The organism is Micromonospora sp. BL1 (assembly GCF_003667485.1).
Classification (GTDB): domain Bacteria; phylum Actinomycetota; class Actinomycetes; order Mycobacteriales; family Micromonosporaceae; genus Micromonospora; species Micromonospora tulbaghiae.
The window spans coordinates 1-46,130 of record NZ_RCVK01000238.1; the positions used below are offsets into that span (position 1 = coordinate 1).

A 46,130-nucleotide genomic window follows, 5' to 3' on the forward strand; every position below is an offset into this window, starting at 1 on the left:
GCGCCCCGGCCGGCGTGACCTGCCCGCCACCGAGCCGGCCCCGCCCGTCCCGCCCCGGCAACGCGCCGACGACGACCGGCCCGAGTCGGCGCCGGAGGAGTCCGCCGAGGTGCTGGGCGGTGAGACGCCGCCGGGTCCGGCCGCCACCGGCACCGCCCGGCCGGTGCCCTGGCTGCCCGAGCTGACCTGGCTGCTGCACGGCGTGGCGGTCGCGTTCGCGCTGGCGTACGCGGTCACCGGCCTGCTGCGCGCCGCCACGGTGCCGCCGGCCGCAGCCGCGGGCACGGTGCTGCTGCTCGCCGCCCTGGTCGCGCTGGCCGGGACGCTGGTGCTACGCCGGCCGCCGCTGCCGGACGTGGGCGCCGGCATCCTCACGCTGGCGGTCATCGGCGCGCTCGGGCGGGTCGCCTCGGTGGCCCTGCCCGGCCGGTCCCTGCTGCTCATCTCCGCCGTCATCGCGCTGACCGGGCTCGCCGTCCGGGCCGTACCGGAGACGGCCCGGCGTGGTCCGCAGATCGCCTCCGCGGTGGCGCTCACGGTCAGCGGCCTGGTGGTGGCCGGTGGCGCGCTGCGCGCCGGGCTGGCCCCGGTCCGGGCCGCGTTGCCCGCGTGGTCGGCGGACCTGAGCGAATGGCACGCCGAGCTGGCCGGGGCGGTCGGCCCGACCGGCTGGCAGCTCGCGGCCAGCGCGTTGCTGCTGACCGTCGCCGCCGTGATCGCGTTGCCGGCCGAGATCCGGCGCGAGTTCGCCGTGGTCGGTGCGGCGCTCACCGCGCTCGCCGTACCCGCGTCGCTCGGTCTGGGCTGGGCGGCGGCCTGCTGGCCGATGCTGCTGACCGCTGTCGCGGTCGGCGTGCTCGGGCTGACCGCACGCACCGAACGGGCCGCGGTGGCGCACGCGGTGACAGCGGGCGGGCTGGGCCTGATCGGCGCGGGCGCGGCGCTCGCCCGCCCGGCGCTCACCGCCGCCGCGCTGACGGTGCTGTTCCTGGCCGGGGCGCTGGTGTCCCTCGCCCCACGGGTCCGGCTCGCCGCCGCCGCGACGGAGACGGTCTGCGCCTGGGCCGCCGGTGGCGCGGCGTTCGCCCTGCCCGGCGCCGTCGCCGCGTTCGTGGCGGCCACGGTGCCGACGCCGCCGGTCGCCACACCGGCGAACCTGCGTGAGATCACCGTGCCGATCCTCGCGGCGAGTTTCCTCGCCGTCTGCGTGACGCTCGGCTACGCCGCCCTGGTGCAGGTGGCGCAGCGGCATCTGAGCATGCCGCACGCGCTCGGCACGGTGCTCGGCGCGGTGGCAGTCGCCGCCGCCGCGTTCGGCGCGCCGGGCGCGACCTCGGCCGACGCCTGGGTGGGCAGCCTACTCCTGGTCGCCGCCGCGCTGCTGGCGCTCGCTCCGCGCATCGACGCCGGGCGCCGGGCCGACATGTCCCTCGACGGGTCCGACCTGGCGCTGGCCGCCACCACGGTGGCGCTCGTCGCCACGCTGGCCCGGATCGCCGCGGTGCTCGCTCCCGGCGGCCAGCTCGTGGTGGCCTCCGCGCTGGTGCTGCTGGTCGCGGTGGCCGCCCGGGCGTTGCCCGACGAGTGGCGGCGCGGCCCGATCCTCGGCATCGCCGCCGGTGGCACGCTGATCGGGTTGATCGCCGCCTGGAGCGCCTTGCGCGGCGGGCTCGGCGTGCTCGCCACGCCCGGCCCGATCTGGGCCGGCGACCTGACCGGCTGGCCGGCCGCGCCGACCGGCGGCTCGACCTGGCAGGCCCCGGTGGCGCTGGCGCTGCTGGCGGTGACAGCGGCCATCCTGCTGCCGCCACCGTGGAAGTACGACGTCTCCGGCCTGGCCGCCGTGCTCGCCACGGTGGGCGCACCCGCCGCGTTCGACCTGCCCTGGTGGTCCCCGGTGCTGGTCGGCTGCATGGTCGCCACCGTCTACGGCATGGCCGCCGCGGCCGCTGTCGATCCCCGGGCCGCGCTGTCCCGGGCCACCGTGGCCGGGGTGGTGGCGCTGCACGCGGCCGGGGCCGGGCTGGTACGGCCGTGGACCACGGCGCTGGCGCTCGGCAGCATCGCGCTGATCGGCGCGACGGTGGCCGCGGTGGCCCGCACGCTCGCGCCGTCGCTCGTCGACGACATCCGCACCGAGGGCATGCCGCCGCACCTGGTGCAGGTGGGCGGCGCGGGTGCCGGGGCCGCAGTGCTCGCGCTGCCCGGCGCGGTGGCCGCGCTGGCAGTCGAGTACGGCCGCCCGCCCCAGGTGGTGCTCACCGCCGCGCTCGCCGCCGCCAGCATCGGTCTGGCCGCGATCGCGGCGGTACGCCGGCAGGTGCCGCAGTACCTTCCGTACGCCAGCGTCGCGGTGGTCGGCGCGGCCACCGTCACCGCCGCCGCGGCGCTCGCTGTCGGCCTGCCGGCGGGCGTGTTCGCCGCCGCCGCCGCGCTGCTCGGTGTGCTCGCCGAGCTGGTGCGGGCCGCCACCGTCCCGCCCGCCGGTTCGGGCCGGCCGGTACGCCGCTGGACCGTGCTGCTCAACGGCGCGCTGCGGCGTGCCCCGGACGATCCCGAGCTGCGCTGGCGGGTCAGCCCGGCCGCCGGTGCGCTCGCCGCCGCGGCGCTGCCCACCGCGCTGGCGCTGGCCACCCTGGCGCCGTCGCTCGTGGTGGCGCTGTTCTCGCCCTTCGCGGTGCTGAGCCGGGTGTGGCAGGGCCCGCCACCGGAGTTGCTGACCCCGCCGCCGGAGGCGGTCAACCCCACGCACGTGCTCACCGCGTTGCTGCTGACAGTGACCGCGGCACTCGCCGCCACCGGGTTCAGCGGCGGGCGCCGGTCCCGGGCGGTGCCGGTGATCCTGCCCGGCGCGGCGATCACGCTGCTGATCACGCCGGTGGCGCTCGGCAAGGGCTGGCCGGTGACCGCGCTGGCCGCGCTCGCGGTGTTCACCATCTCGATGCTCGGGCTGGCGCTCACCCCGCCGCCGGCGATCGCCGAGCCGGGCCGGTCGATCCGGGTGGCCCGGGTGCTGGTCTTCGCGCTCGGGCTGGCCGCCGGTGGCGCCGGGCTCGCCGGCAGCCTCGCCACGAGCGACCTGACCGTGTTCACGCTCGGCGGGGCGGTCGGCGTGGGTGCCGTCGCCGCGCTGTTCGGCACCACCCAGCGGGCGCGCATCCTGGGCTGGTTGTTCGGCTCGGTGATGGCTCAGCTGTTCGTGCTCACGATCGGCCTGAAGTCCGGGCTGGCGGCCGTCTGGTCCGCGTTCGGGGTGCTCGCGGTCGGCGCGGCGTTGCAGGTGTTCGCCGCCACGCTGCCCCGGCTGCGCCGCCCCGAGGCGTACCGGGAGGCGGCCACAGTCGAGTGGAGCGGCTACGGGGCGGCGCTCATCGCGCTGGCGCTGGCGTACGACTCGCCCCGGCACATCGCCGCGCTGCTGGCCGCATGGGGCGCGGTCCTCGGGGTGGCGGCCAGCCGTCCGGGACGCCGGCCGATGGAGCGCAACCTTCTGTTCTGGGCGGTGGTGGCCTGCGAGATCAGCGCCTGGTGGATCCTGATGCGGGTGGCCGACGTGGCGCTGCCGGAGGCGTACACGCTGCCGTTCGCCGCACTCGCCCTGCTGGTCGGCGTCCTGCAACTGCGGCACCGGCCCGACCTGTCGAGCTGGGTGGCGTACGGGCCGGCGCTGGTCACCGCGTTCCTGCCCACGCTGGCGATCGTCATCGCGACCGAATCGAGCATGCTGCGTCAGGTGCTGCTGCTGCTCGGCGCCGTCGCGGTGCTGATCTTCGGCTCGACCAGCCGGCAGCAGGCCCCGGTGATCGTCGGCGCGACGGTGACCGCGATCGCGGCCGTGCACGCGTTGTTCAGCCTCGGCCCGTGGCTGGTGCTGATCCCGGTCGGCATCGTGCTGCTGGTGCTCGGTGCGAGCAACGAACGTCGCCGTCGCGCCCAGGAACGCCTCCAGACCGCGCTGCGCGGCATGCGGTGAGCCGTCCGGCCCGGGCTGTGACCGGCCCGGGCTGCGCCTGGCCCGGGCTGTGACCCCGCCTGGCTGTGACTGGTCGGCCTAGCCGGCTCGCGTCCGGGTCCGCGGCCCCGTGCGCGACCGCCCTCAGTTCGGTCACGCTCCGTGCCGGCCGGGCGCGGCGCGAGCATTCCCCTCTGCCGCCTTTGCTCTGCACCCACCGACGCAGCAGTTACCCCACGTGACGATCGCCGCCGCCGAGCTGTCGGCGTCGAAATGCCGCGTCGCAGGTCGTTGCCGTGCTGCGCCGATGGCTGCAGAGCAAAGGCGGCGGAGAGCACCAATCCTCGCCCGCCAGGTTGGTCACGCAGAGCAACCAGGCGGCGTTGAGCACGCAGGGTGACGGGTGGTCAGATCAGGGAGGCGCGCAGCGCGGCTTCCTTCTCGGCGACCAGATCCTCCAGGCTCGCCTGGTAGGCGGCCATCCTGTCGCGCAGCACCGGGTCGGAGGCGCCCAGGATGCGTACCGCCAGCAGGCCGGCGTTGCGGGCGTTGCCGATCGACACGGTGGCGACCGGCACGCCGGCCGGCATCTGCACGATGGACAGCAGCGAGTCCATGCCGTCCAGGTACTTCAGCGGCACCGGTACGCCGATGACCGGCAGCGGGGTGACCGAGGCAACCATGCCGGGCAGGTGCGCCGCACCGCCCGCGCCCGCGATGATCACCTGGACACCGCGATCGGCGGCGGTCCGGCCGTACTCGATCATCTTGACCGGGGTGCGGTGCGCCGAGACCACGCCCACCTCGTACGGCACGCCGAACTCGTCGAGCGCCTCGGCGGCGGCCTTCATGACCGGCCAGTCCGAGTCGCTGCCCATGATCAGCCCGACCGTGCTCATCAGTGCCCCTCCTGGAGCCAGCGGGCGGCACGCGCAGCCCGGGCCCGTACGTCAGCCAGGTCGTTGCCGAGCACGGTGACGTGCCCGATCTTGCGGCCCGGGCGGACCTGCTTGCCGTACAGGTGGACCTTGGCCCTGGGCTCGGCGGCGAACAGGTGGTGCAGCCGCTCGTCGATGGAGATGCCGCCCGGCTCGCCGCCCAGCACGTTCGCCATCACCACGACCGGCGCGGTCAGCGAGGTGTCCCCCATCGGGTAGTCGAGCACCGCCCGCAGGTGCTGCTCGAACTGCGAGGTCCGGGCCCCCTCGATGGTCCAGTGCCCGGAGTTGTGCGGCCGCATCGCCAACTCGTTGACGACCAGCCCGGACGGCGTGTCGAACAGCTCCACCGCGAGCAGGCCGACCACGCCGAGCGCGGTGGCCAGGTCGATGGCGAGCTGCTGCGCGGCCACGGCCTGCTCCTCGGGCAGGTCGGGCGCGGGCGCGAGCACCTCGACGCAGATGCCGTCGCGCTGCACCGTCTCCACCACCGGGTACGCGGCGACCTGCCCGAACGGCGAGCGGGCAACCTGCACGGCCAGCTCCCGGCGCAGCGCCACCCGCTCCTCCACCAGCAGCGGGGTGCCACCCGCGAGCAACGTGGCGGCCAGCTCGCCGGCCTGGCCGGCGTCGTCGACCATCCAGACGCCGCGGCCGTCGTAGCCGCCCCGGGCGGCCTTGAGCACCACCGGCCAGCCCGTCTCCTCGCCGAAGGCGATCAGGTCGGCCGGGGACTCCACTGGACGCCAGGCCGGGTTCGGCGCGCCCAGCTCGCCGAGCCGTTCCCGCATCACCCGCTTGTCCTGCGCGTGCACCAGCGCCTCGGCCGGCGGGAACAGCTTCACGCCCTCGTCGGTCAGGGCGCGGATGTGCTCGTTGGGGACGTGCTCGTGGTCGAAAGTGACCACGTCGCAGCCCTTGGCGAACGTACGCAGCGCGGCCAGGTCGGTGTGGTCGCCGTACTGGACGTCGGCGGCGACCAGCGCGGCGCCGTCGTCCGGGGCTTGCGCCAGCACGCGCAGCGACTGGCCGAGAGCGATGGCGGCCTGGTGGGTCATCCGGGCGAGCTGGCCGCCACCCACCATGCCCACGACGGGGAGACCGGTACGGGAGTCCATAGCGCCGCCAGCCTATAAGGGCCGGTACCGGGCCGGACCGTGAGGGCGGCCCGGGCCGCCCCGCTCAGCCGAGCTGCGCGATCAGCTCGTCGACGCCGGTCACCGGCCGCTGGCAGACGAAGCCCCGGCAGACGTACGCGGCGGGCCTCCCGTCGACGAACGGCCGCCCGGCCAGCAGCGGCACGCCGGGCTGATCCGGGGCGCCGGCCACCACCACCGCGCCGGGCGGGGCGTGGCGCCGCGCCGCGGCCACCAGCGGGTCGCCCTCCGGGTCGCCGGTCGCCACAGCGATCTCGTACGGCCCGGACAGCAGCGCCTCCCCGACGGTGGCCGCGTACCCGGTGAACCGGGCGTGCCGGTCGACGATCGGCGCGACAGTCGACAGCGTCTTCTCGGCCGCCTCCCGGTAGCGGGTCTCCCCGGTCAGCGCCGCGTACGCCACGAGCGCCGCGACGATCGCCGACCGGCCCGACGGGGTCGCGTTGTCGGTCGGATCGGCGGGCCGGGTGACCAGGCGCTCGGCGTCGTCGGCCGTGTCGTAGAAGGCGCCGTCCGGGCCGGCGAACCGGGCCAGCGCCACGTCGAGCAGCTCGCCGGCCAGGCTCAGCCACCGCCCCTCGCCGGTGAGCTGGTGCATCGCGCAGAACGCCTCGGCCACGCAGCCGTAGTCCTCCAGCACGCCGGCCGGCTCACCCACGATCTTGTCCCGGGAGACCCGGCGCAGCCGGCCGTCCACCAGGTGCGCGGCGGCCAGGTGCTCGGCCGCGTCCCGCATCGCGCCGTCGGAGACGATGAGGACGCCGTCCATCAGGTTCGCGTCCTCGTCGTCGGGCGACACGAGAAGCGTGGCGACCTGCTGGAACTCCGCGATGGCGGTGATCGCGAGCCCGTTCCAGGCGGCCACCACCTTGTCGTCGCGGGCCGGCTGGGGGCGGGTGTCGCGGGCGGCCAGCAGCCGGCCCACCACGTCCTGCCAGCGGGCCCGCACCTCGGGGTCGGCGTCGTCGACGTCCCGCGCCAGCCGCAGCACGCTGGTGCCGTGCTCGAACGTGCCGTCGGCGGTGACGCCGAACAGGTCCGCGGCGAACCGGCCGTCGTCCTCCCCCAGCACCTCGGCGAGCTGGTCGGGCGTCCAGACGTAGGTGAGCCCCTCGACGCCCTCGGTGTCCGCGTCGAGCGCCGAGGCGAAGCCCTCACCGGCCCGGTGCAGCTCGTCGGCGAGGAACCGGGCCGTGTCGCGGGCCACCCGGCGGGCCAGCCGGTCGCCGGTGAGCCGCCAGAGCTGGGTGTAGACCCGCAGCAGCAGCGCGTTGTCGTAGAGCATCTTCTCGAAGTGCGGCACGGTCCAGTGGCCGTCCACCGAATAGCGGGCGAAGCCGCCCGCGAGCTGGTCGTTGAGGCCGCCGCGAGCCATCGCCTCGCAGGTGTGCCGGACGATCTCCAGGCTGCGCGCCGAGCCGGTGCGCTGGTGGTGCCGGAGCAGGAACAGCAGGTTCATGTGCGGCGGGAACTTCGGCGCGCCGCCGAAACCGCCGTTCGTCTCGTCGTACTCCCGGGCGAGCTGACCGGCGGCGGCGTCGAGCAGTTCGGCGGTGAGCGGGGCGGTGACGCCGCCGACTGCCTGCGCGCCGCCGATCGCCTCGACCACGGCGGCACCCTGCCGCAGCACCGCCTCGCGCTGGTCGCGCCAGGCGGTGGCGACCGAACCGAGCAGGCGGACGAAGTTGGCGCGGGGGAAGTACGTGCCGCAGAAGAACGGGGTGCCGTCCGGCGTGGCGAAGACGGTCATCGGCCAGCCGCCCTGCCCGGTCATCGCCTGGGTGGCGGTCATGTAGACCGCGTCGACGTCCGGGCGCTCCTCGCGGTCGACCTTGACGCAGACGAAGTCGTCGTTCATCAGCCGGGCCACTGCCTCGTTCTCGAACGACTCGTGGGCCATCACGTGGCACCAGTGGCAGGCCGCGTAGCCGACCGAGATCAGCACCGGCACGTCGCGCCGCTTCGCCTCGGCGAACGCCTCGTCGCACCAGGGCCACCAGTCGACCGGGTTGTCGGCGTGCTGGAGCAGATAGGGCGAGGTGGCCTTGGCGAGTCGGTTCACCACCCGACCCTATCCACCATCGCCTTCCGACGCCGCCGGTGCGGCACGGGTCAGGAGGCGCCGTCGGCGCGCAGCGGGAAGACGTTGCCGACAGCGGCGTCGCGCAGCGACCCCAGCACCGCGGCGATCTTGTCGGCCGGCATCGGCTTGAAGAAGTGGTAGCCCTGGGCGGCGGTGCAGCCCAGCTCGGCCAGCGCGGTGCGTTGCTCGGCGGTCTCGACGCCCTCGGCCACCACCCGCAGCCCCAGCTCGTGGGCCAGCCCGACGGTGGTCCGTACGATCGCCGCCGCCTCCGGTGAGTCGGCCATCCGGAGCACGAACGAGCGGTCCACCTTCAACTCGTCCACGGCGATCCGGGTGAGGAACGTCAGCGACGAGAACCCGGTGCCGAAGTCGTCCACGGCGAGCTGCACGCCCATGGCACGCAGCGTGGCCAGCACCTCGTCGATGACCTCCAGCTCGCTCATCACCACCGTCTCGGTGATCTCCAGAACCAGCCGGTGCGGCGGCACCTGGTGGCGGCGCAGCGCCTCCTCGATCTCGGCGGGCAGCCGCGGGTCGAGCAGGCTGCGCGCGGACAGGTTCACCGAGATCGGGACGTCCAGCCCGTCCCGCGCCCAGCCGGAGGCGACCTCCAGCGCCTTGTCCAGCACGTACCGGGTGAAGCTGCCGAGCTGCTCGCTGTTCTCCACCGGGCGGATGAAGTCGGCCGGGCCGAGCCAGCCCCGGCGCGGATGCCGCCACCGGATCAGCGCCTCCACCCCGGTCGGCGCGCCGGTGGCCAGGTCCACCGCCGGCTGCAACGCCAGCACCAGCTGGTCGTCGGCGGCCAGCGCCTCCCGCATCTCCGCGAGCAACGCCAGGTGGTCGGTGCTCGCCGCGTCGCGGGAACTGTCGTACGCGGCGACGCTGCCGCCGCCCTCCTTCGCCTGGTACATGGCGATGTCGGCACGCCGCAGCAGCTCGGTCAGGTCGGCCGCGCCCGCGTCGGCGACCACCACGCCCACCGCCACCTCGACGGACATCCGTACCCCGGCCACCTCGGTCGGAGCGGCGAGGCGCTCGGCGACCTCCCGGGCCTGGCGCAGCGCGTACGCCAGCGGGGCCGTCCGGTCCTCGACCAGCGGGACCGAGGTCAGCAGCAGGGCGAACTCGTCGCCGCCGAGGCGCCCGAGCAGGTCGCCCGGCCGGGTCAGCGCGGCGAGACGGTTGGAGGTGAGCCGCAGCAACTGGTCGCCCGCCGAGTGCCCGAGCGTGTCGTTGACTTCTTTGAACTGGTTCACGTCGAGCAGCAGCAGGGCCACCGGGTGGTCGTGCGCGCGCTGCCGCAGCGCCTGGTCCCCCTTGGCCAGCAGCGCCGCCCGGTTGAGCAGTCCGGTGAGCTGGTCGTGCACCGCGTCGTACGACGAGCGGGCGGTGACCAGACGCAGCTCCCGGTGCGTGGCGGCGTCGTGCAGGGCGGCGGCCAGGGCGTCGCCGAAGGCCGCCACGCCGTCGCGTTCCCGCGCGCTCGGCGGGGCGGACCGGGCGAACCGCACCCGCAGGTGCCCGACCTCGGCCGATCCCACCGCGAGGCGCCGCACCAGTTCGTGCTCCCCCGGGTCGGCGCCGGCGGACGGCTCCACCTCCCGATCGCGGACCTGCCCGCCGCGGTCGGCCCGGTAGCGGCGCCAGCGGCCCTCGCCCCGGGCCACGTCGACCTCGACCAGTTCCGCGCCGAACAGGGTGAGCGCGCCGGTCACCGCGGCGGTCGCCACACCGCGCTCGTCGAGCTGGTTGAGCGCGGCGGTGGCCTCGGCGAACGCCCGCCAGGTGCGCCGCTCCTGGTCGGCGCGGAGCCGGTGCCGGTAGGTCTGCTGGAGCAGCCAGAGCGGTGGCGGCAGGAGCAGCAGCCAGCGCGCGTCGAGTTCGAGCAGCGCGACGACCACCAGGCCGACCGCCACGTTGCCGACGAACATGAGCAGCTTGCCGCGCAGCGCGGCGAGCAGCGGCGGCCCGATCGCGATGCCGTGCCGCAGCGCGAGCGTGACGGCGCCCAGGAAGGCGGTGGTCAGCAGGTACGCGACCGCGGCGGCGGTGAGCGTGAGCGCCAGCTCCGGGGTCGGCGCGGCGAGCAGCGGCGGGCCGAGCGCGGTGGCCACGGCCGCGGCGAGCGCGGTGGCGGCGGTGAGCGTACCGGCGATCCCGACCAGTTCCAGTGCGGGACGGCGGTCGGAGACCACCGACATCGCGGTCCAGGCGGCGCCCACGCCAAGCAGGGCGGCGGCCGGGAGCCAGCCGGCCGGCACCAGCCAGAGGCAGACCACGAGCGCGGCCTCGCCCCAGGTGATGCTCACCATGCCCGAGGCGCTGCGGAAGCGCAGCCGGGCGAGCTGGGCCACCGCGAACGCGGCGGCGGCGATGCCGAAGCACGCCGGACCGGGCAGTGCCTCGCCGGCCGGCAGGTGCGACGGGACGGTGAGGCCGAGCGCGGCGGCGAGCAGACCGGTCAACGCGACCGCGACGGTGAGCAGGACGACGCCCACCGGTGTCCCGCGCAGGCCGATCCGGTCGGGGGAACGGTCGGCCGGCTCGGTGGTCACGGGGCCGCCCCGTCAACGGGTCGGGCCGGGGCATGGTCGGGGGCCGGTGCTGTCTTCGACATCGGCGTCCCCCTTCCGCGCAGGGTCCGGGGCCTGACGGTCCCCCCGGCGGAAGGCTAAGCCAAAGCCGGTGGTCGCAACAGGGGGCGACGACCGGCTTCGACGTGATTCACGCGGTGTTCAGCTGTTCCGGTGCTGCTGGGAGCCGTTGGGCGCGTTCGTCGGTGAATCCTGCTCGACGAGCCCGTCTGTCGGATCGGCGACTGCGGAATCGGCCCGGCCCGGGGCGCCCTGCTGCGGGAAGCGATCGGGCAGCCGGCGCAGCCGGGCGTTCATGTTGCGGATCAGCAGGACGGTGACGGTGGCCAGCGCGACGATCAGGAAGAGGCCCATCGGACCGGCCAGACCACCCGTGCGGGTGTCACCGAAGTTGTTCTGCGCGAGCACCTCGACGGTGGTCAGCATGGTGTTCCTCCGATGTGCGACTGAGCACCAGGGTAGCCCCCGGCCCGGTCAGTGGGCACGGCACGCCTCACGTACGCCCGCGAACAGGTCGGACTCGGGCAGCGGGCTGTCGACCAGCGAACGGGCGAGTTGGAAGTCCTCCGTCGGCCAGGCGCGCTTCTGCAGCTCCATCGGCACCTGGAACCAGAAGCCGTCCGGGTCGATCTGGGTGGCGTGCGCACGCAGCGCGTCGTCGCGGACCGGGAAGTAGTCGGCGCACTCGACCCGGGTGGTGATCCGGGCGCCCTTGTCGGGGCGCTCGTCCCAGCGCTTCATCCACTCGCCGTACGGCGATTCGAGCCCGGCGGCGAGCACCGCCTCGTGCAGGCTCATGATCTTGGCGCGGGAGAAGCCCACGTCGTAGTAGAGCTTCAGCGGCTGCCACGGCTCGCCCAGCTCGGGGTGGCGCTCCGGGTCACCGGCCGCGTCGAACGCCGCCACGGTGATCTTGTGGGTCATGATGTGGTCGGGGTGCGGGTAGCCGCCCTCCTCGTCGTACGTGGTGACGACGTGCGGGCGGAACTGCCGCATCAGGCGCACCAGCGGCGCGGCGGCGACGTCCACGTCCTGGAGGGCGAAGCAGCCCTCGGGCAGCGGCGGCAGCGGGTCGCCCTCGGGCAGCCCGGAGTCGACGAAGCCGAGCCACGCCTGCTCGACGCCGAGGATGGCCCGGGCGGCGTCCATCTCGGCGCGCCGGATGTCACCGATGTTCGCCCAGACGTCGGGGCGGTCCATCTTGGGGTTGAGCACGCTGCCCCGCTCGCCACCGGTGGCGGTGACGACCAGGACGTCCACCCCCTCGGCGACGTATTTCGCCATCATGGCGGCGCCCTTGCTCGACTCGTCGTCGGGATGGGCGTGCACCGCCATGAGACGCAGCTGTTCTGCCACCTTCGGCGCTCCTCGTCTGTGCCCGCCGACCGGCCCCCGGGCCGACCGGCTGACCTGCCGGAATCTCCCCCCGCGCCCGCGAAAGCCCCCGTGACGGCCGGCCGGGCCCGCCACCGGAGTGGCCAGGGCCACGCCCGCCGGTCCAGGCCGACCTGCCATCCTTGACTCAGCGCCGGGCTGGGAAGATGGACCTAGCCATTCTTGCCGATGCCGCCGACAACAACGCCAGGAGATACCCGCCGGTGAGCGAGACGCACGCCACAGTCGCCGCGGAGGCGCCGGCCTTCCCGCCGGGCCGCTACGGCCGCCGCCGGGAGCCGGGACGCCGCCGGCCACTCCTGCTCGCCCTCACTGTGACGGTCCTCCTCGCCGTCCTCGGGCTGGGCGCGGCGAAGCTCTACTACCAGTACGGCGACCCGCAGTACCAGGGCGAGATGATCAGCTACACCGACATCACCGACTCCCGGGTGGTGGTCGACTTCCGGGTCACCGTGCCGCCCGGCGGCTCCGCCACCTGTCTGCTGCGGGCCCGCTCCCACGACGGGGCACAGGTGGGCAGCGCCGAGACCACCGTGACCGCGGAGCCCGGCCAGCGCCACATCCGCACCCGGCAGGAGGTGCCCACGAGCGCCCGGCCGTTCATCGGCGAGGTCCTGCGCTGCCGGCCCGCCGGCTGAGCCGTACCGCCGGCGAGTCGCCGGCCACCGCACCCCGGCCCGCCACCGGCACCCGGGGTGATTGATCACACCTCGACGCGACCCGCACTGGTAGCCTTGCAAGTTCACCTGTCAGCCAGTCCGCACCAATCGAGGAGACCGCCTGTGTCCACAAATGGAAACGAGGCGCCCGCCACCTGGCTGTCCCAGGACGCCTACGACCGTCTGCAGGCCGAGCTCGACGAGCTGATCGCCAACCGGCCGGTCATCGCCGCCGAGATCAACGCCCGTCGCGAGGAGGGCGACCTGCGGGAGAACGGTGGCTACCACGCCGCCCGTGAGGAGCAGGGCAAGGCCGAGGGCCGCATTCTCTACCTCAAGGAGCTGCTGCGCACCGCCAAGGTCGGTGAGGCGCCGGACACCGACGCGGTGTCGCCGGGCATGGTCGTGAAGATCTACTTCGACGACGACGCCGACGACAGCGAGACCTTCCTGCTCGGCTCCCGGGAGATCGCCTCCACCACCGACCTCACGGTCTACAGCCCCGAGTCCGCGCTCGGCAAGGCGATCCTCGGTGGCAAGGCGGGGCAGACCTGCACCTACACCGCGCCGAGCGGCGCCGATATCAAGGTGACCATCGTCTCCTTCGAGCCGTACAGCGGCTGACCCCTTCCGGACCCGCGCCGGATGGCTCGGGTCCCGAACCCGACCGAGGCTGACAGGCCCTCCTCGGACCCGAGCCGCACACCCGAACGCCCCGACCGGATCATCCGGCCGGGGCGTTCGCGTTGCGCTGTGGTGTTCCCGTTCCGCTCGGGCGTCGCGATTCCGCCGAGGGCTCAGCCCTCGCCGGTGAAGACCACCTGGTAGCCGCTCGCACGCAACGCGCTGATCAGCGTGTCCGAGTGCTCCACCCCGCGGGTCTCCACGGACAGGGCCACCTCCACCTCGCCGAGGCGCAGGTGCGGGTTGGCGCGCTGGTGCACCACGTCCACCACGTTGGCCCGGTGCTCGGCGATCTCGCCGAGCAGGGAGGCGAGCTGGCCGGGCCGGTCCGTGCAGCGCACGGTGATCCGCAGGAACCGGCCGGCCGCCGCCAGGCCGTGCTCGATCACCCGGAGCATCAGCAGCGGGTCGATGTTGCCGCCGGACAGCACCGCGACGACCGGCGCGGTCACCTCCACCGCGCCGGCCAGCAGCGCCGCCACGCCGACCGCGCCGGCCGGCTCGACGACCTGCTTGCCGCGTTCCAGCAGCATCAGCAGCGCCCGGGAGATGTCCTCCTCGGAGACCGTGACGACCTCGTCGACGAGCTTGCGGACATGGGTGAAGGTCAGCTCGCCCGGACGGCCGACGGCGATCCCGTCGGCGATCGTCGCGAACGAGGGCAGCCGCATCGGCTCGCCGGCCCGCAGCGAGGGCGGGAAGGCGGCGGCGCTCGCCGCCTGGACCCCGATCACGCGTACGTCGGGACGCAGCGCCTTGGCCGCCACCGCCATGCCCGAGACCAGCCCGCCGCCGCCCACCCCGGTCACGATGGTGCGCACGTCCGGGCACTGTTCGAGGATCTCCAGCGCCACGGTGCCCTGCCCGGCGATGACGTCCGCATGGTCGAACGGGTGGATGAACACCGCGCCGGTCCGCTCGGCGAAGGTCTGCGCCGCGACGAGCGACTCGTCCACCGTGTTGCCGACCAGCTCGATCTGCGCGCCGTACCCCTTCGTCGCGGCGACCTTCGGCAGCGGCGCGTTCACCGGCATGAAGACGGTGGCGTGCGCGCCGACCAGCCCGGCGGCGAGCGCCACCCCCTGGGCGTGGTTGCCGGCGCTCGCCGCGACCACGCCGCGGGCCCGCTCCTCGGCCGAGAGCCGGGAGATCCGCACGTACGCGCCGCGCACCTTGTACGACCCGGCGCGCTGGAGGTTCTCGCACTTGAGCCAGACCGGCCCGTCGAGCGCGGCGCTGAGCGGCCGGGACGGCTCCAGCGGGGTGGTACGGGTGACACCGGCGAGCAGTTCCCGCGCGGCCTGTACGTCGGCGAGACCGACCAGTTCCGTCATGCCCCGATCGTGCCACCCGGGGCGGGCGGAACCTGCGGCGACGTCGGCGCGACCGGCATCGGCGCGGCGGGCGCGGGCCAGCCCGGTTGACCGGGCCAGGCGGACTGGCCGGGCCGGACCGGCTGTCCCGGCCACGCGGGGACGGCCCGCGCGAGCCGGTCCTGCTGGGCGGCGGAGATCCGGCGGATCAGCACGACGAACGTGATCCCGGCGACCAGGCAGGCCACCGCCGGCACCAGCCGGGGCGCGAGCGCGTCCTCGTAGAAGCGCACGTACGTGCCGAACTCCGCGTCGTTGCGGGGCAGCTCGGTCAGCCGGTCGTAGCGCTGCTGCTCGGCCCGGGCGACGAACCGGTCACCGATCAGGAACACCAGCCAGCTCGCCCACCACACCCCGACGAGCCACGACTGGCGGCGTCGCCAGACGCTGTTGCGGAGCAGGTCGGCGAGCACCCGGGCCGGTACGACGAAGTTGGCGAACGGCACCAGCCAGCCGGCGATGGCCCACGCCGGGCTGAGGTTCGGCACCGCGCCCGGGAACGCGTCCAGGTTCTTGCGGGCCCGCCAGGTCCAGATCACCACGAGCGTCCCCGCGGTCAGCAGGGCGAGCAGGTAGGGCAGCGAGAACAGCACCTCGGCCAGCACCGCGCCGAGCAGCACGTCCCGGTCGAGCTGCTCGGCGGCCGAACGGGCCATCCGCACACCCACGATCGGGAACAGCGCCGTGAGCAGGTAGCACAGGGTGGCGGCGCCGACCGCGAACGCGCCGGCCACGGCCAGGCCACCCACGCCGTACGTGGGCAGGCCGGGGCTCACGGCGGGCTGACCGACTCGGGTGCCGCAGCGCCGGCACTCCTCATAGGCCGGGGACGTGGGGTCCCCGCAGGTCTGGCAGTGCATCGGGGACCGTCCGAGGTGGTGTGCGCGACAGGGGTGCGCACACGCTAGACGATCACGCGGTGGCCGGCGACCCCGTTCCGACGCGGGGATAGCCGGGCGCGTGCCGGGCCCACGGCGCCTGCATCTCGAACTGGCCGGCCACCCCGAGCAGCAGCAGTTCGGAGCCGGGCGGGCCGACGAACTGCACGCCCACCGGCAGGCCGTCCGGGCGGCGCCCGACCGGCACCACGATCGACGGGAGCCCGGCGATGTTCCACGGCGCCGCGTACGGGGCGTACCTGATGTTGGTCGACATGTTCGCGAGCCAGGAGCGGCCGGACCACCCGGCGGCCTCCGGCGGCGGCCCGGCCAGCGCCGGGGTGAGCAGCAGGTCGATCGAGTTGTCCGCGAAGAAGTGCACGGACCGTTCGCGCCAGGCGGCCCGGTCGGCCTCCCGCACGTACCCCCGGCGCTGCGCCCACTCGCCGAGCGCGACGTGCCGGCGGCTGCGTCGCTGGAGTTGGCGCGGCGCCACCCCGGCGGCGCGCACGTCGGCGGCGGCGGCCGCGAACCAGGTGGCGATGCCCTGGAGGCCGAGCCGGGTCGGGTAGACCGGGTCGGCGGGCACGGTGTCGTGGCCGGCGGCGGCGAGCAGCCGGCCGGCGGCGGCGACCGCGTCCCGGTTCGGCGCGTCCGGCGAGACGCCGCGTACCGGCGACCGCAGCGAGACGCCCACCCGCAGCCGCTCCGGCGGGACCAGCTTGTCCGGCCGGCGGCCGGCCAGCACCGAGAAGCCGACCACCGCGTCGGCGACGGTGCTGGTCAGCATGCCGTGCTCGGTGAGGCCGAACCAGTCGTCCGCGCCGAGCTGGCAGGGCACCACGCCCCGGCCGGGCTTGAGCCCGACCAGGCCGCAGCAGGCCGCCGGGATGCGGATCGACCCGAGGCCGTCGTTGCCGTGGGCCATCGGCACCAGCCCGGCGGCCACCGCGGCGGCCGCGCCGCCGGACGAACCGCCGGGGGTACGCGCCAGGTCCCACGGGTTGCGGGTGACGGCGGTGTCGTCGTCGGTGAGCGCCCACAGGCCCAGCTCCGGCATCCGGGTCACGCCGAGGATGACAGCGCCCGCGCCGCGCAGCCGGCGGACCACCTCGTGGTCGGCCTCCGCCACCTCGGTACGCATGGCGGCCGACCCGTTCCAGGTGGGCAGGCCGGCCACCGGCGTGTTCTCCTTGACCGCCACCGGCACGCCGGCCAGCGGCAGGTTCGCCAGTTCCTCCTGCTCGTCGACCTTCTCCGCCTCGGTGATCGCCTCGCCGCCGCGTACCGTGCGGAACGCGCCCAGCTCGGCGTCGACCCGGGCGACGTGGTCCAGGTGGTCGGCGACGACCTGGGTGGCGGAGACGTCGCCACGGCGTACCGCCCGGGCGATCTGTTTCGCGGTCGTCCCGACCCAGGTCGTCGGCAAGATCTCCGGCACTGCCACCCTCCCCAGCCAGCGGTCAGCCCAGGGCCTGCTCCAGATCGGCGAGCAGGTCGTCGACCGTCTCGATGCCGACAGACAGTCGCACGAGATCGCCGGGAACTTCAAGCGGCGAGCCCGCAGCGCTCGCGTGTGTCATCCGGCCGGGGTGCTCGATCAGGGACTCCACGCCGCCCAGCGACTCGGCGAGCACGAACAGCCGGGCCCGGTTGCAGATCTCCACAGCGTGCTCCTCGCCGCCCGCCGCGCGGAACGAGATCATGCCGCCGAACCGGCGCATCTGCTTGGCGGCCACCTCGTGGCCGGGGTGCGACGGCAGGCCCGGGTAGAGAACCTGGGCGACCTTGGCGTGTCCGTCCAGGTAGGCGGCGATCCGCTCGGCGTTGTCGCAGTGCCGGTCCATCCGTACCCCGAGGGTCTTGATGCCGCGCAGGGTGAGCCAGGCGTCGAACGGGCCGTTCACCGCGCCCATCGCGTTCTGGTGGTAGCGCAGCTCCTCGCCGAGCGTGCGGTCCGCCGCGACGAGCGCGCCGCCGACCACGTCGGAGTGCCCGCCGACGTACTTGGTGGTGGAGTGCACCACCACGTCCGCGCCGAACGCGATCGGCTGCTGGAGGTACGGCGAGGCGAACGTGTTGTCGACCACCAGCAGCGCGCCGGCGTCGTGCGCCACAGCGGCCAGCGCCGCGATGTCCGCGATGCCGAGCAGCGGATTGGTCGGCGTCTCCACCCACACGATCCGGGTGGCGCCGGGGCGGATCGCGGCGCGCACGGCGTCCGGGTCGGAGACCTTCGCCGGGGTGTACGCCAGGCCCCAGCGCTCGGCCACCTTGGCGAACAGCCGGTACGTGCCGCCGTAGGCGTCGTCCGGGATCACCACGTGGTCGCCCGGCTTGCAGACGGTCCGCAGCAGCGCGTCCTCGGCGGCCAGGCCGCTGGCGAAGGCGAGCGCCACCGGGCCGCCCTCCAGCGCGGCCAGGCACTCCTGGAGCGCGTCCCGGGTCGGGTTGCCGGAGCGGCTGTACTCGTAGCCCTCGCGGGGCGCTCCGACGGCGTCCTGGGCGTACGTGCTGGTCTGGTAGATCGGCGGGATCACCGCACCGGTGCGGGCCTCCGGGTCCTGACCGGCGTGGATGGCGAGTGTCTCGAAGCCGTGGCTCATGCCGCAGACGTTAGCCCCCCGCCCGGTCCCGCTCCCGGCAACCCGGCGCGAGTCACAACCGCGGAGGTGTCGGGGCGGTCGGCCATACTGGTCCGGTGAGTACGACCGGGGCGCTCCCTTCCCGCCTGCACGGCGTCGCCGACCGGATCCCGGCCTCGCTGGGTCTCCTGAGCGGCCCGCGGTCGGGGCGGGTCAGCTTGCCCGTGCGCCTCGCCTGGTCCGGCCCCGGCGACTACGACGTGGGTGACCCGGGTGAGCGGCTGACCCTCTACTGCCTCCTGCTGGACTGCGGCCAGCGGGACGACATGATCAGATACGTCGACGCCGCGCTGCTCCGCCAGGACTGGCCACGTATTCGGCGCTTGACCGCGCGCCGGGTGATCCGCCTCTGGGAGAGCAGGATCCCGGGCCTGGCGGCCTAGCCGTGGACGAGCTGCACACGCGCCTGCTGCGCGTCGGATTCCACGCCGCGCCGATCATGAGGTTGACGGTGCCGCCGGTCCGATTTGTCGCCGCCAACCTCATGATCACGCTCGCCCGGAGGTGGGGTGGCGGGGTGGGACCTAGGGTGAGCTCGTGAGCGGGTGTGTGTTCTGCGGGATCGTGGCGGGCGAGGTGCCGGCCTTCCGGGTGACCGACGAGCCGGACGGCGTCGCGTTCCTCGACACCCGGCCGGTGTTCAAGGGCCACGTGCTGGTGGTGCCCCGCACCCACCTGGTCACCCTGTCCGACCTGCCCGCCGACGCGCTGCCCGGCTACTTCCGGCTGGTGCAGCGCATCGCCGTGGCCGTGGAGTCCGGTCTGGGCTCCGGTGGGACGTTCGTGGCGATGAACAACCGGGTGTCCCAGTCCGTACCGCACCTGCACACCCACGTGGTGCCCCGGACCAAGGGCGACGGGCTGCGCGGCTTCTTCTGGCCGCGTACGCGGTACGCCGACGACGCCGAGGCGACGGAGTTCGCCGGGCGGATCTCGGCGGCGCTGGCCTGACGCCGGCGTGGGCGGGTAAGGAACCGGGGGGCGACGCTGTTGCACACGCTGGGAAAGCCAAGAGAGGAGTCCCACCGTGTTCCTCCGCCGCATGAAGGCCGAAATGATCTCTCCTGACCAGGCCCTGCCGGGCCGTCCGATCGCGATGCCGATCGCCGACCGGCACGAGGTGCTGCCGTCCTCGCTGAAGGGCCCGTTCCCCGAGGGCGCGCAGGTCGCCGTCTTCGGCATGGGCTGCTTCTGGGGCGCCGAGCGGCTGTTCTGGACCCTCCCCGGCGTGATCACCACGTCCGCCGGTTACGCGGGCGGGTACACCACCAACCCGACGTACGAGGAGGTCTGCTCCGGCATGACCGGGCACGCCGAGGTGGTCCAGGTGGTCTACGACCCGTCGAAGATCGCCTACGAGGACCTGCTCAAGGTCTTCTGGGAGAACCACGACCCGACCCAGGGCATGCGTCAGGGCAACGACGTGGGCACCCAGTACCGCTCGGCGATCTACACCACGACCGACGAGCAGCTCGCCGCCGCCAAGGCGTCGCGGGACGCGTTCGCGCCGATCGTGGAGCGGGCCGGCAAGGGTGAGATCACCACCGAGATCGCCCCGCTCGGCGACTACTACTTCGCCGAGGACTACCACCAGCAGTACCTGGCTCCGACGAAGAACCCGGGTGGTTACTGCAACCACGGGCCCAACGGCATGACCTGCCCCGTCGGCGTCGCGCGAGTCACCGAAGCGCACTGAGCGCGTCTCGCGACCTACGGGAGGGGGACCTCGACGTCCGGTTCCCCTCCCGTCACCACGAACGGTGCGTACCCAGGGTCGACCACATCGACGACCAGGTCCGAGAAGACCAGCGAGATGTTGTGGCCGTTCGTCTCGATGAGGGCCTCGTGAAACGGAAGATCGAGGAGTCGTGACCACCGCTCCGCGTCAGGTGACTCCCGCAGAAGTTTCATTCCCGGGTACAGCACCTGCCACTTGACGCCCCACACGTAGCCGTCGAGGTCGACGCCCTGTTCGTAGTCGATGAGCCGCTCGTCCAGCGACCGCATCCAGACCTCGGGCGGCACGGCGGACGTGGTCACGGCTCGGACGCAGTGCTTGAACCGGTACCTCAGGTGCTGGGGCGTGATTCCGGTACGGGGATCGGCGGTCGCGTAGACGAAGACATCGTAGTCGCGCATGTAGTCGGCGAAGCCGTGGAACACGATGGCCTGATCGAACACGTCGTCGAAGGCGGCCCGGATCTCGACGATGTCCACGTCCGCATCATCGCAGCGGTCCCGCACGAGCCGTCGGGAGCCCTCGCTGCGGCTCCCGCGCCGCGGGCTGACCCGAGATCCGAACCACGACTCCGGCACGGTGAACTGCGAGGCTGATCACCGTGCCGGCAGCGTCTCGCTCGCGCGATCTTGCAGTTACTGCCCACAGCTTGTTCGGTTTACGAGGATTGCGGGGCACCAAAGTGCAAGATCGGCGAGCCGACGACGCAGGGGCGTGTGCCGGTACGTGCGGTGTTCCTCACACCCGGCACGGGCCGGGTTTCCGGCATCTGCGGCCTGGAAGGCAGGAACCGAAGGCGTGACAGGTGACCACCCTGCGTGACGGCGCATCGTAGCAAGCTGTCACACGTTCGTCATCGTCTCAACAGGCGAACTGCAACAAGCTCTGGCAGCATTGGCTCGTATGTGCGGACTTGCGGGAGAGTTCCGCCGTGACGGTTCACGCGCCGACGTCTCGGCCGTGGAGCGGATGGCGGCCACGATGAGTGACCGAGGGCCCGACGACAGCGGCGTCTGGTCGCAGGGCCCGACCGCGCTGGGACACCGGCGCCTGAAGATCATCGACCTGTCCGCGGCGAGCGGCCAACCCATCGTGGACGCCGCCGCCGGGCTCACCGGTGTCTTCAACGGCTGCATCTACAACTATCGAGAGCTGCGCGCCGAACTCCAGGCCAAGGGCCACCGGTTCTTCTCGTCCGGCGACAGCGAGGTCGTGATCAAGGCGTACGCCGAGTGGGGGCTCGACTTCGTCGACCACCTGATCGGCATGTTCGCCGTCGCGATCAGCGAGCGCGACACCGGCCGCCTGGTGCTGGCCCGGGACCGCCTCGGCATCAAGCCGCTCTACCTGGCCGAGAGCCCCGGCGTGGTGCGGTTCGCCTCGACCCTGCCGGCGCTGCTCGCCGGTGGCGGCGTCGACACCACGATCGACCGGGTGGCGCTCGCCCACTACCTGAGCTTCCACAGCATCGTGCCGCCGCCGCGCACCATCCTGGCCGGCGTCACCAAGCTGCCCCCGGCCACGGTCCGGGTGTACGAGGCGGACGGCTCCAGCCACGAGCGGGTGTACTGGGATCCGGCGTTCAGCCGTGCCGCCGAGCGGGCCGGCTGGTCCGAGCAGGACTGGCAGGACGCGCTGCTCGACTCGCTGACCACCGCCGTACGCCGCCGCATGGTGGCCGACGTGCCGGTGGGCGTGCTGCTCTCCGGCGGCCTCGACTCCAGCCTGGTGGTCGCGCTGCTCGCCGGCGAGGGGCAGGCGCAGTCCGGCTTGGCCACGTTCTCCATCGGCTTCGACGCGGTCGGCGGCCGGGAGGGCGACGAGTTCGTCTACTCCGACCTGGTGGCGAAGACGTTCGGCACGGACCACCACCAGATCCGGGTGCCCACCGGCGACCTGCTGCCGCCGCTGGAGGCCGCCGTCGCGGCCATGAGCGAGCCCATGGTCAGCCACGACTGCGTGGCGTTCTGGCTGCTCAGCCAGGAGGTCGCGAAGCACGTCAAGGTGGTGCAGTCGGGCCAGGGCGCGGACGAGATCCTGGGCGGCTACCACTGGTACCCGCCGCTGGCCGGGGTGGACCGGGAGCAGGCGCTCGAGACGTACGCGAAGGCGTTCTTCGACCGCGACGCGGCCGGACTGGCCCGGGTGCTCAACCCGGCGTGGCTGGCCGACGGTGACCCGGCGCGGGAGTTCGTCGCCGCGCACCTGGGCCGCGCGGGGGCGCAGACCGCCGTCGACGCGGGCCTGCGGATCGACACCCAGGTCATGCTGACCGACGACCCGGTGAAGCGGGTCGACAACATGACCATGGCGCACGGGCTGGAGGCCCGGGTGCCGTTCCTCGACCACGAGTTCGTCGAGCTGGCCGCGAGCTGCCCGCCGGAGCTGAAGCTGGCCCAGGGTGGCAAGGGCGTGCTCAAGGAGATCGGCCGCCGGGTCCTGCCGCACGAGGTCATCGACCGGCCCAAGGGCTACTTCCCGGTGCCCGGTCTCACCCACCTGGAGGGCAAGCTCCTCGACCGGGTACGCGACGCGCTCACCTCGCCGGAGGCCCGCCGTCGTGACCTGTTCCGCGCCGACTACGTCGACGCGCTGCTCGCCGACCCGAATGCCGAACTGACCCCGTTGAACGGAAACAAGCTGTGGCAACTGGGACTCCTGGAAATGTGGCTCCAGAGCCACGGAATCGACTGACCGTGACCGACACCCTCGCCACCGGAACGGCGCGTACCGACCGGGAACGGGTGCTGGGGCGCCGCCGGGAACGCATCGGCCCCGGCGGTGACCCGGTCGCACCGGGTACGCCGGAGCCGCGACAGCCGGAGACCGCCTCCACCGACGCCTCGGGCGTGGTGCTGGACTGCGGCTGGGGCCGCCTGGTGTTCGGGCAGACGTTCGACGACCAGGTGCACGTGGCCGACGTGCTGCGGTCCGAGGCGGTCGGCGCCCGGGACATCTGCATCTACCTGCGCGACCCGCACGTGCTGGTGTCCCGGCTGCCGGACGAGCTGTTCATCGACCCGTCGCTGACCTACCGGCTGCCGCTGGGTGAGAAGCGGCCCGCCGCCACCGAGGGCGGCGAGGTGCCCGGGCTGACCGTCCGGCCGCTGCGGGACGCCGCCGACGCCGAGGCGGTGAACCGGATCTACGCGCGCAACGGCATGGTCACCGCCCCGGTCGAGGTGCTGGTGGACAACGCCGGCACGGACCGGTTCCTGCACCTGGTGGCCGAGGACGCCACCGGTGAGGTGGTCGGCACCATCACCGGCGTGGACCACGTCGCGGTGTTCGGCGACCCGGAGAACGGCGCCAGCCTGTGGTGCCTGACCGTGGACTTCAACACCGCCCCGCCCGGTACCGGCCAGGCGCTGCTCACCGCGCTCGCCGACCGGCTCGACGGGCGCGGCCGGGCGTTCGTGGACCTGTCCGTGCTGGCCGAGAACTCGGGTGCGATCCGGCTGTACGAGCGTCTCGGCTTCCACCGCACCGGCACGCTCTGCGTGAAGCGGAAGAACCCGATCAACGAGCGCCTGTTCCTGCCCGCCATGCCGCAGGGGTACGACGAGCTGAACCCGTACGCGAAGATCGTCGCGGACGAGGCGATGCGGCGCGGCATCCGGGTGGAGGTGACCGACCCGCACTGGGGTGAGCTGAAGCTGACCACCGGCGGCCGGACCATCCACACCCGCGAGTCGCTGTCGGAGCTGACCTCGGCGGTGGCGATGAGCCGCTGCGACGACAAGCGGGTGACCCGGCGCATCCTCACCGAGGCGGGGCTGTCGGTGCCGCGCGGGCGCACCGCGACCGGCGAGCCCGACGACGTCGCGTTCCTCGACGACGTGGGTCCGGTGGTGGTCAAGCCGGCGCGCGGCGAGCAGGGCAACGGCATCACAGTCGGCGTGCGTACGCCGGAGGCCCTGACCGCGGCCGTCGAGCTGGCCCGCCGGTTCTGCCCGGACGTGCTGATCGAGGAGCTGCGCGCGGGCGAGGACCTTCGGGTCGTGGTGATCGACCACGAGGTGGTCGCCGCCGCGGTACGCCGCCCGGCGCAGATCACCGGCGACGGTGTGCACGACATCACCGAGCTGATCGAGCGGCAGAGCCGGCGGCGGGCGGCAGCCACCGGCGGCGAGTCCCGCATCCCGGTCGACGACATGACCCGCGAGGTGGTCGCGGAGGCCGGATACCGGATGCACGACGTGCTGCCGGAGGGCGAGGTGCTGGCGGTCCGCCGGACGGCCAACCTGCACACCGGCGGCACGATCCACGACGTGACAGCCGAGCTGCACCCGGCGATCGCCGAGGCGTGCGTCACCGCCAGCCGGGCGCTGGACATCCCGGTCACCGGGCTGGACCTGCTGGTTCCCGCCCCGGACCAGCCGGAACACGTCTTCATCGAGGCGAACGAGCGCCCCGGACTGGCCAACCACGAGCCGCAGCCGACCGCCGAACGCTTCGTCGACCTGCTCTTCCCGGGTACCCGGGCACCGCAGCGACTCTGGTCGCCTGCCGGTGCGGCAGGCTCTGGGGCATGACCGCACGCAAACCCCAACCGCTCAAGCTCGACCTCGACTACCTCCGCCAGGTGCTGGTGGAGCTGCTGGAGATCCCCAGCCCGTCGGGGCGCACCGACCACATCCAGCAGTACGTGGGCGAGCGGCTCTCCGCGATCGGGATCAGCTCCACGCTGACCCGTCGCGGGGCGCTGAGCGCCTGTCTGCCCGGCCCCCGGTCGACCGGCGCCGACCGGGCGATCGTGGTGCACACCGACACCATCGGCGGCATGGTGAAGCGGCTGAAGGAGAACGGCCGGCTTGAGGTCAACCCGATCGGCACGCACAGCGCCCGCTTCGCCGAGGGCGCCCACGTGCGGATCTTCACCGACGACCTGGAGCGGGTCGTCACCGGCCAGGTGCTGCCGCTGAAGGCGAGCGGGCACCGCTACAACGAGGCGGTCGACCTCCAGGGCGTCGGCTGGGAGCTGGTCGAGGTGCGGGTGGACGAGCCGGTGCACGACGAGGCCGGGCTGCGGGCGCTCGGCATCGACGCCGGGGACTTCGTCGCGTTCCTGCCCAACCCGACCATCACCCCGAACGGGTACGTCAAGTCCCGGCACCTGGACGACAAGGCGGGCGTGGCGGCGGTGCTGACCGCGTTCAAGGCGATGGTCGACGCCGGGATCACCCCGGCGGTCACCGCACACCTGCTGGTCACCGTCACCGAGGAGATCGGCCACGGCGCCAGCCACGGGCTGGACCCGGACGTCGCGGAGATCGTCTCGGTGGACGCGGCGGTGGTCGCGCCGGGCCAGCAGTCCCGGGAGACCGCTGCCACGCTGGCGATGGGCGACGGGGTCGGCCCGTTCGACTACCACCTGACCCGCAACCTGGCCTCGATCGCCAAGGAGCACGGCGTCGACCTGGTCCGGGACGTGTTCGACTACTACCGCTCGGACGTGGCCGCCGCGGTCGAGGCCGGGGCGCACGCCCGGGTGGCGCTGCTCGGGTTCGGCGTGGACGCCACGCACGGCCACGAGCGCACCCACCTCGACGGCCTGCACCAGCTCACCCAGCTGCTCTGCCTCTACCTCCAGAGCCCGCTGGTGTTCCCCGAGTGGGACGCCGAGCCGGAGGGCGACCTGGCCGACTTCCCGTCGCTGGCGGTGCAGCCGGCGAACGAGGAGGGCCCGCGCGAGGGCCCGATCGGCCTGGACTGACGCCTGTGATCGAAATCCGTTGCCGCGGCCGCCGGGAAGTGGATAGCGTGGCGGTACACGGGAAAGGAGGTGGTCCAGACTTGTATAGCAATCGGACTCGTGAGGTGGCTGTCCGCTAGCCGCTGTCCTCGACAGTGAGAACTCGTCCGCCGCGAGGCGGGCACTGCATGATCGTCGAGACCGTGTGGCAGCGGTGCGGCGAAACCACGACAGCCACCCGACCCCCGGGGTGCCGGCCCAGTCCAGCCGGCCCGCGCGCGAGCGCGGAAGCCCCGGGGGTCGCTTTATGCGCTCCGGAGGATGCCGTGTCCATGCGTGAGCTGGTGGTGCTCGGTACGGCCAGCCAGGCCCCGACCCGGCAGCGCAACCACAACGGCTACCTGCTGCGCTGGGACGACGAGGTGATCCTCTTCGACCCGGGCGAGGGCAGCCAGCGGCAGATGCTGCACACCGGGATCACCGCCACCGACCTGACCCGGATCTGCGTCACCCACTTCCACGGCGACCACTGCCTCGGCCTGCCCGGCACGATCCAGCGGCTCTCGCTGGACCGCGTACCGCACCCGGTGGCGGTGCACTTCCCGGCCGGCGGCGCCGAGTACTTCGCCCGGCTGCGCCACGCCTCCAGCTTCTACGAGACCGCCGAGCTGTCCGTCGAGCCGATCGACACCGACGGGCAGCGGATCACGCTGGGCATCGGCACGCTGGAGGCCCGTCGGCTGCGGCACCCGATCGAGACGTACGGGTACCGCCTGGTCGAGCCGGACGGCTGCCGGATGCTGCCGGAGCGGCTGGCCGCGTACGGCATCGCCGGCCCGGACGTCGGGCGACTGCTGCGCGACGGCCACCTGGACCGCGACGGACGCCGCGTGACCCGCGACGAGGTGAGCGTGACCCGGCCGGGGCAGCGGTTCGCGTTCGTGATGGACACCGGGCTCTGCGACGGCGTGTACGCGCTGGCCGAGCACGCCGACCTGCTGGTGATCGAGTCGACGTTCCTGGAGTCGGAGGCGGCGCTCGCCGCCGAGGTCGGGCACCTCACCGCCGGCCAGGCCGCGCGGGTGGCGGCCGAGTCGGGGGTACGCACGCTCGTGCTCACCCACTTCTCCCAGCGGTACGCCGACCCGCGCCGCTTCCACGACGAGGCCCGGGAGCACTTCACCGGTGATCTGGTGATCGCCGAGGATCTCCAGACGGTGCAGGTGCCGCCCCGGCGGGTACCGTCGCCCGGGTGACGATCTCCCTACGTTCCGCGACCGAGGCCGACCTGATGGCGGTCGGCGCCCTGCACCAGCGCTCACGGATGGCGGCGTACTCGTCGTTCCTGCCGCCCGAGGCGCTCGCCGACCCGACGCCGGAGGCGATGGGCCGTTACTGGGTGGAGCGGCTGACCTGGGAGGGCGCCGACCACCGGATGACGGTGGCCGAGCGGGACGGCCGGCTGGTCGGCTTCAGCTATCTCGGGCCGGACGACGAGGGCGACCCGGCGACCGGGCTGCTCAACGCGATCCACCTGGAGCCGTCCGAGCGGGGCCGGGGCACCGGCCGGGCGCTGATGGTGGACGCGCTGGACGCGATGCGGGCCCGGGGATGGACCCGTGCCGCGCTCTGGGTGCTGCGGGAGAACACCCACGCGCGCCGGTTCTACGAGCGCGGCGGCTGGGTCCTGACCGGTCTGCAGCGGGACGAGCACATCGGCTCGGCGCTGGTGCCGCAACTGCGCTACGGCCGGGAGCTGTGAACGGGCGGGGCCCCGGAGTGCCGGGGCCCCGCCCCGCTCAGCGCGCGCCGAGGTGGGCGAGCAGATCCTGCCGGGTCAGCACGCCCTTGGGCTTGCCGTCGACCAGCACCAGCGCCGCGTCCGCCTTCTCCAGCAGCCCGACCGCCTCGCTCACCGGCTGCCCGCCGCCGATCATCGGCAGCGGCTCGCCCATGTGCCGCTCGATCGTGTCGTGCAGGTGGGCCTGGCCGGTGAACAGCGCGTCGAGCAGGTCCTTCTCGGCGATCGAGCCGGCCACCTCGCCGGTCACCACCGGCGGCTCGGCCTTGAGCACGGGGAGCTGGGAGACGCCGTACTCGCGCATGTAGTCGATCGCGTCGCGGACCGTCTCGGTCGGGTGCACGTGCACCAGCTCGGGCAGCCCACCGGGCTTGCCGGCGAGCGCGTCGGCGACCGTCGGCTCGGTGCCCGAGTCGTCCAGGAAGCCGTACCGGGCCATCCACTTGTCGTTGAAGATCTTCGACAGGTAGCCCCGGCCGCCGTCCGGCAGCAGCACCACGATCACGTCGTCCGGGCCGGCCTTGCGGGCCACCTCCAGCGCGCCCACCACGGCCATGCCGCAGGAGCCGCCGACCAGCAGCCCCTCCTCGCGGGCCAGCCGGCGGGTCATCTCGAACGACTCCTTGTCCGACACCTCGACGATCTCGTCGGCCACCGACCGGTCGTACGTCTCCGGCCAGAAGTCCTCACCGACGCCCTCGACCAGGTACGGCCGCCCGGTGCCGCCGGAGTAGACCGAGCCCTCCGGGTCCGCGCCGATCACCTTGACCCGGCCCTCGGACGCCTCCTTGAGGTAGCGGCCGATGCCGGAGATGGTGCCGCCGGTGCCGACGCCCGTGACGAAGTGGGTGATCTTCCCCTCGGTCTGCCGCCACAGCTCCGGGCCGGTGGTCTCGTAGTGCGAGCGCGGGTTGGCCGGGTTGCTGTACTGGTTGGGCTTCCACGCGCCGGGGATCTCCCGGGCCAGCCGGTCGGAGACGTTGTAGTAGGAGCGCGGGTCCTCCGGCGCGACGGCGGTCGGGCAGACCACCACCTCGGCGCCGTACGCGCGCAGCACGTCCTGCTTGTCCTGGCTGACCTTGTCCGGGCACACGAACACGCAGCGGTAGCCCTTGAGCTGGGCCACCAGGGCCAGCCCGACGCCCGTGTTGCCGCTGGTCGGCTCCACGATCGTGCCGCCCGACCGCAGGATGCCCGCCTTCTCGGCGTCCTCGACCATGCGCAGCGCGATCCGGTCCTTGACCGAGCCGCCCGGGTTGACGTACTCCACCTTCGCCAGCACGGTGGCCTGGATGCCCTCGGTGACGTTGCGCAGGCGTACCAGCGGGGTGTTGCCGATCAGCTCGACGACGTTGTCGTAGTACTGCACCTCGTTGTGCCCTTCGTCGCGCCGCCGTCGGTTCCGGCGGCCGGTCAGCCCTCAGTTCGCCGACCAGCGTACGTGCCGTCAGGGCACCACATGCCCGGGGATGACGGAGCTGCGACGTGCCTCCCACTCCAGGAACCGCTCGGTCTCGGCGAGCACGCTGCCCGCCAGCCAGGTGACCATGACCGCGTCGTCGGCCAGCCCGAAGATGGCCAGCGGGATCTCCGGCAGCAGGTCGATCGGCGAGACGATGTACGCCGTCGCCCCGGCCATCAGCGCCAGGCGCAGGCCGCCGTCGTACTCGCCCCTGCTGGTCGCGCGGATCATCCGCGGCAGCGCCGCCAGCCGTGCCCCGAGCGACGGTCCGCCCCGCGTACCCGCCGCCAGCGCCCGGGCCAGCGCGGCGAACGCGGCGCTGCGCTTCAACGTCTTCCCCATGATGTCGCCCCTCTCCGCCCGACATGGTGCGGCCCGGTGGCAAGCCCGCGTCCGCTGCCCCCATCGGTACCCAATCCGGGCACGACCCAGCCATCCGATCAGGGACAGCAGTGGTCGTACCGGCGCGATACTGTCGGTTCATGGGGGACGCTGGTTCCGTCGCGCCGGTCCGCCGGCAGCGCGCCCGGCAGATCGCCCGCCTCGCGGCGATCGGCACGGGTGCCACGGTGGCGGCCACCGCCGCCACCGGCGGGGTGCTGCTCGGCCAGGCCCGGCAGGCCCGCCGCACCATCCCGATGGCTCAGGCCCCGCCGCCGCGCTGCGACGGCGTCTACGGCGCGAGACTGCCCGGCCCGCCGATCACCATGGTCATCCTGGGCGACTCCTCGGCGGCCGGGTACGGCGTGCACAGGCGCCGGGAGACGCCAGGCTCACTGCTGGCCACCGGGCTGTCCCGCCGCCTGCACCGACCGGTCCGGCTGCACCGGTTCGCCGTGGTCGGCGCGCTGTCGTCCGGGCTGAAGCCCCAGGTCGAGTCCGCCCTGGAGGTCGAGCCGGACGTCGCGGTGATCCTGATCGGCGGCAACGACGTCACCAACCGCTCACCGTTCTCGGTGGCGGTGCGCTACCTGGTCGACGCGGTCCGCACGCTGCGGGCGGCCGGCTGTGAGGTGGTCGTCGGCACCTGTCCCGACCTGGGCACCATCCGGCCGATCCAGCCGCCGCTGCGCTGGCTGGCCCGGCGCTGGAGCCGCCAGCTCGCCGCCGCGCAGACGGTGGGCGTGGTCGAGGCCGGCGGCCGTGCCGTCTCGCTCGGCGACATGCTCGGGCCGCGCTTCGCCGCCGACCCCGGGCGGATGTTCGCCTGGGACCGGTTCCACCCCTCCGCCGAGGGGTACGCGATAGCCGCGGCGGCGTTGCTGCCCACCGTGCTGTCCGCGCTGGGCGCCGTCCCGGAACGCAGGCCTGTCCTGCCCGGCGTGGAAGGCGTACGGTCGCTCCCGGAGGCCGCCCACCAGGCGGCCCGGCACGCCGGCACGGAGGTCAGCGGCGCCCAGCTCCGGGGTCGCGACCGCGGGCCGGGCGGGCGGTGGGCGCAGCTTCGCCGGCGGGCCTTCTTCGGCGTCGGCGCGGTGCCCCCGACCGGCAGCGCCGCCGACTCGGCAACGCTGGAGGGAACGGCATGAGCGAGCGCAGCGAGCGAAGCGGAGTGCTGTCATGAGCGAGCGCAGCGAGCGAATCGGCCGGCTCAGCGCGAAGGTGCCTCATGGCGGCACGGAGCGAAGCGGAGTGCTGTCATGAGCGAGCGGAACGAGGTGGCCCGGTGGGGCCGGGCGGCGGCCCTGTCGCTGCTGGCCGGCACGGTGGGCGGCGCGGCGGTCCTCGCCGGCCAGGCCATCGCCGCCCGCACCCGCGAGTACGCCCAGCCCGAGCTGGGTCTGGTGCTGCGCGCGACGGTCGGCCGTGCGGACGCGCCGCCGTTGCGGCTGGTGCTGCTGGGTGACTCGTCGGCGCTCGGCGTGGGCGTCGACCGGTTCGAGGACACCATCGGCGGTCAACTCGCCAACCTGCTCGCCGAGGGGCCGACCGGCCGCCGGGTGCAGTTGTCGAGCGTGGGGGTCTCCGGCTCGCGCGCCACCGACCTGGCCACCCAGGTGGCCCGGGCGCTGCTGGGCGAGCGGCCGGACGTGGCGGTGGTGCTGATCGGGGCGAACGACGCCACCGCGATGTCCCGGCCCGGTGACGCGGCGGCCTATCTCGGCTCGGCGGTACGCCGTCTGCGGGAGGCGCACGTCGAGGTGGTCGTGGGCACGTGTCCGGATCTCGGCGCGGTACGCGCGGTCGCCACGCCGCTGCGTCAGGTGCTCGGCTGGTCCGGGCGGCGGATGGCGCGGGCCCAGACGGCGGCCGTGCTGGACGCCGGCGGCACCGTCGTCGACCTGGGCACCGAGACCGGCCCGGTGTTCCGCGCGGACGCGGGGACGCTCTGCCACGACGGCTTCCACCCGTCGGCCGACGGCTACCGGGTGTGGGCGCACGCCCTGCTCGCCGCGGTCGAGGCGGCGGCGGCCGTCGCGTTCCGGCACCACCGGCAGCCGCCCACGGGGTGACATTTCCCGCCCGCCTCGCGGCTTCCCGGGCATGTTACTCGCGCGTTAACGTTGGCTCATGCCGATTGAGTCGCCCCGCGACGCCGTCATCGTCGCCACCGCCCGGTCCCCCATCGGCCGCGCGTTCAAGGGTTCCCTCCGCGAGGTCCGCCCGGACGACCTCGCCGCCACCATCGTCCAGGCCGCCCTCGACAAGGTCCCGGCGCTCGATCCCACCACCATCGACGACCTCTACCTCGGGTGCGGTCTGCCCGGCGGCGAGCAGGGCTTCAACATGGCCCGGGTGGTCGCCACCCTGATGGGCCTCGACGGCCTGCCCGGCGCCACGCTGACCCGCTACTGCGCGTCCTCGCTCCAGACCACCCGGATGGCGATGCACGCGATCCGGGCCGGCGAGGGCGACGTGTTCATCTCCGCCGGTGTGGAGATGGTCTCCCGGTACGCCCGGGGCAACTCGGACACGCTGCCGCCGGAGGCGCAGGCCCTCGTCGGCGGCGGCTGGGAGAACCCCCGCTTCGCCGAGGCCCGGGAGCGTTCCGCGGCCCGCGCCCGGGGCGGCGCCGAGGTGTGGACCGACCCGCGCGAGGCCGGGCAGCTCCCCGACATCTACCTCGCCATGGGGCAGACCGCGGAGAACCTGGCCCAGGTGTACGACGTGACCCGCGAGGACATGGACGCGTTCGGCGTCCGCAGCCAGAACCTCGCCGAGAAGGCGATCGCGGACGGTTTCTGGGCCCGCGAGATCACCCCGGTCACCACGCCGGACGGCACCGTCGTCAGCACCGACGACGGTCCCCGTGCCGGGGTGACCCTGGAGGCGGTGGCCGGCCTGAAGCCGGTGTTCCGCCCGGACGGCCGGATCACCGCGGGCAACTGCTGCCCGCTCAACGACGGCGCCGCCGCCGTGGTGATCATGAGCGCCGAGCGCGCGTCCGAGCTGGGGCTCACCCCGCTGGCCCGGATCGTCTCCACCGGCGTCACCGGGCTCTCCCCCGAGATCATGGGCCTGGGCCCGGTCGAGGCGTCGAAGCAGGCGCTCAAGCGCGCCGGCATGACCATCGACGACGTCGACCTGGTCGAGATCAACGAGGCGTTCGCCGCCCAGGTGATCCCCTCGTACCGGCAGCTCGGCATCCCGGAGGAGAAGCTGAACGTCGCCGGTGGCGCGATCGCTGTCGGCCACCCGTTCGGCATGACCGGCGCCCGGATCACCGGCACGCTGCTCAACGCGCTGGAGTGGCACGACAAGACCATCGGTCTGGAGACCATGTGCGTCGGTGGCGGCCAGGGCATGGCGATGGTGCTCGAACGACTGAGCTGAGACCGGTTCGCCGGAGCACGGGCCGGGTACGGGAGGCCGCATGGCGACCGTCGTGGAACGTGAGCGCAAGTACTCCGGCGACGAGGGTTTCCGGCTGCCCGACCTGACCGGGTGCGGTGGCGTCGTGACCATGTCCGACGCCACCGTCTCGGATCTGGACGCCGTCTACTGGGACACCGACGATCTGCTCCTGCTGCGCAGCGGGCACGCGCTGCGCCGCCGTACCGGCGGGCACGACGCGGGCTGGCATCTCAAGGTGGGCGCTGTCGGTGGCACACGGGTCGAGCACCAGTTCCCGGCCGGGGCGTCCGACGACGGCCCGCCGCCCGAGCTGGTCGCGCTGATCCGGGCCGCGTCGCGCGGTCGTCCGGTCGCCCCGGCGGCCAGGGTCGTCAACCGCCGCCGGGAACACCGGCTGCTGGACGCGGACGGCCGGGTGCTGGCCGAGGTGGCCGAGGACGACGTCCGGTCCGAGGACCTGGTGGACGGCGCCGAGCGGACCTGGCACGAGATCGAGATCGAGCTGGTCGAGGGCGACGAAGGGCTGCTCGACGCGCTCGGAGAGCGGCTGCGCGGAGCCGGCGCCCGCGAGGTGGCGGTCAGCAAGTCGCACCGGGCCGTCGCCGGCCGGATCGAGCGTTTCGACGATCGGGAACCGGACGGCCCGGCGGGCCCGGTCCTGGAGTACGTCCGGGCGCAGCGGGACGCGATCGTCGGCAACCACGCGGCCGCGTACCAGGGGGACGAGGACGCGGTCCACGACATGCGCGTCGCGACCCGCCGGTTGCGGGCGACGTTGCGTACCTTCCGGGGCCTGTGGGACCGCCGGGAGAGCGAGGCGGTCCGGGCCGAGCTGCGCCGCCTCGGCGGCGAGCTGGGCCGGGTCCGCGACACCCAGGTGATGGCCGCCCGGCTCACCGGGGCGGTGCACGAGCTGCCGGACGAGCTGGTGCTCGGCCCGGTCGCGGCGCGGATCGGCGAACGGTTCGCCGCAGACCTGGCCGAGGCGGCCACCGCGCTGCGGTCCGCGCTGGACGCCGACCGCTATCCCGCCCTGCTGACCCGCCTGGACCGGCTGGCCGACGCCCCGTCCGCCGACGTCGGCCGGCGGTGGGTGGACCGCCGGGTCCGCAAGGCGGTACGCCGCGCCGACACCCGGCTGGACCGGGCGCTCGCCACCACCGGGCCGGACGGGGACGCCGCGCTGCACGAGGCACGCAAGAAGCTCAAGGCCGCCCGCTACGCGGTGGAGGTGCGCGAGCCGGCCGCCGGCAAGCGGGCCGCCCGCCTGGTGAAGCGGTTCAAGGCGCTCCAGGATCTGCTCGGCACCCACCAGGACTCGGTGGTCACCCGGGAGGTGCTCCGGCGGCAGGCGCTCCAGGCGTACGCCGACGGGGAGAACACGTTCACCTACGGCCTGCTGCACGCGAGGCAGGCGGAGGCCGCCGGCCACGACCGCCCGGCCGTCCTGCGGGCGCGCGACCGCTCAAGACACCGCAAGGCACGCCGCTGGCTGAACCCCTGACCCACCCTCTCCCGGCCCCCACCCGGTCGATCATGAAGTTGACGGGGATCAGCGTCCGTTTTGTCGCCGCCAACCTCATGATCAACGGGGTCAGGGCCCGGGGGGGTTAGAGGGCGGCGCGGGTTCGGGTCACCGCTTCGGCGGCGGTGGCCAGGATCTGGTCGGGGGGCGCGGCGAGGGTCAGGTCGGCGGTGACCACGCGGAGTTGGTCGGGCAGGGCCAGGTCGCTGGGAAGGCGGGGCACCTCGCGGCGCGGCTCACCGGCCGCGTCGGCGGCCAGGTTGGCGATCTCCTGGACCAGCTTGTGCACCAGGTCGGCGCGGGACACGTTGCCGCCGTCGGCCTTGGCCGACCAGCGCGGCTGCTGCCAGTGCCCGACCTGTCGGACCAGCAGGGTCACGGCCCGGTCCAGTTCCGCTGCGCTCATCGCCGCCGAGTCTACGGCGGCCCCGGGCCCCGGCGCGGCAGGCCGGAACTGTCAGCGGCGCACGTAGCTGAGCAGGCGGAGGATCTGCCAGTACAGGAAGATCAGCCCGACCAGCAGACCGAAGGCGCAGTACCAGGCGTAGCGGCGGGGCAGCCGGTTCGCGGCCGACCGCTCGACCAGGTCGAAGTCGAGGATGAAACTGAGCGCGCCCGCGATGATCGCCACCACCGAGAACAGGTACGGCAGCCAGCCCACCCGGTCGCTGAGGCTGTAGACGACCACCCCCTGCCGCCCGGTGAACAGGTACGCGAACAGGTTGACCAGGCCGATCGCCACGATCCCGACGAGCGTGCCGATGACCAGCCGGGCCAGGCGCGGGGTGGCGCGTACCAGCCGGGCCCGGTAGAGCACCGCCATGCCGAGGAAGACGCCGAACGTGCCGATCACGGCCTGCGCCACGATGCCCGGGTAGACCATCTCGAAGGCGCGGCTGGCCACCCCGAGCAGCAGCCCCTGGAGCACCGCGTACCCGACGATGACCGGCGGGCTGGTGATCTGCTTCAGCGAGATGACGAGCACCAGGGCCAGGCTGGCCAGCGCGCTTCCGGCGAGCGCGGCGGAGATCCACGCGGCCTGCGGCACCACCACCCAGGACACCGCCGCCGTGACGCCGGTGACCAGCAGCAGCCCCACGGTCCGGCTGACCACGTCGGCCACCGTCATCGTGTCGGCGGTGCCGACCCCGAGCACCTGCCGCTCGGCGCGGCCGACGTCGTCCAGCCGGTCCAGCACCGGGTTGGCACTGCGCACCGTGACCACCTCCCGCCCACGTACCCGGATCCCACTCTGCCCCGGGCGGCGCGGCGGAGACGGGGAAACGGCGACGCCCGCCGCCGCGGATGCGGCAGGCGGGCGTCGTCGGGGAGGGCGTGATGTCAGTCGTCGCCCTGGAAGTAGCTGAGCAGCCGCAGGATCTCGATGTAGAGCCAGACCAGGCCGACCACGATGCCGAAGGCGGCGGTCCACGAGTAGCGCTGCGGGAGGCCCATCCGGACCCCCTCCTCGATGTCGGCGAAGTTGAGCACGAAGCTCAGCGACGCCACCACGATGCAGACCAGGCTGAAGCCGATCGCGAGCGGGCTGCCGTCACGCAGGTGCGTGTTGACGCCGAACAGCGCCAGCACCAGGTTGACCAGCATCACGCCGAACAGGCCGGCCATGATCGCCACCATGATCCGGGCGAACTTCGGCGTGGCCCGGATGATCCGCGCCTTGTAGATCATCGCCATCAGGAAGAAGACGCCGAACGTGGCCACGACCGCCTGGAGCACGATGCCGTCGTAGAGCGACTCGAACGCCTTGCTGACCATGCCGACGAAGACGCCCTCGATGATCGAGTACGCCACGACGAGCGCCGGGTTGGCCATCCGCGAGAACGAGATGATCAGACCGAGCACCAGGCCGACCACGGCGGCGCCGATCCACGCGACGCCGACCAGGGAGTCCGGCACGAGCACCCAGGCCGCCGCGGCCGAGGCACCGAGGATGGCGAGCATGAGGACCGTCTTGACGACCACGTCGTCGAGGGTCATCGGGGTCACGGTGGGCGGGGCCACCGGCTGGCCGTAGCCGCCCGGGTAGGGCTGGGCGTAGGGCTGCTGGGGGTACTGCTGCTGCGGGTACTGCTGGGGGTATCCGGGCTGACCGTACGGCCCGGGCTGGGCGTACCCGGCCGCCCGCTCACGCTCTGCCGCCTGGCCGAGCCGGGCGAGCACCGGGTTCGAGGTCTTCACTTCTCAGGCCTCCCTCAGGGGGTCGATCGCACGTAGACGTGCTACTCCAGGGTAGACGTGGGCGCAAACGCGCGTGCTACCGCTAGCTGTGGGAAAGCTGAGAGTTCACGTGCCCGGGGCGGGGGTCGAACCCGCACGCCTTGCGGCAGCCGCTTTTAAGGCGGCCGTGTCTGCCGTTCCACCACCCGGGCGGGTGACACCGGCGCGTCGACACGCGGCGGTGCAGATCTCACCGTAGCGGCTCGGCCGCGACGCGGCGTACCCCGAGGGATGCGGCCGTTATGGTCGAAGCCGTGACCAGCGTCGCCCGCACGACCCGGGCGCCCGACCACGCGCGGGCGGCCCGCCCGGCGGCGGTCACGCGGCGGGTGACGGCCGCCGTCCGGCGGCACCGGGCGGACCTGCTCGTCGGGGTGGCGTTCGTCGCACTCGCCGGCTGGCTCACCCACGGTCTCTGGCCGGCGCCGGGCACGCGGGTGCTCGCGCTCAACCCGGCCGACCAGACGCTGTACGAGTGGTTCCTGGCGCTGGACGCGCGCGCCCTGCGCGGCGAGCTGAGCCTGGTCACCGGACGGTTGAACGCGCCGGACGGGGTCAACCTGATGGCGAACACCTCGGTGGTGGCGCTCGGCGTGCTGCTCGCCCCGGTCACGCTGGCGTTCGGGGCGCCTGTCACGTTCGCGCTGCTCGTCGCCGTGAACATGGCCGGTACGGCGCTCGCCTGGTACCTGCTGTTCGTCCGCGTCCTGCGGGCCCGCCGGCTCGCTGCCGCACTCGGTGCGGCGCTGTGCGGCTTCGGGCCGGGCATGGTCTCGCAGAGCAACGGTCACCTGCACATGACCGCGCAGTGGCTGGTCCCGGTGCTGGTCTGGCTCGTGGTCCGGCTGCTGCGCGCCGCCGACCCGGCCGGTCGCCCGGACGGCCCGGACCGCCGCCGGACGGCCACCTCCGCGGCCGGGCTCGCCGCAGTCGTCACCGTGCAGGTCTTCGTCGGCGAGGAGGTGCTGTTCCTCGCCGCGCTCACCCTGGCGGTGACCGCCGTCGCGTACGGGCTGGCCGACCGGGACCTGCTGCGCCGGGCCGGTTCCGGCTTCGCCCGTGGGCTGCTCGCCGCCGCCGGGCTGGCGCTGCCGGTGCTGGCGTACCCGCTGTGGGTGCAGTTCGCCGGCCCGCAGGGCGTCGCCCACGGGATGTTCCCGCCCGCCTACTTCTCCGCCGACCTGATCGCCTGGACCCGCCTCTCCGCGCTGTCGGTCTTCGGCAGCCCGGAGGCGGTGCGGCTCACCACCGGCCCGGCCGAGTTCACCACGTTCCTGGGCTGGCCGCTGCTGCTGGTCGCCGTGGGCTGCGCGGTCTGGCTGGGCCGGCGCGCCCCGGTGGTGGCGCTCGTGGCCGCCGCGCTGGCCATGGCCGCGCTCGCGCTCGGCCCGGAGGTGGTGGCCGGTGGTGAGCGGACCGGGATCCCCGGCCCGTACGCGCTGCTGGCCGGGCTGCCGGTAGTGGACGGCGCGCTGCCGATGCGTTTCGCGCTGGCGGTGCTGCCGCTCGCCGGCACCGTGCTCACGCTCGCCGTGCACCGGGCGCTCGGCGAACCCGGCCGGGCCCGCCGGGTGGTCCCGTTCGCGGTCGGCGCGGCGCTGCTCAGCATCTTCCCCACCCCGCTGCCCACGATGGACCGGCCGCCGCTGCCCGAGTTCGTCACCGGCGGCCACTGGCGGCAGTGCGTACGCCCCGGTGGGGTGCTGGTGCCGGTGCCCACCGCCACCCCGCAGGATCCCTGGCCGATGCGCTGGGCCACCGCCACCGGTGTCGCCTTCGCCATGCCGGAGGGCTTCTTCATCGGCCCGTACGGCCCGGACGGCTCGGCCACAATGGGCACCTGGCAGCGGCCCACCTCGGCACTGCTCGCCGACGTGGCCCGCCGCGGCGTGGCGCCGGCCGTCGGTGACCGGCAACGCCGCCAGGCCGCCCGGGACGTCGAGTTCTGGCACGCGTCGTGCGTCGCGGTGACCGACGACACGCCGCACGCGGAGATGCTGCGCCGGACCCTGGAGCAGCTCTACGGGCGGCCGGGGGTACGGCTCGCCGACGCCTGGACCTGGCGGTTCTGACCTCGGTCACGGCGAAAGGCCCCTCCCGCGTACGGGAAGGGCCTCTCGTCCGGCTTCGTCAGACGCGGGCGGCGACCGGCGGGGCGGACGCCTCGGCGAACTCCTCGCGCGGGTCGTGCAGCTGGCCCAGCGCGACCACCTCACGCTTGAGGAAGAACGCCAGCGTCCAGTCGACCACCACGCGCACCTTGCGGTTGAACGAGGGGATCCGCGACATGTGGTACGTCCGGTGCATGAACCAGGCCGGCCAGCCGGTCATCTTGATGCCGTAGACCTGCGCCACGCCCTTGTGCAGGCCGAGGCTGGCCACGCTGCCGGCGTGCTTGTGCTTGTAGTCGACCGGCTCGCGCCCGCGGATCACGTTCGCGATGTTGTCGGCCATCCGCGCCGCCTGCCGCACCGCGTGCTGGGCGCTCGGCGAGCAGAAGTTGCCCGGCTCCTTGGTCAGGTCCGGTACGGCGGCGCAGTCACCGGCGCTCCACGCGCCCTCGACCACCCGGTCGCCGTCCACGATCTGCAGCGTCGGCCGGCAGGTGACCCGGCGACGCTCGTCACGCGGGAAGTCCGTCGCGTCGAGCATCGGCGAGGGCTTCACGCCGGCGGTCCAGACGATGGTGTCGGACGGGAAGCTGTCGCCGTCGGAGAGCTTCACCACACCGTCGACGCAGGACTCCAGCCGCGTGTCCAGGCGGATGTCCATGTCCCGCTTCATCAGCTGCTGCACCGTGTAGGCACCCATGTCCCGGTCGACCTCGGGCAGCACCCGCTGGGTCGCCTCGACGAGCACCCAGCGCATGTCCTCCGGCTTCAGCTCCGGGTAGTAGCGCAGCGCGTCACGGGCCATGTCCTCCATCTCGGCGAGCGCCTCGATGCCGGCGTAGCCGCCGCCCACGAAGACGAACGTCAGCGCACGGCTGCGGACCGCCGGGTCGGTGGTGGAGGCCGCCACGTCGAGCCGGTCCAGCACGTGGTTGCGCAGGAAGATGGCCTCGCCGATGGTCTTGAACCCGATGCCGTTCTCGTGCAGGCCGGGGATCGGCAGGGTGCGGGAGACCGAGCCGGGGGCGACGACCACGTGGTCGTACCGGATCTCCCGGGCCGGGCCACTGATCGGCTGCACCACGGCGGTCATGCGGTCGTGGTCGATCCGGGTGACGGTGCCCGCCACCACGGTGCACTTGCGCAACTCCCGCCGCAGCGGCACCACGGCGTGCCGAGGGGAGATGTTGCCCGCCGATGCCTCCGGGAGGAACGGCTGGTACGTCATGTGCGGCTGCGGGTCGACGACGATGACCTCGGCCTCACGCCTGCTCAGCTTCTTGGACAGGCGCAGAGCGGCGTACAGGCCCACGTGACCGGCACCCACGACAAGGATCCGCTTCGGGTTCACGTCATCTATCTTTCCCCGGGTGCTTCGGGTAATCCCGCGCGAGACCCCCTTCTGTGACGGAGCACAACCCGTGTGACCTGCGCAACGTCCCCGGAGCGCCGCGTCACCTGCGCCGGAGCAGCCAGCCCAGCAGCGCGCTCAGCCCCACCGCCACCAGCAGTCCCACGACTGTCGCGACCTGTGAGCCGTCCGTACCGCCCGCTCCCCCGAGCCACGCCAGCACCACGCCGAGCACGGCGCTGGCGAGCACCACGGCACCCGCGCGGCCCAGCCACCGCAGCACCACGTCCGGGTCGATCAGCCCGTCGTAGGGCAGCAGCGCGGCGAGCGCGCAGAGCGAGTGCGCCAGGTAGAGCAGCGTCGCCACGGCGAGCAGCCGCCACAGCGCCGGTGGCCGGTCGAAGCCGAGCGTGGCCAGCAGCCAGCCGCCGACTGTCACGAGCGCGGTGAACGTCGGCCAGATCCGGCGCGGCCCGACCGCCGGCAGCACCGCGGCCACCGTCAGGGCCAGCAGCGAGCGCGCGGTCAGGGCCTGCACCGGGTACGCGAGCAGGAAGCCCGCCAGCACGACGAGGAAGATGCCGCCGCGTACGAGCAGCGGCAGCGGGCTGACCCGGGCGGCGGCGTACCGCAGCGCCCGCACCCGCTCCACCAGGGCGTCCGTCATCTCATGCCTGCCTTCGGGGCGGTCGCCAGCCGGGCCACGTCGCGCAGCACCTCGTCGAGGCTGCCGGCGCCGGCCCAGCGCACCACCGGCACCCCGTGCTCGCGGAGCTGGCCGATCATCGTGTCCCGGTCCAGCCGCCACAGCCGGTACGCGACCTCGGCCCAGCCCCGTTCCTTCGGCATCGGCAGCTCGGCCGGCAGCGTGTCCACCGCCACCACGAACCGCCCGCCACGGGCCAGCCGGGCCAGCATCTGCGCGGACCGCTCGTCGAGCAGCGGGGTGAGCACCACCACGAGCGCGTCGGAGGAGAGCACCTGCGGGCCGAAGACCTGGTCGTACGGCTCGTGCGGGGACGACTCGGCCTGCACGTCGAGCAGCCACTCCAGGACGGTCATGTACTGCCGCCGCCCGGTGGCCGGACGCAGCCGGCGCGCGGCCGGCCCGTACTCCAGCATCGACACCCGGTCGCCGCGGTGCAGGTAGTGCTCGGCGATCGCGGCGGCGGCCCGGACCGTGGTGTCCAGCACCGACGCGGTCCCGTTCACGCCACCGGAGCGGCCCGCCTCGGCCAGCACGTCCAGCAGCACAACCACCTCGGCGTCCCGGTCCGAGAGCGTCGCCGCGACGTGCAGTTGACGGGCCCGCAGCGACACCCGCCAGTCGATCCGGCGCAGCCGGTCGCCGGGCGCGAAGACGCGTACGCCGGCCAGCTCGCCGCCCTCGCCCGGCCGCCGCGACCGGTGCGCGCCGACCAGCCCGGCGGCGCGGGGCATCGCCTCGACCGCGTCGAACGGCTCGGTACGCGGATAGACCCGGGCCCGGATCGGCTCGGTGATCACCGCGCGGGAGACCAGCAGCCCGTCGGCGGCGGCGACCCGGACCCCGGCCGGGCCGATCGGGTGCCGTCCCCACCGCAGGGCGGTGCCGGTCAGTTCCAGGTCGACAGCGCTGCCCCGGGGTACGGAGGTGACGAACGGGCGGTCGGCGCCGCCGGAGCGGCTCACGTCCAGCCCGGCGCCGCCGAAGCCGACCTGCTCCACCCGGAGCCAGCGCGACATCCGGGTCCGGACCACCGCCAGGTCGTACCCGATCAGGTCGGGGTTGGCCACCGCGACGGTGGCGGCCAGCGGGGCGCCCTCGACCAGGTGGGTGTCCCCGACACCGAGTTCCAGCTCGGGCAGCGCGGCGGGGCGGCGGCGCAGCGCGTACGCGGTCCCGAGCGCGAACGGTGTGGCGAGCACCACCAGGTCGATGCGGCCGAGCAGGACGGCGGCGACGAGCAGCACGCCGGTGAGCAGCACGGCCCGGCCGAGCGCCCAGGTGGGCGCCCAGCCGCTCGCCGCGTCGGCCCGGTCCATCAGCGTCCGGCGGCGTAGCTGGGCAGCGCGCCGCTGGCCGGTGCGGGCGTCGACTCCAGCACCTCGCCGACCACGAACGACGGGTCGACCCGGCGCAGCCACATCTCCGGCCGCAGCGTGATCCGGTGCGCCAGCGCGGGCGCCGCCACCGCCTTGACGTCCTCCGGAACGACGTAGTCGCGGTTGGCGAGCACCGCCCGTACCCGGGACAGCAGCAGCAGCGCCAGCGAGCCGCGCGGGGACGCGCCGACCAGCACCGACGGGTGCTCCCGGGTGGCGGCGGTGAGCGCCACGATGTACCGGCCGACCGAGTCCTCGACCACCACGTCCTCCAGCGCGGCCTGCATGGCGCGCAGCGTGGCGGCGTCCACTACCGGCTTGATCTCCGCTTCCTCGCGGCGGCGGGCGATCCGGCGGCGCAGCACGTCCCACTCCTCGTCGTGGGTGGGGTAGCCGAACGACACCCGCAGCAGGAACCGGTCGAGCTGCGCCTCCGGCAGCGGGTACGTGCCCTCGTACTCGATGGGGTTGGCGGTGGCGAGCACGTGGAACGGCTCGTCCAGCCGGTAGGTCACGCCCTCCACCGAGACCTGCTTCTCCTGCATCGCCTCCAGCAGCGCCGACTGCGTCTTCGGCGGCGTCCGGTTGATCTCGTCGGCGAGCAGCAGGTTGGTGAACACGGGCCCGGCCCGGAAGGCGAAGTCGCCGCTGCTCTGGTCGTATAGGAACGAGCCGGTCACGTCGGCGGGCAGCAGGTCCGGCGTGAACTGGAGCCGCCGGAAGTCCAGCCCGAGCGCCTGCGCGAAGCAACGCGCGGTGAGCGTCTTGCCGAGACCGGGCAGATCCTCCAGCAGCACGTGACCACCGGCGAGGATGCCGGCCAGCACCAGCTCCAGCGCGTCCCGCTTGCCGACCACGACGGTGCCGACCGCGTCCAGGACGGTCCGGGCGAGCCGGCCCACCTCGGCGGGGGGCATGCTCCGGTCCACGTCGTTCATCAGATCTTCTCCAGTTCGGCGACGATCGCCGCGAGGTCGCGCGGCGACGGAGGGCGGCGGACGGGGGTGTCGAGGAACGTCCACAGTGGCTCGCCCAGCAGGGCTCGGGCACGGGCCGGGTCGGACTCACGGGTGACGCCGTGCCGCTGACGCAGCCGTTCGTCGGCCAGCTCGCCGAGGCGCGGCAGGATGCGTTCGGTGAACCGCTCCCGGTTGTCGGCGGACCAGTCCAGCGGGCGCTCCCAGCCGTTGATCGCGGTGCGCAGTGCGTCCCGGGCGGACCAGTTCCAGGTGCCGGGCTCCTCACCGGCGGGAGCCCGGGCACCGGCGCGGGGTGGCGGCGGGGGCGACAGCGCGGTGGTGACCCGGCGTACGGCGAGCACGGCGAGAACCCCGGCCACGATGATCCAGATCGGCACCTTCAGGCCGACCGCGCGCAGCCCGACCAACACCACCACGACGACGGCGGCGGTGACCGCGGCGGTCCGCAGCAGCGCGCGCGCCCGGCCGCCACCGGACGGACGCTCGGCCTCCCCGGCCGGCTCCTCGCCGAACGAGAGCAGGTCGTCGATGCTGGTGCTCACGACGCCTCCCCCGCCAGGCTGGTCAGCTCGCCGCGCAGCCGCCGCAACGCGGCGCGGGCCTGGTCCCGGGTGCGCTCGTCGACCGGGTGCGTGGCGTACCGGGCCTCCCGGTAGACGTGCGCGAAACCGTCGAGCACGTCGGCGCTGGCGATCGCCGGGATGCCGGCCTCCGGGTCGCCCCGCAGCAACCGGGCGACCAGGTCGGTCGGGGTGTCGCCGGTGTGCCGGGGCACGCCCGCGTCCTCGGCGGCCTCCTCCAGGCGCACCCAGCAGGCGATCACGGCGGTCCGCGGGTCGGTGGAGCGGTCGTCCAGTTCGACGAGTCCGGCGTCGAGCGCGGCCACCACCTCGCGGGCGGTCCCCTCGGCGGTACGCCTGGTGCGCCGCACCGGCACCGCCCGGGTCGTGCGCCGCAGCGCGCCCCGGACCACGTTCCACAGGACGTACCCGATGGCGCCCAGCACCGCCGCGAACAGCAACGCCACGGCGGCGGTGGCCAGCCAGTCGGGCACACCGCCCGACGTGGACTCACCCACGTCGCGGGGTTCCACCGGGTACGACGGCACCGCCTCGGGCGACGGGTACTCCGGCACGTACGGGATGGTGTCGGCGGCGGGCGGGATCCGGCTGGCCCCGATGGCGGAGTGACCGGCGGCGAACGCGGCGAGCGCGAGCAGCATCGTCACCGCGGCGACCGGCCACCACCTGCGCAGTACGCCGAAATCCATCCCACCGCCCCAGGTGCTCCTCAGTCCACCCCGGCCAGGTGCTTCGCCCGGGTGAACACGTCGTCCAGCATCGCCGGTGTGAGCCGTCCGGTGAACGTGTTCTGCTGGCTGACGTGATAGCAGCCCAGCAACGCCGGCACCGACTCGCCGGACCAGTGTGCCCCATGGCCGAACACCGGTCGCGGCGTGGGCGGTCGCTGCCCGTACACCTGGCGTAGCACCGGCCACCACGCGGCCCACGCGAACGCGCCCAGCGCGACCACGACGCGCAGCGTGGGCCGGATCAACTCGACCTCGCGGTGCAGCCACGGCGCGCAGGTGTCCCGCTCGGCCGGGGTGGGTTTGTTGTCCGGCGGCGCGCATCGCACGGCCGCGAAGATGCGGGTGTCGCGCAGCGTCAGGCCGTCGTCCGCGGCGACGCTCGTCGGCTGGTTCGCCAGCCCGGCGCGGTGCAGCGCGGCGAACAGGACGTCACCGGACCGGTCCCCGGTGAAGATCCGGCCGGTGCGGTTACCGCCGTGCGCCGCCGGCGCCAGGCCGAGGATCGCGATGCGCGCGTCCTGCGGACCGAGGCCGGGCACCGGCCGTCCCCAGTAGTCCTGGTCGCGGAACGCCGCCCGCTTGATCCGGGCGACCTCCTCCCGCCACGCCACCAGGCGCGGGCAGGCGAAACAGTCGCTGACCGCGCCGTCGAGGTCGGCCAGGTCGGCCGCCCGCGCGGCGCGGGCGACCACGTCCTGCGGGGTACGCGACTCAGCCAAGCTTCGCCCGGAACAGTTCCAGCGTGCGGGCCCAGGCGGTCGCGGCGGCCCGCTGGTCGAAGTGCTCGGGCCGGTCCTCGTTGAAGAACGCGTGCGCGGTGCCCGGGTAGTCGAACGTCTGGCAGGTGCCACCGGCGGACTCGATGGACCGGCGTACGCTCTGCACCTCGTCGGCGGCGGACAGGCCGTCGGCCTCGGAGCAGTGGATGAGCGCGGCCTTCCCGGCGTAGTCGGCCCAGTCGGTGGCCATGCCCTCCCAGGGCAGACGCGGGTAGAACCCGGCGGTGGCCACGATGCGCTCGGAGAACGTGCCGGACCACAGGGCCAGGCTGGCGCCCGCGCAGAACCCGGCACAGCCCACCTTGCCGGCGACCTCCGACCGGCTCGCCAGGTATTCGGCGGCGGCGGCGATGTCGCTCGCCGCCTCGTCCATCTGGGAGCTGTTCAGCATCAGCCGCGGCTCGGTCGGCTTCACGGCCGGCCCGCCGTGCCGGAAGTCCGGCGCGAGGGCGACGAAGCCGGCCTCGGCGAAGCGGTCGACCACGGCCCGGACGTGGGGCACCAGTCCCCACCAGTCCTGGATGACGATGACCGCCGGGCTGGCCGCACCGCCGGAGGGTATCGCGAGATACCCCTCGCTCGTCCCCCCGTTGCCGGTGAAGCTCACCATCTCGCCCATGGGCCCGTCCTCCTAGCGGTCAGTCATCATTGGCTGGTCGCCCAGTTGGCTGCTACGTGCCGGTAGCGTGCCACGCGGTCACCGGCCCGGGGAAGACGGAACAACAGTGGCATTCACCTCCTGTCGACCTCACAGACGACCGACGGGCGTCCCGTGGCGCAGCCCGGCGAGATCTTGGAGGATTCCGGCCCCTGTAAGGGCCGTTTCCTACCAAGATCTCGCGGGGCCGAGGCGCTCAGGGAGTCGACGTGGGTTGCGCGGAAGCGCTGGGGGCG

40 protein-coding genes and 1 tRNA gene are annotated in these 46,130 nt (G+C 73.8%); 16 read left to right on the top strand and 25 right to left on the bottom strand.

What is annotated here, in order from left to right:
- On the top strand, nt 1-3,973 hold a 3,973-nt coding region (locus tag EAD96_RS15600; protein WP_121684803.1), incomplete at its 5' end, for an SCO7613 C-terminal domain-containing membrane protein.
- A gap of 386 nt (nt 3,974-4,359) precedes the next feature.
- Here the strand turns inward: EAD96_RS15600 and purE are convergent.
- The 6 genes from purE to mca all read right to left on the bottom strand — a co-directional run bounded on the left by purE (nt 4,360) and on the right by mca (nt 12,086).
- Complete coding sequence (gene purE / locus EAD96_RS15605) at nt 4,360-4,851, bottom strand: 5-(carboxyamino)imidazole ribonucleotide mutase (protein ID WP_121684804.1); 492 nt, start codon at nt 4,849-4,851, stop codon at nt 4,360-4,362.
- A complete protein-coding gene (locus tag EAD96_RS15610) occupies nt 4,851-6,008 on the bottom strand; it encodes a 5-(carboxyamino)imidazole ribonucleotide synthase (protein WP_121684805.1) in 1,158 nt (385 codons plus the stop codon). Before EAD96_RS15610 ends, purE begins: the two co-directional genes overlap by 1 nt.
- 64 nt (nt 6,009-6,072) lie before the next feature.
- Nucleotides 6,073-8,109 carry a thioredoxin domain-containing protein gene (locus EAD96_RS15615; RefSeq protein ID WP_121684831.1) on the bottom strand — a complete coding sequence of 679 codons (2,037 nt, stop codon included), beginning with the start codon at nt 8,107-8,109 and terminating at the stop codon, nt 6,073-6,075.
- A 50-nt stretch (nt 8,110-8,159) separates the two neighbouring features.
- The gene (locus EAD96_RS15620; protein ID WP_121684806.1) at nt 8,160-10,691 is read right to left on the bottom strand and encodes a bifunctional diguanylate cyclase/phosphodiesterase; all 2,532 of its coding nucleotides are present in this window, start codon (nt 10,689-10,691) and stop codon (nt 8,160-8,162) included.
- Nucleotides 10,692-10,871: 180 nt separating this feature from the next.
- Nucleotides 10,872-11,156: a hypothetical protein gene (locus EAD96_RS15625; protein ID WP_120571568.1), complete on the bottom strand. Its 285-nt coding sequence runs from the start codon at nt 11,154-11,156 to the stop codon at nt 10,872-10,874.
- A 48-nt stretch (nt 11,157-11,204) separates the two neighbouring features.
- The gene (gene mca, locus EAD96_RS15630; RefSeq protein ID WP_120571569.1) at nt 11,205-12,086 is read right to left on the bottom strand and encodes a mycothiol conjugate amidase Mca; all 882 of its coding nucleotides are present in this window, start codon (nt 12,084-12,086) and stop codon (nt 11,205-11,207) included.
- Between the two features lie 242 nt (nt 12,087-12,328).
- Here mca and EAD96_RS15635 point away from each other — a divergent pair, with 242 nt between their 5' ends.
- Together EAD96_RS15635 and greA are read left to right on the top strand one after the other, a co-directional pair.
- Complete coding sequence (locus tag EAD96_RS15635) at nt 12,329-12,763, top strand: DUF4307 domain-containing protein (RefSeq protein WP_121684807.1); 435 nt, start codon at nt 12,329-12,331, stop codon at nt 12,761-12,763.
- A gap of 144 nt (nt 12,764-12,907) precedes the next feature.
- Nucleotides 12,908-13,408: a transcription elongation factor GreA gene (gene greA / locus EAD96_RS15640; protein WP_013284133.1), complete on the top strand. Its 501-nt coding sequence runs from the start codon at nt 12,908-12,910 to the stop codon at nt 13,406-13,408.
- A 173-nt stretch (nt 13,409-13,581) separates the two neighbouring features.
- Here greA and ilvA read toward each other — a convergent pair whose 3' ends face one another.
- The 4 genes from ilvA to EAD96_RS15660 form a co-directional block, all read right to left on the bottom strand.
- Entirely contained in the window at nt 13,582-14,802 is a 1,221-nt protein-coding gene (gene ilvA, locus EAD96_RS15645) for a threonine ammonia-lyase (RefSeq protein ID WP_121684808.1), read from the bottom strand.
- Nucleotides 14,799-15,617, bottom strand: a complete 819-nt coding sequence (locus EAD96_RS15650; protein ID WP_233585807.1) for a DUF4328 domain-containing protein — start codon at nt 15,615-15,617, stop codon at nt 14,799-14,801. Before EAD96_RS15650 ends, ilvA begins: the two co-directional genes overlap by 4 nt.
- A gap of 136 nt (nt 15,618-15,753) precedes the next feature.
- On the bottom strand, nt 15,754-17,166 hold the full coding sequence (locus tag EAD96_RS15655; protein WP_121684810.1) for an amidase: 1,413 nt from the start codon (nt 17,164-17,166) through the stop codon (nt 15,754-15,756).
- Between the two features lie 16 nt (nt 17,167-17,182).
- Nucleotides 17,183-18,325 carry a cystathionine gamma-synthase gene (locus EAD96_RS15660; protein WP_121684811.1) on the bottom strand — a complete coding sequence of 381 codons (1,143 nt, stop codon included), beginning with the start codon at nt 18,323-18,325 and terminating at the stop codon, nt 17,183-17,185.
- Between the two features lie 95 nt (nt 18,326-18,420).
- Here EAD96_RS15660 and EAD96_RS15665 point away from each other — a divergent pair, with 95 nt between their 5' ends.
- The 3 genes from EAD96_RS15665 (at nt 18,421) to msrA (ending at nt 20,060) form a co-directional block, all read left to right on the top strand.
- The gene (locus EAD96_RS15665) at nt 18,421-18,747 is read left to right on the top strand and encodes a hypothetical protein (RefSeq protein ID WP_121684812.1); all 327 of its coding nucleotides are present in this window, start codon (nt 18,421-18,423) and stop codon (nt 18,745-18,747) included.
- Between the two features lie 154 nt (nt 18,748-18,901).
- Nucleotides 18,902-19,315, top strand: coding sequence for an HIT family protein (locus EAD96_RS15670; protein ID WP_013474065.1), 414 nt, complete (start codon nt 18,902-18,904; stop codon nt 19,313-19,315).
- A 76-nt stretch (nt 19,316-19,391) separates the two neighbouring features.
- Nucleotides 19,392-20,060, top strand: a complete 669-nt coding sequence (msrA, locus tag EAD96_RS15675) for a peptide-methionine (S)-S-oxide reductase MsrA (protein ID WP_120571576.1) — start codon at nt 19,392-19,394, stop codon at nt 20,058-20,060.
- 14 nt (nt 20,061-20,074) lie between these two features.
- Here msrA and EAD96_RS15680 read toward each other — a convergent pair whose 3' ends face one another.
- Nucleotides 20,075-20,581 (bottom strand): hypothetical protein, encoded by a 507-nt coding sequence (locus EAD96_RS15680; RefSeq protein ID WP_121684813.1) that lies wholly within the window; start codon nt 20,579-20,581, stop codon nt 20,075-20,077.
- A 424-nt stretch (nt 20,582-21,005) separates the two neighbouring features.
- Between EAD96_RS15680 and EAD96_RS15685 the strand changes: the two genes are divergently transcribed.
- The 5 genes from EAD96_RS15685 (at nt 21,006) to EAD96_RS15705 (ending at nt 27,559) form a co-directional block, all read left to right on the top strand.
- On the top strand, nt 21,006-22,796 hold the full coding sequence (locus tag EAD96_RS15685; protein ID WP_121684814.1) for an N-acetylglutaminylglutamine amidotransferase: 1,791 nt from the start codon (nt 21,006-21,008) through the stop codon (nt 22,794-22,796).
- A 2-nt stretch (nt 22,797-22,798) separates the two neighbouring features.
- Nucleotides 22,799-24,637, top strand: coding sequence for an N-acetylglutaminylglutamine synthetase (gene ngg / locus EAD96_RS15690; protein WP_121684815.1), 1,839 nt, complete (start codon nt 22,799-22,801; stop codon nt 24,635-24,637).
- Complete coding sequence (locus EAD96_RS15695) at nt 24,634-25,818, top strand: osmoprotectant NAGGN system M42 family peptidase (protein ID WP_121684816.1); 1,185 nt, start codon at nt 24,634-24,636, stop codon at nt 25,816-25,818. Before ngg ends, EAD96_RS15695 begins: the two co-directional genes overlap by 4 nt.
- A 305-nt stretch (nt 25,819-26,123) precedes the next feature.
- Nucleotides 26,124-27,053 (top strand): ribonuclease Z, encoded by a 930-nt coding sequence (locus EAD96_RS15700; protein WP_121684817.1) that lies wholly within the window; start codon nt 26,124-26,126, stop codon nt 27,051-27,053.
- A complete protein-coding gene (locus EAD96_RS15705; RefSeq protein ID WP_121684818.1) occupies nt 27,050-27,559 on the top strand; it encodes a GNAT family N-acetyltransferase in 510 nt (169 codons plus the stop codon). The genes EAD96_RS15700 and EAD96_RS15705 overlap by 4 nt, the downstream gene beginning before the upstream one ends.
- A gap of 37 nt (nt 27,560-27,596) precedes the next feature.
- On the opposite strand, the gene EAD96_RS15710 is transcribed toward EAD96_RS15705, so the two are convergent.
- Nucleotides 27,597-28,967 (bottom strand): cystathionine beta-synthase, encoded by a 1,371-nt coding sequence (locus EAD96_RS15710; protein ID WP_121684819.1) that lies wholly within the window; start codon nt 28,965-28,967, stop codon nt 27,597-27,599.
- A gap of 78 nt (nt 28,968-29,045) precedes the next feature.
- Nucleotides 29,046-29,402 carry a YkvA family protein gene (locus EAD96_RS15715; RefSeq protein ID WP_120571584.1) on the bottom strand — a complete coding sequence of 119 codons (357 nt, stop codon included), beginning with the start codon at nt 29,400-29,402 and terminating at the stop codon, nt 29,046-29,048.
- A gap of 140 nt (nt 29,403-29,542) precedes the next feature.
- Between EAD96_RS15715 and EAD96_RS15720 the strand changes: the two genes are divergently transcribed.
- The 4 genes from EAD96_RS15720 to EAD96_RS15735 all read left to right on the top strand — a co-directional run bounded on the left by EAD96_RS15720 (nt 29,543) and on the right by EAD96_RS15735 (nt 34,359).
- The gene (locus EAD96_RS15720; RefSeq protein WP_120571585.1) at nt 29,543-30,589 is read left to right on the top strand and encodes an SGNH/GDSL hydrolase family protein; all 1,047 of its coding nucleotides are present in this window, start codon (nt 29,543-29,545) and stop codon (nt 30,587-30,589) included.
- 111 nt (nt 30,590-30,700) lie between these two features.
- Nucleotides 30,701-31,513: an SGNH/GDSL hydrolase family protein gene (locus EAD96_RS15725; RefSeq protein WP_121684820.1), complete on the top strand. Its 813-nt coding sequence runs from the start codon at nt 30,701-30,703 to the stop codon at nt 31,511-31,513.
- 58 nt (nt 31,514-31,571) lie between these two features.
- The gene (locus tag EAD96_RS15730) at nt 31,572-32,834 is read left to right on the top strand and encodes an acetyl-CoA C-acetyltransferase (RefSeq protein WP_121684821.1); all 1,263 of its coding nucleotides are present in this window, start codon (nt 31,572-31,574) and stop codon (nt 32,832-32,834) included.
- Between the two features lie 40 nt (nt 32,835-32,874).
- Entirely contained in the window at nt 32,875-34,359 is a 1,485-nt protein-coding gene (locus EAD96_RS15735) for a CYTH and CHAD domain-containing protein (RefSeq protein ID WP_121684822.1), read from the top strand.
- Between the two features lie 106 nt (nt 34,360-34,465).
- On the opposite strand, the gene EAD96_RS15740 is transcribed toward EAD96_RS15735, so the two are convergent.
- The 4 genes from EAD96_RS15740 to EAD96_RS15755 form a co-directional block, all read right to left on the bottom strand.
- Nucleotides 34,466-34,786, bottom strand: a complete 321-nt coding sequence (locus EAD96_RS15740; protein ID WP_121684823.1) for a hypothetical protein — start codon at nt 34,784-34,786, stop codon at nt 34,466-34,468.
- 51 nt (nt 34,787-34,837) lie between these two features.
- Nucleotides 34,838-35,596: a Bax inhibitor-1/YccA family protein gene (locus tag EAD96_RS15745; RefSeq protein ID WP_120573968.1), complete on the bottom strand. Its 759-nt coding sequence runs from the start codon at nt 35,594-35,596 to the stop codon at nt 34,838-34,840.
- 125 nt (nt 35,597-35,721) lie between these two features.
- Nucleotides 35,722-36,579, bottom strand: coding sequence for a Bax inhibitor-1/YccA family protein (locus tag EAD96_RS15750; protein WP_120571589.1), 858 nt, complete (start codon nt 36,577-36,579; stop codon nt 35,722-35,724).
- A 110-nt stretch (nt 36,580-36,689) separates the two neighbouring features.
- A tRNA-Leu gene (locus EAD96_RS15755) sits at nt 36,690-36,770 on the bottom strand.
- A gap of 90 nt (nt 36,771-36,860) precedes the next feature.
- Here EAD96_RS15755 and EAD96_RS15760 point away from each other — a divergent pair.
- Nucleotides 36,861-38,690: a hypothetical protein gene (locus tag EAD96_RS15760; RefSeq protein WP_121684824.1), complete on the top strand. Its 1,830-nt coding sequence runs from the start codon at nt 36,861-36,863 to the stop codon at nt 38,688-38,690.
- 58 nt (nt 38,691-38,748) lie between these two features.
- Here EAD96_RS15760 and EAD96_RS15765 read toward each other — a convergent pair whose 3' ends face one another.
- From EAD96_RS15765 to EAD96_RS15800, 8 genes are all read right to left on the bottom strand, one after another.
- Nucleotides 38,749-40,080: an NAD(P)/FAD-dependent oxidoreductase gene (locus tag EAD96_RS15765; protein WP_047891391.1), complete on the bottom strand. Its 1,332-nt coding sequence runs from the start codon at nt 40,078-40,080 to the stop codon at nt 38,749-38,751.
- Nucleotides 40,081-40,183: 103 nt separating this feature from the next.
- Nucleotides 40,184-40,747, bottom strand: a complete 564-nt coding sequence (locus tag EAD96_RS15770) for a hypothetical protein (protein WP_120571591.1) — start codon at nt 40,745-40,747, stop codon at nt 40,184-40,186.
- Nucleotides 40,744-42,105, bottom strand: a complete 1,362-nt coding sequence (locus EAD96_RS15775) for a DUF58 domain-containing protein (protein ID WP_121684825.1) — start codon at nt 42,103-42,105, stop codon at nt 40,744-40,746. Before EAD96_RS15775 ends, EAD96_RS15770 begins: the two co-directional genes overlap by 4 nt.
- Entirely contained in the window at nt 42,105-43,103 is a 999-nt protein-coding gene (locus EAD96_RS15780) for a MoxR family ATPase (RefSeq protein WP_121684826.1), read from the bottom strand. The genes EAD96_RS15775 and EAD96_RS15780 overlap by 1 nt, the downstream gene beginning before the upstream one ends.
- On the bottom strand, nt 43,103-43,687 hold the full coding sequence (locus tag EAD96_RS15785) for a hypothetical protein (protein ID WP_121684827.1): 585 nt from the start codon (nt 43,685-43,687) through the stop codon (nt 43,103-43,105). The genes EAD96_RS15780 and EAD96_RS15785 overlap by 1 nt, the downstream gene beginning before the upstream one ends.
- Nucleotides 43,684-44,415, bottom strand: coding sequence for a DUF4129 domain-containing protein (locus EAD96_RS15790; protein WP_121684828.1), 732 nt, complete (start codon nt 44,413-44,415; stop codon nt 43,684-43,686). The genes EAD96_RS15785 and EAD96_RS15790 overlap by 4 nt, the downstream gene beginning before the upstream one ends.
- Before the next feature lie 20 nt (nt 44,416-44,435).
- Complete coding sequence (locus EAD96_RS15795; RefSeq protein ID WP_121684829.1) at nt 44,436-45,149, bottom strand: uracil-DNA glycosylase; 714 nt, start codon at nt 45,147-45,149, stop codon at nt 44,436-44,438.
- A 19-nt stretch (nt 45,150-45,168) separates the two neighbouring features.
- Entirely contained in the window at nt 45,169-45,855 is a 687-nt protein-coding gene (locus tag EAD96_RS15800; RefSeq protein WP_121684830.1) for a dienelactone hydrolase family protein, read from the bottom strand.
- Nucleotides 45,856-46,130 lie beyond the last annotated feature (275 nt).

What these genes read in the sequence shown, in the direction of transcription:
- EAD96_RS15760 (WP_121684824.1), top strand. Translation starts at nt 36,861, where the DNA reads ATGGTCGAAGCCGTGACCAGCGTCGCCCGCACGACCCGGGCGCCCGAC.
- ilvA (WP_121684808.1), bottom strand. Translation starts at nt 14,802, where the DNA reads ATGACGGAACTGGTCGGTCTCGCCGACGTACAGGCCGCGCGGGAACTG.
- EAD96_RS15720 (WP_120571585.1), top strand. Translation starts at nt 29,543, where the DNA reads ATGGGGGACGCTGGTTCCGTCGCGCCGGTCCGCCGGCAGCGCGCCCGG.
- EAD96_RS15780 (WP_121684826.1), bottom strand. Translation starts at nt 43,103, where the DNA reads ATGAACGACGTGGACCGGAGCATGCCCCCCGCCGAGGTGGGCCGGCTC.
- EAD96_RS15775 (WP_121684825.1), bottom strand. Translation starts at nt 42,105, where the DNA reads ATGGACCGGGCCGACGCGGCGAGCGGCTGGGCGCCCACCTGGGCGCTC.
- EAD96_RS15685 (WP_121684814.1), top strand. Translation starts at nt 21,006, where the DNA reads ATGTGCGGACTTGCGGGAGAGTTCCGCCGTGACGGTTCACGCGCCGAC.
- EAD96_RS15730 (WP_121684821.1), top strand. Translation starts at nt 31,572, where the DNA reads ATGCCGATTGAGTCGCCCCGCGACGCCGTCATCGTCGCCACCGCCCGG.
- EAD96_RS15770 (WP_120571591.1), bottom strand. Translation starts at nt 40,747, where the DNA reads ATGACGGACGCCCTGGTGGAGCGGGTGCGGGCGCTGCGGTACGCCGCC.
- EAD96_RS15715 (WP_120571584.1), bottom strand. Translation starts at nt 29,402, where the DNA reads ATGGGGAAGACGTTGAAGCGCAGCGCCGCGTTCGCCGCGCTGGCCCGG.
- EAD96_RS15660 (WP_121684811.1), bottom strand. Translation starts at nt 18,325, where the DNA reads ATGAGCCACGGCTTCGAGACACTCGCCATCCACGCCGGTCAGGACCCG.
- EAD96_RS15790 (WP_121684828.1), bottom strand. Translation starts at nt 44,415, where the DNA reads ATGGATTTCGGCGTACTGCGCAGGTGGTGGCCGGTCGCCGCGGTGACG.
- EAD96_RS15625 (WP_120571568.1), bottom strand. Translation starts at nt 11,156, where the DNA reads ATGCTGACCACCGTCGAGGTGCTCGCGCAGAACAACTTCGGTGACACC.
- EAD96_RS15800 (WP_121684830.1), bottom strand. Translation starts at nt 45,855, where the DNA reads ATGGGCGAGATGGTGAGCTTCACCGGCAACGGGGGGACGAGCGAGGGG.
- EAD96_RS15735 (WP_121684822.1), top strand. Translation starts at nt 32,875, where the DNA reads ATGGCGACCGTCGTGGAACGTGAGCGCAAGTACTCCGGCGACGAGGGT.
- EAD96_RS15740 (WP_121684823.1), bottom strand. Translation starts at nt 34,786, where the DNA reads ATGAGCGCAGCGGAACTGGACCGGGCCGTGACCCTGCTGGTCCGACAG.
- purE (WP_121684804.1), bottom strand. Translation starts at nt 4,851, where the DNA reads ATGAGCACGGTCGGGCTGATCATGGGCAGCGACTCGGACTGGCCGGTC.
- EAD96_RS15610 (WP_121684805.1), bottom strand. Translation starts at nt 6,008, where the DNA reads ATGGACTCCCGTACCGGTCTCCCCGTCGTGGGCATGGTGGGTGGCGGC.
- EAD96_RS15725 (WP_121684820.1), top strand. Translation starts at nt 30,701, where the DNA reads ATGAGCGAGCGGAACGAGGTGGCCCGGTGGGGCCGGGCGGCGGCCCTG.
- EAD96_RS15695 (WP_121684816.1), top strand. Translation starts at nt 24,634, where the DNA reads ATGACCGCACGCAAACCCCAACCGCTCAAGCTCGACCTCGACTACCTC.